This window comes from Aliiruegeria sabulilitoris, from assembly GCF_001558155.1.
GTDB classification, from domain to species: Bacteria; Pseudomonadota; Alphaproteobacteria; order Rhodobacterales; family Rhodobacteraceae; genus Tropicimonas; species Tropicimonas sabulilitoris.
Genome location: NZ_LOAS01000002.1, coordinates 1 through 57141, shown reverse-complemented (window position 1 = coordinate 57141; position 57141 = coordinate 1). Strand labels below are relative to the sequence as shown.

Annotated in this window: 53 protein-coding genes and 3 pseudogenes (1 of these 56 only partly in view); 27 read left to right on the top strand and 29 right to left on the bottom strand. The window is 61.8% G+C overall.

Translation table 11 applies throughout. From position 1 onward, the window contains the following. The 3 genes in view from AX756_RS02580 to AX756_RS02570 are tightly spaced (each overlapping or abutting the next) and all read left to right on the top strand, a layout consistent with a single transcriptional unit that may run on beyond the window. Nucleotides 1–280, top strand: partial view of a response regulator transcription factor gene (locus AX756_RS02580; protein ID WP_068308335.1) — the final stretch only. It extends 452 nt beyond the left edge of the window; the window shows 280 of its 732 coding nt (coding positions 453–732); the start codon falls outside the window, past its left edge; it ends in the stop codon at nt 278–280. Then, nucleotides 277–2751 (top strand): ATP-binding protein, encoded by a 2475-nt coding sequence (locus tag AX756_RS02575; protein WP_068308332.1) that lies wholly within the window; start codon nt 277–279, stop codon nt 2749–2751. The genes AX756_RS02580 and AX756_RS02575 overlap by 4 nt, the downstream gene beginning before the upstream one ends. After that, entirely contained in the window at nt 2738–3337 is a 600-nt protein-coding gene (locus tag AX756_RS02570; protein ID WP_068308329.1) for an HAD family hydrolase, read from the top strand. Before AX756_RS02575 ends, AX756_RS02570 begins: the two co-directional genes overlap by 14 nt. Before the next feature lie 269 nt (nt 3338–3606). Here AX756_RS02570 and AX756_RS02565 read toward each other — a convergent pair whose 3' ends face one another. From AX756_RS02565 to AX756_RS02530, 8 genes are all read right to left on the bottom strand, one after another. Then, nucleotides 3607–4545 (bottom strand): DMT family transporter, encoded by a 939-nt coding sequence (locus AX756_RS02565; RefSeq protein ID WP_231700966.1) that lies wholly within the window; start codon nt 4543–4545, stop codon nt 3607–3609. A gap of 243 nt (nt 4546–4788) precedes the next feature. Continuing rightward, nucleotides 4789–5787, bottom strand: a complete 999-nt coding sequence (locus tag AX756_RS02560; protein ID WP_068308326.1) for a Gfo/Idh/MocA family protein — start codon at nt 5785–5787, stop codon at nt 4789–4791. After that, entirely contained in the window at nt 5784–6671 is an 888-nt protein-coding gene (locus AX756_RS02555; RefSeq protein ID WP_068308323.1) for a sugar phosphate isomerase/epimerase family protein, read from the bottom strand. The genes AX756_RS02560 and AX756_RS02555 overlap by 4 nt, the downstream gene beginning before the upstream one ends. Nucleotides 6672–6690: 19 nt before the next feature. After that, a complete protein-coding gene (locus AX756_RS02550) occupies nt 6691–7524 on the bottom strand; it encodes a carbohydrate ABC transporter permease (RefSeq protein ID WP_068308320.1) in 834 nt (277 codons plus the stop codon). Continuing rightward, nucleotides 7524–8450, bottom strand: coding sequence for a carbohydrate ABC transporter permease (locus AX756_RS02545; RefSeq protein ID WP_068308317.1), 927 nt, complete (start codon nt 8448–8450; stop codon nt 7524–7526). Before AX756_RS02545 ends, AX756_RS02550 begins: the two co-directional genes overlap by 1 nt. Before the next feature lie 87 nt (nt 8451–8537). After that, nucleotides 8538–9755, bottom strand: coding sequence for an ABC transporter substrate-binding protein (locus tag AX756_RS02540; RefSeq protein ID WP_068308314.1), 1218 nt, complete (start codon nt 9753–9755; stop codon nt 8538–8540). Nucleotides 9756–9785: 30 nt separating this feature from the next. Next, the gene (locus tag AX756_RS02535; protein WP_068308311.1) at nt 9786–10694 is read right to left on the bottom strand and encodes an alpha/beta hydrolase; all 909 of its coding nucleotides are present in this window, start codon (nt 10692–10694) and stop codon (nt 9786–9788) included. Beyond that, the gene (locus tag AX756_RS02530; RefSeq protein ID WP_068308309.1) at nt 10691–11389 is read right to left on the bottom strand and encodes a GntR family transcriptional regulator; all 699 of its coding nucleotides are present in this window, start codon (nt 11387–11389) and stop codon (nt 10691–10693) included. The genes AX756_RS02535 and AX756_RS02530 overlap by 4 nt, the downstream gene beginning before the upstream one ends. Before the next feature lie 131 nt (nt 11390–11520). Between AX756_RS02530 and AX756_RS02525 the strand changes: the two genes are divergently transcribed. From AX756_RS02525 to AX756_RS02505, 4 genes are all read left to right on the top strand, one after another. After that, nucleotides 11521–12597 carry an ABC transporter ATP-binding protein gene (locus tag AX756_RS02525; protein ID WP_068308306.1) on the top strand — a complete coding sequence of 359 codons (1077 nt, stop codon included), beginning with the start codon at nt 11521–11523 and terminating at the stop codon, nt 12595–12597. Nucleotides 12598–13056: 459 nt separating this feature from the next. After that, on the top strand, nt 13057–13596 hold the full coding sequence (locus AX756_RS02515; RefSeq protein ID WP_068308300.1) for a lipocalin family protein: 540 nt from the start codon (nt 13057–13059) through the stop codon (nt 13594–13596). 98 nt (nt 13597–13694) lie between these two features. Beyond that, the gene (locus tag AX756_RS02510) at nt 13695–14330 is read left to right on the top strand and encodes a DUF3047 domain-containing protein (protein ID WP_068308297.1); all 636 of its coding nucleotides are present in this window, start codon (nt 13695–13697) and stop codon (nt 14328–14330) included. 149 nt (nt 14331–14479) lie between these two features. After that, entirely contained in the window at nt 14480–14965 is a 486-nt protein-coding gene (locus tag AX756_RS02505) for a fasciclin domain-containing protein (protein ID WP_068308294.1), read from the top strand. Nucleotides 14966–15334: 369 nt separating this feature from the next. Here AX756_RS02505 and AX756_RS02500 read toward each other — a convergent pair whose 3' ends face one another. Continuing rightward, a complete protein-coding gene (locus AX756_RS02500) occupies nt 15335–16264 on the bottom strand; it encodes a LysR family transcriptional regulator (RefSeq protein ID WP_068308291.1) in 930 nt (309 codons plus the stop codon). A 117-nt stretch (nt 16265–16381) separates the two neighbouring features. Between AX756_RS02500 and AX756_RS02495 the strand changes: the two genes are divergently transcribed. The 8 genes from AX756_RS02495 to AX756_RS02460 all read left to right on the top strand — a co-directional run bounded on the left by AX756_RS02495 (nt 16382) and on the right by AX756_RS02460 (nt 25021). Continuing rightward, complete coding sequence (locus tag AX756_RS02495) at nt 16382–16852, top strand: TRAP transporter small permease (RefSeq protein WP_068308288.1); 471 nt, start codon at nt 16382–16384, stop codon at nt 16850–16852. Further along, on the top strand, nt 16849–18147 hold the full coding sequence (locus AX756_RS02490) for a TRAP transporter large permease (RefSeq protein WP_068308286.1): 1299 nt from the start codon (nt 16849–16851) through the stop codon (nt 18145–18147). Before AX756_RS02495 ends, AX756_RS02490 begins: the two co-directional genes overlap by 4 nt. Nucleotides 18148–18190: 43 nt before the next feature. Further along, a complete protein-coding gene (dctP, locus tag AX756_RS02485; RefSeq protein WP_068308283.1) occupies nt 18191–19183 on the top strand; it encodes a TRAP transporter substrate-binding protein DctP in 993 nt (330 codons plus the stop codon). A 64-nt stretch (nt 19184–19247) separates the two neighbouring features. Then, entirely contained in the window at nt 19248–20348 is a 1101-nt protein-coding gene (locus AX756_RS02480; RefSeq protein ID WP_068308280.1) for an NAD(P)/FAD-dependent oxidoreductase, read from the top strand. Beyond that, nucleotides 20323–20631, top strand: a complete 309-nt coding sequence (locus tag AX756_RS02475; RefSeq protein WP_068308277.1) for a (2Fe-2S)-binding protein — start codon at nt 20323–20325, stop codon at nt 20629–20631. Before AX756_RS02480 ends, AX756_RS02475 begins: the two co-directional genes overlap by 26 nt. Then, nucleotides 20618–22015 carry an FAD/NAD(P)-dependent oxidoreductase gene (locus tag AX756_RS02470; RefSeq protein ID WP_068308274.1) on the top strand — a complete coding sequence of 466 codons (1398 nt, stop codon included), beginning with the start codon at nt 20618–20620 and terminating at the stop codon, nt 22013–22015. The genes AX756_RS02475 and AX756_RS02470 overlap by 14 nt, the downstream gene beginning before the upstream one ends. Nucleotides 22016–22474: 459 nt before the next feature. After that, nucleotides 22475–23347, top strand: coding sequence for a CHASE domain-containing protein (locus AX756_RS02465; protein WP_068308271.1), 873 nt, complete (start codon nt 22475–22477; stop codon nt 23345–23347). Between the two features lie 15 nt (nt 23348–23362). Continuing rightward, complete coding sequence (locus AX756_RS02460; protein WP_321186429.1) at nt 23363–25021, top strand: putative bifunctional diguanylate cyclase/phosphodiesterase; 1659 nt, start codon at nt 23363–23365, stop codon at nt 25019–25021. Nucleotides 25022–25563: 542 nt separating this feature from the next. Here the strand turns inward: AX756_RS02460 and AX756_RS26840 are convergent. Further along, a pseudogene (locus tag AX756_RS26840) lies at nt 25564–25710 on the bottom strand (integrase core domain-containing protein); the annotation flags it as partial. Between the two features lie 58 nt (nt 25711–25768). Between AX756_RS26840 and AX756_RS24945 the strand changes: the two are divergent. After that, nucleotides 25769–26474 (top strand): annotated as a pseudogene (locus AX756_RS24945) (transposase). Between the two features lie 2 nt (nt 26475–26476). Here the strand turns inward: AX756_RS24945 and AX756_RS02445 are convergent. The 8 genes and pseudogenes from AX756_RS02445 to AX756_RS02410 all read right to left on the bottom strand — a co-directional run. Then, nucleotides 26477–26912 (bottom strand): annotated as a pseudogene (locus tag AX756_RS02445) (transposase family protein); the annotation flags it as partial. A gap of 259 nt (nt 26913–27171) precedes the next feature. Beyond that, complete coding sequence (locus AX756_RS02440; protein ID WP_068308259.1) at nt 27172–28761, bottom strand: fucose isomerase; 1590 nt, start codon at nt 28759–28761, stop codon at nt 27172–27174. A 23-nt stretch (nt 28762–28784) separates the two neighbouring features. Further along, nucleotides 28785–29447: an RraA family protein gene (locus tag AX756_RS02435; RefSeq protein WP_068308256.1), complete on the bottom strand. Its 663-nt coding sequence runs from the start codon at nt 29445–29447 to the stop codon at nt 28785–28787. 1 nt (nt 29448) lies between these two features. Next, nucleotides 29449–30198: a FadR/GntR family transcriptional regulator gene (locus AX756_RS02430; protein ID WP_082738889.1), complete on the bottom strand. Its 750-nt coding sequence runs from the start codon at nt 30196–30198 to the stop codon at nt 29449–29451. After that, nucleotides 30192–31010, bottom strand: coding sequence for an SDR family oxidoreductase (locus AX756_RS02425; RefSeq protein ID WP_068308250.1), 819 nt, complete (start codon nt 31008–31010; stop codon nt 30192–30194). The genes AX756_RS02430 and AX756_RS02425 overlap by 7 nt, the downstream gene beginning before the upstream one ends. A gap of 42 nt (nt 31011–31052) precedes the next feature. Then, entirely contained in the window at nt 31053–32558 is a 1506-nt protein-coding gene (locus tag AX756_RS02420) for a tripartite tricarboxylate transporter permease (RefSeq protein ID WP_068308247.1), read from the bottom strand. A gap of 17 nt (nt 32559–32575) precedes the next feature. Next, a complete protein-coding gene (locus AX756_RS02415) occupies nt 32576–33046 on the bottom strand; it encodes a tripartite tricarboxylate transporter TctB family protein (RefSeq protein WP_068308243.1) in 471 nt (156 codons plus the stop codon). Nucleotides 33047–33058: 12 nt separating this feature from the next. Continuing rightward, complete coding sequence (locus tag AX756_RS02410) at nt 33059–34036, bottom strand: tripartite tricarboxylate transporter substrate binding protein (RefSeq protein ID WP_068308240.1); 978 nt, start codon at nt 34034–34036, stop codon at nt 33059–33061. Between the two features lie 446 nt (nt 34037–34482). Between AX756_RS02410 and AX756_RS02405 the strand changes: the two genes are divergently transcribed. Genes AX756_RS02405 through AX756_RS02390 form a run of 4 tightly spaced genes read left to right on the top strand, consistent with a single transcriptional unit; the run spans nt 34483 to nt 38156 of the window. Further along, nucleotides 34483–35145 (top strand): CerR family C-terminal domain-containing protein, encoded by a 663-nt coding sequence (locus AX756_RS02405; RefSeq protein WP_068308238.1) that lies wholly within the window; start codon nt 34483–34485, stop codon nt 35143–35145. After that, the gene (locus AX756_RS02400; RefSeq protein WP_068308236.1) at nt 35138–36100 is read left to right on the top strand and encodes an HlyD family secretion protein; all 963 of its coding nucleotides are present in this window, start codon (nt 35138–35140) and stop codon (nt 36098–36100) included. Before AX756_RS02405 ends, AX756_RS02400 begins: the two co-directional genes overlap by 8 nt. Then, on the top strand, nt 36097–37026 hold the full coding sequence (locus tag AX756_RS02395; RefSeq protein ID WP_068308233.1) for an ABC transporter ATP-binding protein: 930 nt from the start codon (nt 36097–36099) through the stop codon (nt 37024–37026). Before AX756_RS02400 ends, AX756_RS02395 begins: the two co-directional genes overlap by 4 nt. After that, complete coding sequence (locus tag AX756_RS02390; RefSeq protein ID WP_068308230.1) at nt 37023–38156, top strand: ABC transporter permease; 1134 nt, start codon at nt 37023–37025, stop codon at nt 38154–38156. The genes AX756_RS02395 and AX756_RS02390 overlap by 4 nt, the downstream gene beginning before the upstream one ends. Before the next feature lie 186 nt (nt 38157–38342). Here the strand turns inward: AX756_RS02390 and AX756_RS02385 are convergent, their stop codons facing one another. Continuing rightward, a complete protein-coding gene (locus AX756_RS02385; RefSeq protein ID WP_068308227.1) occupies nt 38343–38747 on the bottom strand; it encodes an OsmC family protein in 405 nt (134 codons plus the stop codon). Nucleotides 38748–39012: 265 nt separating this feature from the next. Here AX756_RS02385 and dctP (AX756_RS02380) point away from each other — a divergent pair, with 265 nt between their 5' ends. The 7 genes from dctP (AX756_RS02380) (at nt 39013) to AX756_RS02350 (ending at nt 46397) form a co-directional block, all read left to right on the top strand. Continuing rightward, nucleotides 39013–40014, top strand: coding sequence for a TRAP transporter substrate-binding protein DctP (gene dctP, locus AX756_RS02380; RefSeq protein WP_068308224.1), 1002 nt, complete (start codon nt 39013–39015; stop codon nt 40012–40014). A gap of 14 nt (nt 40015–40028) precedes the next feature. Next, a complete protein-coding gene (locus tag AX756_RS02375; RefSeq protein ID WP_068308221.1) occupies nt 40029–40568 on the top strand; it encodes a TRAP transporter small permease in 540 nt (179 codons plus the stop codon). Further along, nucleotides 40568–41857: a TRAP transporter large permease gene (locus tag AX756_RS02370; protein ID WP_068308218.1), complete on the top strand. Its 1290-nt coding sequence runs from the start codon at nt 40568–40570 to the stop codon at nt 41855–41857. Before AX756_RS02375 ends, AX756_RS02370 begins: the two co-directional genes overlap by 1 nt. 365 nt (nt 41858–42222) lie before the next feature. Next, nucleotides 42223–43794 carry an inorganic phosphate transporter gene (locus tag AX756_RS02365; RefSeq protein WP_068308215.1) on the top strand — a complete coding sequence of 524 codons (1572 nt, stop codon included), beginning with the start codon at nt 42223–42225 and terminating at the stop codon, nt 43792–43794. A gap of 15 nt (nt 43795–43809) precedes the next feature. Further along, nucleotides 43810–45612, top strand: coding sequence for a Na/Pi cotransporter family protein (locus AX756_RS02360; protein WP_068308211.1), 1803 nt, complete (start codon nt 43810–43812; stop codon nt 45610–45612). A gap of 60 nt (nt 45613–45672) precedes the next feature. Continuing rightward, nucleotides 45673–45930: a hypothetical protein gene (locus AX756_RS02355; protein WP_068308208.1), complete on the top strand. Its 258-nt coding sequence runs from the start codon at nt 45673–45675 to the stop codon at nt 45928–45930. Between the two features lie 209 nt (nt 45931–46139). Beyond that, nucleotides 46140–46397 carry a hypothetical protein gene (locus AX756_RS02350; protein WP_068308204.1) on the top strand — a complete coding sequence of 86 codons (258 nt, stop codon included), beginning with the start codon at nt 46140–46142 and terminating at the stop codon, nt 46395–46397. A gap of 90 nt (nt 46398–46487) precedes the next feature. Here the strand turns inward: AX756_RS02350 and AX756_RS02345 are convergent, their stop codons facing one another. The 10 genes from AX756_RS02345 to AX756_RS02295 form a co-directional block, all read right to left on the bottom strand. Beyond that, nucleotides 46488–47492 carry an ABC transporter ATP-binding protein gene (locus AX756_RS02345; RefSeq protein ID WP_068308201.1) on the bottom strand — a complete coding sequence of 335 codons (1005 nt, stop codon included), beginning with the start codon at nt 47490–47492 and terminating at the stop codon, nt 46488–46490. After that, nucleotides 47493–48329, bottom strand: a complete 837-nt coding sequence (gene ugpE, locus AX756_RS02340) for a sn-glycerol-3-phosphate ABC transporter permease UgpE (protein WP_068309028.1) — start codon at nt 48327–48329, stop codon at nt 47493–47495. Nucleotides 48330–48352: 23 nt separating this feature from the next. Further along, nucleotides 48353–49234, bottom strand: coding sequence for a sn-glycerol-3-phosphate ABC transporter permease UgpA (gene ugpA, locus AX756_RS02335; protein ID WP_068308198.1), 882 nt, complete (start codon nt 49232–49234; stop codon nt 48353–48355). Between the two features lie 42 nt (nt 49235–49276). Further along, a complete protein-coding gene (gene ugpB / locus AX756_RS02330) occupies nt 49277–50587 on the bottom strand; it encodes a sn-glycerol-3-phosphate ABC transporter substrate-binding protein UgpB (protein ID WP_068308195.1) in 1311 nt (436 codons plus the stop codon). Nucleotides 50588–51742: 1155 nt separating this feature from the next. Then, nucleotides 51743–53089 (bottom strand): methyltransferase, encoded by a 1347-nt coding sequence (locus tag AX756_RS02320; RefSeq protein ID WP_163887267.1) that lies wholly within the window; start codon nt 53087–53089, stop codon nt 51743–51745. A 70-nt stretch (nt 53090–53159) separates the two neighbouring features. Next, entirely contained in the window at nt 53160–53462 is a 303-nt protein-coding gene (locus AX756_RS02315) for a hypothetical protein (protein WP_068308187.1), read from the bottom strand. A 195-nt stretch (nt 53463–53657) separates the two neighbouring features. Beyond that, nucleotides 53658–54236, bottom strand: a complete 579-nt coding sequence (locus AX756_RS02310) for a hemerythrin domain-containing protein (protein WP_231700965.1) — start codon at nt 54234–54236, stop codon at nt 53658–53660. Nucleotides 54237–54274: 38 nt separating this feature from the next. After that, nucleotides 54275–54859, bottom strand: a complete 585-nt coding sequence (locus tag AX756_RS02305; RefSeq protein ID WP_068309025.1) for a VOC family protein — start codon at nt 54857–54859, stop codon at nt 54275–54277. 42 nt (nt 54860–54901) lie between these two features. Then, the gene (locus AX756_RS02300; protein ID WP_068308184.1) at nt 54902–56215 is read right to left on the bottom strand and encodes a phenylacetate--CoA ligase family protein; all 1314 of its coding nucleotides are present in this window, start codon (nt 56213–56215) and stop codon (nt 54902–54904) included. After that, on the bottom strand, nt 56212–57141 hold a 930-nt coding region (locus AX756_RS02295), incomplete at its 5' end, for a citryl-CoA lyase (protein WP_197431046.1). The genes AX756_RS02295 and AX756_RS02300, both read right to left, overlap by 4 nt.

Below are 57141 nucleotides of genomic sequence, written 5' to 3'. Positions count from 1 at the left end.
CGACCGGCGCGACCTTGTCGGCGCCGATGGCACCGAGATTGCGCTGACCAATGCCGAATACCGGCTTCTGGAATATCTGGTGCTGAACCCAGGCCGGGTGATCCCGCGGCCTGAACTCATGGCCGAACTTGGGGCCGATCTGAACCACTACGGTGACCGTACCATCGACGTGTTGATCCTGCGGCTGCGGCGCAAGATAGAGCCGGTGCCCTCGAAACCCGTCCATCTGCAAACCCGGCGTGGCCAGGGCTACATCTTCATCACCGGATCCATGCGATGAAACGGATCTCGGTCCGGGCACGTCTGCTGTTCGCGCTCGCCGCCCTTACACTTGCCACCTTTCTTGTCGGGGCAATCGCGTGGGCTGCGCTCGAGCGCACGACGGCACGGGTCAACCGGCTGCACGGCGATACGCTCGCCGCCGTTGATGCGGCCATGACCCTCTCGCGACAAGCTGCGGGTATCGCGACGCGCGCGCCCTACATGCTGCTCCTCGACAGCCCCTTTCGCATTGCCCAGGAGGGCGAGATAACGGTCGGTGTGATCGACGAGATCGCGGCCGGACTGACCGAGGGTGATGCGCTTTCCGCCACGCTCGGCGACATGCGCGCAGCAACGGTCGAGATGGTTGTGCATATGCAGGCGCGGGCCGGCTATCGCGATCAGACCCTGCGGAGCAATGCGGCCCTGGCCAAGGCCGAGCGGCGCTTTGCCCTTCTGGCCTCCAGTACCGACACCCCGCTCGCGGAGCGGCAGGACTGGTTCACGCTCCAGAGGCTCGCCGCCGCGCTGCTTGGCGCGGGCCGGGCGGAAAACCTGATAGGCGTTGGAGAATTTCAACGCGCCTACCACCTCTTGCGGCGGGTCGCCAACAAGGACGGCTTGCGCGAAGGGCAGGGCGATCTTGCCGAACTCGTGGCCCTCGCGGAAGGGCGCGAGGGTTTGTTCGAGCTGCGCCGGCTGGAACTCCAGCACCAGATCGGGGCGCAGGGCGCGCTGGTTCGGGTCCGGATCGGCGCCGCAGAGGTGATTGGCCATGCCGAAGCGGTGACAACGGATGCGCAGGCCGCAATCGCCGTGGAGCGGGCCGAAACCATCAGCGCAATCGCCCTGCGAAAGAGCACGATCCTTGTCGCCGTTCTCGCGTCCGCGGCGCTTGCGCTGACAGCCGCGCTCTACGTGTCGGGTTACGTAACCGGCAACCTGCGCGCCGTCTCGGATGCGATGATGCGTCTGGCCGCAGGCGACCGCTCCCTGCGGCTTCCCCGAGGTGAAGGCGCCGGCGACGAGATCGGCAAGCTGTTCCACGCCTTTCGAACATTTCGTGCCAACGCGATCCGTCTGGACCGGTCCAACCGTCGCCTCGCCGAACGCAATGCGCTCTTCGAGAAGATGATGAGCAGCATCACCGATGGCGTCGCGATCCTGTCGGATACCGGCACGATCATTGCCCGCAACGACCGCCTTGCAGAGGTGCTGCGGATCGATCCCGCGCATGCGGGCAAGCGCGTCGGTCTGGACGAGTTGGTCTCCCGGGGCGGTTGGAAGGACACCCCGGGCCCGACCGGAAGCCAAATGCTCGCCACAGCCGATGGCCATTATGCGCTGCGCCGTGAAAGCCCGTTGCCGGGGGGCGGCGCCGTGGTGCTGATTGCCGATATCACCGAGCAACGCCAGATCGACGACAGGATGCAACAGATCCGCCGGATCGAGGCTCTGGGCAAGGTGACGGGTGAGGTGGCGCATGATTTCGGCAATATCCTGTCGACCATCAATGGCAGCCTGCACCTGATGGAAACGGCCTCGCCCGATGTCCAGCGCGAGCTGGTAGGTTCGATAGCAAACGCCGCCGAGATCGGCACGTCGCTGGTCCAACGCCTTCTGGCTTTCGCCCGGCGACAGAAGCTCGTGCCCGAGGTGGTCGAACTCAACGCCCTGGTCGACGGCATGGCCGACCTCGTGGCGATGGCCCTTCGCGACGAAATCCGTCTTGAAACCCGGGAGGCACCCGAACCGATCGAGGTGCGCGTCGACCCGGGGCAGCTCGAAAGCGCCTTGCTCAACCTTTGTCTCAACGCAGCCCAAGCCATTGACGGTTCCGGGGAGATAACGATTTCGGTTGCTGCCGAAGGCAATCGCGCGGTGATCGAGGTTGCCGATACCGGATGCGGGATGAGCGCCGAAACCGTCGAACACGCGATGGAGCCATTCTACACCGCGCGCGCCGATGGCACCGGCACCGGCCTCGGATTTGCCATGGTCTATGGCTTCATCAGCCAGTCCGGTGGCGAGGTCCGGATTCTCTCCACGCCGGGCGCGGGCACAACGGTGCGCATGATCCTGCCCCGGGCCGAAGCTGCAGCGTCGCTGGCGACACGCTGGAGCCGCGTGCTTCTGGTCGAGGACGACCCCGAAGACCTCTCGGCGGCCCGGGCCATTCTGAACGATCACGCCACCGAGCTCGTCGAGGAGACCACGACCGAAGGCGCGCTCGCCCGGCTTGAGGAACAAGTTTTCGATCTGGTCGTCTCGGACCTGTCGCTTGGCGGCAGTCCCGGCGGGTGGCGTATCGCATCTGCGGCCTTGTCATCCGGTGCGGCCCGCTCGGTTGCGATCGTCTCCGGGCGGCTCCCGGCGAAAACGCCGTTCAATGGGCAATATGGTTCGGCGCTCGTGACCCTCGCCAAGCCGTTCGACATCGCAGCCCTTTGTGCTGCGTTCGGAAAGGACGACAGACATGACCGCGCTTGATGCGAAGGCCTTGATATTCGATTGCGATGGAACCCTTGCGCTTACGGCGAACCTGCATTTCGACGCTTTCAATGCCGCCCTGGCCCGACAGGGCGCATGGATGGATCGCGCCTGGTATGAGGACCGCAAGGGCCTCGACCGGAACGACCTGATCGCCGCATTCGTGGCGCAGCACGATGCCGAGTTGGACTGCCCGCGCATCGTTGCCGACAGCCGGGCGATCACGGTGGAACGCGCCGAACTTACCGCGGTGGAAAATCCACCGGTTGCGGCCCTGGCCCGACGGCTCAAGGGCAAGGTTCCAATCGCGGTTGGCTCGAATGCGGAAACCGATGTCGTCCGTGCAATCCTTCGTGGGGCGGGACTTGACACCCTGTTCGACGTGGTGGTCACCGTGGTCGAAGCTCTGCAGCCCAAGCCAGACCCCGCGATTTTTCTTCTCGCTGCGGAGCGGCTCGCAGTACCCCCGGGCGACTGCCTTGTACTGGAGGATTCCGAACAGGGTGTGCAGGCCGCGATTTCTGCCGGGATGAACGTGTTAGACGTCCGTCTTTCCGATGTGCTTGCTCGCATCGAAACCTGGTGAGAATTCCTTGGGCTGCCCGACATTCTGCCGCCGGAATTAAGTTGTCCTTTGCAAGACTTGGTCCAGCTTATTCTACGCTAGTCTGCTTTTTCTCAGTGCTGGACAGCCCCTTCAACGACAAGCCTCGGCAATGTTCGATCACATCGCGGCCTATTCCAGTACCTCCTCGGGTGGATGGAGCATGTCACCGGTGTCACCCCGAAACAGGGAATGGTTGGGCCCCATGTCATCGCGAAGTGGTAGCCAGTGGCGGAACTTCATGGACGCCTTCAGCGCTCTGATGCAAGCTCGCTGGATGGGAGTGGGCGCTTTCCAGAGCGTTCACTGCGCAGGATGTAGAGGCCGGTGGCCATGATCACCGCAGCTCCAGTTACGGTCCAGCCATCTGGCAGGTCGTCGAAGATCAACCAGCCCCAGAACGTGGCCCAGATCATCAAGCTGTAATGGATTGGCGCGACGACAACGGCCTGACCGATCTCCAATGCCCGGATGACCAACAATTCTCCCAATGCGGCGGTAAGCGCCATGCCGCCAAGCAGCGCCCACTGGCGGCTGGTTTCGGGTGCCTGCCAAAACAGGAAGAGGGGTAACGAGAGCGTGGCAACGCTGACGGTGGCGGTATAGGCAACGGTGGTGAGCGTGCGGTCCGAGGCCGCGAGGCGACGCGAAACGACTTGGCGGAGCGCGAAGCAGGTCGCCGCAACCACGATGAGCAACATCGCGGGATGCATCACCCCCATGCCCGGCCTGATGACGATCAAGGCGCCTAGGAAGCCCACTGCCACTGCCATCCACCGCTGCCAGCCAACATGCTCGCCAAGCACGCGGGCGCTCAGGACCGTCACGATGAAAGGCGCGATAAAGGTCACCGCCACCGCATCCGCCAGCGGCACAAAGCGAATGGCGGAGATGAAGCAGGCCGCGGAGCCGACTACGAGAAGACCGCGGACGACTTGCAGTGCCGGGTGAGTTGACCGAAACAAGCCCGGCCCATGGACGCCGAGCGCCACAATCACACCGACGAGAAGGGCAAGCTGGCGCGTCCAGACGATCTGTATTGGATGGAATTCCCCGGTGAGCAGCTTTGCCTGCATGTCGCAGACCGAGAATAACGCGAAGGCAAGAGCCATCAGCCCGACCCCGCGGATATTGTCGATCCGAGTTGACGCGACCTGCGAAGAAAGTGGTGCGGAAGGCGTGGTTGTCATCAGTTTCTTGGGCTCCGGCGCCGCACTGGCAGTACTCCGCAATGGCGGAGGCAGCGCGAACCTGTGTTCGGTGCAATGTGTCGGGAGATCCGATGCCGCGTGACTGAAGCACAGAGCCTCGTCAACTACCACCGTATTCTGGAATGCCGACCTTTGGACTGGATCTTTCCCGCCTGAGTGCAGACTTCGCTGCGTGTTTGAGGCGTGTCGTGATGCAGGCACCGAGCAGGGTCTCGTCGCCCGCTAGGCCCCAATCAAGCTGATCATCCGCTCCAACCGCTCCATCGCGAGGACCCCGTCCTCAATGTCGGGCGCGTCGCGGTTCTCCCCCCTCAGGACTGCAGCGGCGTCAGCGAGCAGCCCGCTGTAGCCCTTGTGGTCCTCATTGGCGGCTGCCGTGAAATTGGGTTGCCAGGTCAGGGTGTCCACGGTGTCGTCCAGGGTCGCAGCAGGGTCGTCGGCCTTGAAAGGTGGGTCTCTGTGAAGCTCGACATTGACGATATTGTCTACCTCGATCCGCTTGTGATCCCCCATGATGCGGATCTCCTCCATCGGAGTGCCTCGGGACTGGACCGTGCCCATGACAATGTTGCCAATCGCGCCCGCCTTGGTTGTGAAACCAAGGTGCAGCAGAAGCCGACCTGGCGCCGGGCTGACCTTGCGCACGCTCATTTCGGCGAATTCGCTGGATGCAAACCACGGGACGAGGTCCATGTAGTGGACGCAATGGTGCAGGAAGAAGCCCGTATAGTCCGGTTCGCCCTCGAAATAGGTGGGCGCGGTCAAATAGCTGCCGGTTATGCCAAGAACTGGTCCGAAATCGGCTTTCTTGAGCAGATTCATGGCGATGCGGTTGCCGCTGGAATAGCGTTTCATGAACCCCACGATCACCGGCTTGCGGGCCTTTCGTGCGGCCTCGGCCACGTCCCGCGCCCCCGCGGCGGTGGCGGCGGGCGGTTTCTCCATGAAAACGGGCAAGCCGCGTTCCAGCGCCGCGATCGCGGCCGCATGATGGATTTCGGCTCCGACGGCCATGCCGATAGCGTCCAGTCCCGGATGCCGCAGGAGATCCCGGAAGTCGCTGTAGCAATCGACGACACCGTAGGCGTGCGCGGTGGTGGCCATCGCGACCCGATCGCTGTCGCACAGGGCGGCCAGCCGGATTCCATGATCCGGCAGGCGTGGCAGGAGCATCTGGCGCGCATGTCGGCCACACCCGATCCAACCAATCTTCAGGGTCATTGATCCACCTCCGCCAGTGCCAACGCCGACCGGATCACGCCGAGGCCGGCTTTCAACTTGTCGCTCTCGTCCTCGCGGGGGGCACGCCAGTGGGCGATGGGCAGCGCCACGCGGTCATCGGCGCGCCGGAAGGGTTCGAGCGAGACCGGCCCCGCGTAGTTCACCTCCGCCAGCGCCCGGCAGATCGCGGGCCAGTCGAGATGGCCTGTTCCCGGGTGGCCGCGGTGGTTTTCGTTCGCCTGGAAATGGACGATCCGCGGTCCCGCAGCGCGGATCGCGTCCGGAATCGAACGTTCCTCCATGTTCATGTGGAAGGTGTCGAGCAGGATGCCGAGGCCGGCATCATCCACCGCGTCGACGACCTCGATGGCCTGCCGGGTGGTGGACAGAATATCCGTCTCAAACCGGTTGAGCGGTTCCACGGCGAAAACCTTTCCGGCCGCCCGGGCCAGTGGGGCGACGCCGGCCAGCCCTTCGATGGTGCGAGCGGCGCGGGCCGCGATGTCCTCGTCGGTTCGGGGCATCGGCGGCCGGCCGGCAAAAACCATGGGCTCCCCGTAGAGCGGGCCACCGATGATACTGGCCCCAATGGCCTCGGCCACGTCGACGCAGGATTTCAGGTACTCCATCCCACCCGTCCGTGCCGCGGGGTCGTCCGAGGCAATCGAACGCTGGGGGTTTACCCGCGCCGCGAGAACGATCCCGATCCCGGCATCTGCGGCGGCAGTGCGGACATCTGCCGGGGAGAGGTCGTCTTCCGGTTCCGGCACCAGCAGTTCGACGAAGTCGAAGCCAAGCGCCTTGGCATGGGCGAAATAGTGCAGGTCGCGCCCCGTGAAGGGCCGAATGAACTGCATCGAGATGATGCCGACGGGGTTGTCCAAGTGGTCTTCCTTTCGCGTATCAGCCTTTGACCGCACCCTGGGTAAGGCCGGAGATCAGGCGTTTTTGCACCAGCAGGAACAGCACGGTGGCCGGCATCGCGCCGACGATGCCGCCCGCGGTCAGCAGCCCCCATTGCACCTCGTATTCGCCGATCAGTGTCTGCACGGCGACGGTGATGGTGCGCACGTTGCGCCCCCCGAGTGTCAGGGCGTAGAGGTACTCGTTCCAGGCGGTGATGAAGATGTAGATGCCGGTGGCGATGATGCCGGGCAGGCAGAGCGGCAGCACGATACGGAGCATTGCCCCGAGCCGGGTGCAGCCGTCGGTCATCGCCGCCTCGTCGAGCGAACGGGGAATGCCGTTCATGTAGCTTGTCATCATCCAGACCGAGAACGGGATCGCGATGGTGGAGTTGGCGATGATGAGCGCAAGGTGACTGTCGAGCAGCCCCAGGATCCGCATCAGCACGAAGAGCGGCAGGATCAGCAGCACCAGCGGGAACATGTTGATGAGCAGGAACTGCATCATCAGGACGCGACGGCCCCGGTACGAGAAGCGCGAGAACGAATAGGCTGCCGTAACCGAGAGTGACAGTCCCACGACCACGGTGCCGCTTGCGACGATGAAGCTGTCGAGCAGGTTGTCGGCGAAGCCCACGGTGCGGAAAAGTCGGATGTAGTTCTCGAGCGTGGCACCTGCCATCGAGGGGCCTTCGGTGAAGAGCTGGCTTTCTGGAGTGATCGATGTGAGGAACATCCAGAGATAGGGCCCGAGGGTGAAGACGAGGATTGCCAGCATGGGCAGATCGACTGTCAGGATGCGGCGACGCAGGGATTTCCGCTTGAGGGCCATCAGCGCAGTGCCTTTCCGGTGCGCCGCAGGTAAATCACGACGATGATCATCAGCAGGATCGTGAAGGTGACGGCCAGCGCGGAGCCGTAGCCGAAGTCGAGATTGGTGCGGGCCTTGATGAAAGCATAGAGCGGCAGGGTATAGGTGGCGTAGCCCGGGCCGCCGCCGGTCATCACGAAGATGACGTCAAAGGAATTGGCGACCCAGATCACGCGGAGCAGGACCGCTGTGACGAGCACGCCGGAGATGCCTGGCAAGGTGATGTGGCGGAACTGCCGCCAGGTGGAAGCGCCGTCGATGGAGGCGGCCTCGTAGTAGCTTTTCGGAATGGCCTGGAGGCCCGCGAGGATCATCACCGCGAAAAAGGGAAATCCCTGCCAGGTGAGCGTCAGCATGATGGCGCCGAGCGCGGTATCGGGATCGGCGAGCCAGGGTATGGAGCTCTGGATGATCCCAAGGCGCAGCAGGAAGTCGTTCATCACGCCATAGTTGCTGTCATAGATCCAGGCCCACATCAGCGCGATCACCACGGAGGGCAGCGCCCAGGGAATAATGATGAGCGCCCTGGCGAGCGGCCGCCACGGGAATCGCTGGTTTAAAAGGAGTGCCGTGACCAGGCCCAGCAGAAGCTGGGCGGGTACGGTAACGCCGATCCAGATCAGTGTGTGGCGGAGCGATATCCAGAAAACCTCGTCCCCGAGCACGGCGCGGAAATTGTCCAGCCCGATGAAGTCGAAATCCTTCGGGCGGAACAGAACATATTCGTGCAGGCTCATCCAGGCGGTCTGCAACATCGGCAGGAAGACGATGGCGAGCGTCACCAGTACTGCGGGCGAGAGCATTGCATAGGGCAGGACCTGCCGGGCAAGCGAGCGGCGAACCGGTCGTTCGGGCGCGTCGTGGCGGGAAAGTTTGGTGGCGCTCATCGGCCTCGGGCTCTGTCGGGCCGGGCTGTACCGGCATTGGCGTTGTGCGGGGCGGCAGGTGCCGCCGCCCCGTCGACTTGGTTTCGGTTACTCTCCAAAGAGCTTGGCGATTTCCGCGTTCATCTCGGCCGCGGTGATTTCCCCGGTGAGCGCGCGCTGCATCGACACCGGCCAGACCGTGTTGACGAAATCCGATGTCTCGGAGCGGTTCGGAAGCAGCTGGGCGAAGGGCAGCGAGTCCATCGTGGCCTTGACGAAACGCTCCGGATGGAGTGACCAGCCGGAACTGTCGGTTTTCGTCACCGGAAGCTGGCCCGTGGCCTCGTTGAACATCGTGTTGTTGCCGGCCGTCGACAGGAACGAGATCCATTTCCACGCCGCGTCCTTGTCCTCGGCCGTGGAGAACACAGCCGTGCTCTCGTCGCCGAAGGCGGTCCAGTGGCCGCCGCCGCATTCCGGAACCGGTGCTGCCGAGACCTTGTCGCCAAGGGCTTCGACCATGCCGTTGGCCGAGCCGATATGGTGGATCGTCATGGCCGTCGTTCCGGCCTTGAAGGCGCCGATGATCTCCTGGAACCCATCATTGGGGGTCGAGGGCGGGAAGACGCCGTCCTCGCGGAAGAGGTCGACGACAAACTGGGTGCCCGCGAGTGCCGCGTCGTTTTCCATGCCTCCCACGAGGTTTACCCCCTCACGGCTGAGCGTGAGGCTGGCCCAATGGTCGTGCCCGCCTTTGGCACCCCGGAAACCGAAGCCATAGACATCCATCTGGCCATCGCCGTCGGTGTCCCGCGTGAGGGCCTTGGCTACTTCGCGGAACTCGTCGCAGGTCGTGGGCACGGCAAGGCCCAGTTCGTCGAACATGTCGGCGCGGTAGTAGAGATAGAGAGCAACATACTGCACTGGCAGGTAATAGTTCTCACCGTCCTCGGCCTTGGTCAGGTCCAGCAGGTTTTCCAGCAGGTCGGCCTTGCCCTCCCAGGCGTCGATCCGCGCTGCGAGCGGCTCCAGTGCACCCATTTCGAGAAGTCGCGGCTGGGCGAACATCTTGACCATCGCCGCATCCGGCGCGTTGCCTCCGACGATGGAGGTGTAGAGCGTGTCGTAATAGCTGTTCCAGGGGACGTTCTCTGCCTCGATCGTGATGCCGGGATTGGCCTGCTGGAACGTGGCAACCAACTCGTCCATCGGGTTGTCGGCATTGTCGAAATGGTACCAGAAGCGCACCGTGCTGTCGGCATGGGCGGCGCCGGCCGCGAGCGCGAGAAGGCTGGCGGTCAGGCCCAGTCTCATGGTCGTCTTCATCTTCGTTTCCTCCCTTTCACTAGTGTCGGTTCAGGGGGTCATCTCCCTGAACGTCTCTCCCACCCGCTCGAAGGCGATTTGCGCTTCGGGCAGGGCATTTCCCATCTGCATGAAACCGTGGATCACGCCACGGCAGAGGTCGTGGCGGTCGCTGCGCCCGATGGCCCTGAGACGTGCCACCAGCAGTTCGGTGTCGGATCGTAGCGGGTCCAGCTCCGCCGAGTTGAGGTAGAGCGGGGGCAACCGGGCGAGGTCCGGGTCGGACGCGCAAAGCGGGGCCACCAAGGGGTCCGCACGCTGTTCGGGCAGGGCGTACAGGTTCCAGTAGGCCCGCATTCCCGCACGGGTCAGACCGGGTCCCTCGGCCTGCTCGACATAGGATTCCGTCTCGAAATCCGCGCCATAGACCCCGTAGAAGAGCAGCGCCGCCGCAGGCATGTCGCGGCCGTCCGCGAGCAGCCGCAGCATGAGCGCAAGGCAAAGGTTCGCCCCCGCGCTGTCACCGGCAATGCTCCACCGCCGGTCCGGTTCACACGCCTCCCAGGCGGCGAGGCAGTCCTCAAGGCCACAGGGATAGGGATGCTCCGGAGCGAGGCGGTAATCGATGGTCAGAACCGGCGCCCGGCAGGCGACCGCGAGCCGCCTGGCCGCGCCTTCGTGGGTTGCCGGCGAACAGAATGCCCAGCCGCCGCCGTGCACATGCAGGATTGCGTCGCTCCCTGCGTCGTTTTCGGGAACCACGAGGCGCGAGGGCATGCCCGCGTGCAGGACCGTGCGCGCCTCGGCCATCTTTGGAAGGTTCTCATTCCAGCGAAGGTTATTCAGCAGCGCCAGCATCCGTCCATGCGGTGCGGCCACATCCGTTGGATGCGGCAGGCCGGCGTCTTCCCGCGCAAGCCGTTCCAGGATCGATTGCATGGAGGCGCTTGGTTTCCTCATGGGCTGGCCCGTTCCGTCAGATCGGGACCGAAATCCACGATGGTGGAAATATGGTGGCGCAGGACCTCCGAGAGGCGCAGGGGATCGCGCGCACGCAAGGCGTCGAGTATGGGCACATGTCGCTCCGCCGTTTCTTCCAGATCCCGCACCTGACCAGATTTCATGATCTTGAAACGGTGAACGTGAATCAGGCATCGTCGAAGGATCGGCGTCACCAATGGCAGGTCTGCCGCTTCGAAGAGGGCGAGGTGAAATGCCCTGTCATGCGCCGCAAGCCCATATTCATCGGCATCACGCGCGGCGTTGCGCATGTCATTGAGCTTGCCGTGCAGGACCCTGTCGAGATCGTCGTCGGCCCGGCGCATCAGTCGATCGATGCTGTCGCATTCGATGTTCAGCCGAAGCTCGATCAAGACCCGCGCATCGGCAGGCCGACATTGCGCAACCGACGTTCGCCTGCGTGGCAGCCGCGTGACCAGGCCCTCCTCGTTGAGCCGCATCAGGGCTTCGCGGACCGTGCCCTGACTGCAGTCGAAGCGCTTGGCGAGATCAAGCTCGATCAGGGCGCTTTCCGGCCGGGCGATGCCAAGAACGATTTCTCGCTGCAATTCGCCAAACACGGTCTCGCTCCGTCGTCCTGAGGATTTCGAAACGGCGGGTGCTGCTGCGTGGCGAGGGGCGGTCTCGGCAACCATCTTTGAAATGCGTCCTCCGAAAATGCGTGAATCTTGCAGGTTGATTATCGATAACAAGCAAATTATCGATAATGCAATGGTGAATGTCGCGAAAGCCGGCCCGCTGGGCCGCGAGGACGAGAGGAGCGGCGATGGCTGAGGTGCGGCTGGAAGGTATCGTCAAGGACTACGGAGGCTTCCGCGCGATCCACGACGTGGACCTTGATGTCGCCGATGGCGAATTCGTCGTTTTCGTCGGACCGTCCGGTTGTGGCAAATCCACCTTGCTTCGCATGATTGCAGGGTTGGAGGAGATTTCGGGCGGGCGGCTTTTTATCGGTGGGCGGCTTGTCAACGAGGTCGAGCCGCGTGACCGTGACGTGGCGATGGTCTTTCAGGATTACGCGCTCTATCCCCATATGACGATTGCCGAGAACATCGGTTTCGGACTGCGAATGCGCGATTGGAAGCGGGCCGACATCGAGCGGAAGGTTAAGGAGAGCGCCCGCATCCTGCAGATCCACTCGCTGTTGGAACGACGGCCTGCTCAACTCTCCGGCGGTCAGAGGCAGCGGGCCGCAATGGGCCGGGCGATCGTTCGCGAGCCGTCGCTGTTCCTGTTCGACGAACCCCTGTCGAATCTCGATGCCAAGCTTCGCGTCGAGATGCGGACCCAGATAAAGCGCCTTCACGCGATGCTCGGCACCACCACGGTCTACGTCACGCACGACCAGACGGAGGCGCTGACGCTGGCGGATCGTGTGGTGGTGCTTGACGAGGGGCGCGTCGTGCAACAAGGACACCCGCTTGAACTCTACGAGCGGCCCAATTGCCGCTTCGTGGGGGAATTCATCGGCTCGCCGCAGATGAATATCCTGGATGCTGTTGTGGACCGGACCGGAGATCAGACCGTTCTCCGCGTTGGCACGACATCGGTTCCCACCGCAGACCTTCCGCTCCGGAACGGGGCGCATGTGGACATGGGGCTCCGTCCCGAACACCTCTATTGGGCGCCGCGCGAAGACGGCTTGCTGACACCGACAGTCGATGTCTACGAACCTCTGGGGTCGGACACGATGGCGATCTGCGATCTCGAAGGCCAGGAAATCACGGCCCGACTTGATCCGAAGGTTCGGATCAGATCCAAGGAATGCATCGGTCTGGGCTTCGATGCTTCGAACCTTCACTTCTTCGATCCACAGGATGGTGCTCGGATCGAGCCTTGCTGATCGAAGAGCTTCGGCAGCCTGTGACGCCACGGGAAGCTCGATCTAATGGTCCTGCCATGTGCTTGAACGTCATCGCGTAGACGACACGGACCTCTGCCTATCTGCAACCCAGGTGGTTCGGTACCTGCAGAGAATGCGTCTGCCACGGCTTGCGCCTCTGACCTTGACCCGGACAGCCGCGAGGGACCGCGCCCCGCCCAAGGGTGCCTGGCGTCCGGCCTTCCACGCGGTAGAGTGCGTCGGGTTGATGCCGGTCATAAATTTTCTTCGAATCCGGCCGCTCTTCGACGTTGATGACGCACTTGTTTATTACGTCAGGGCGCAGAAGCCGATTTAAGACGGGTGCGCAAGCTCTCAGCTTCCGGCATGTTTCGTAGAAATGCGATCCTCGGTCGCCTTTGGAGAAGCAATTCCCGCGGGAATGCGGAGGGCACGTCGAGCAGTATTCGGAGGACCACCATGAAGGCATTCTTTTACATGATCCTGGCGGGGGTCATGGCATTTTACGGCGAGCCTGCAATCGCTGAATCCTATCGGGATCGTGACGTGGAGATGGCGCCGGTCAAAGACCTCGACCTCGATCGCTACCTTGGCCGCTGGTACGAGATCGCGCGTTTCCCCAATCGCTTCGAAAAGGGATGCGAAGGCGTCACGGCGGATTACGGTCTGCGGCCCGACGGGGCGATTTCCGTCCTGAACACCTGTCGGATGGGGGCGCCAGATGGCGAGGTCAAGACGGCCGACGGGCGGGCGAAGGTTGTCGGCCCCGGTAGATTGTCCGTGACATTTGTTCCCTGGCTGCCCTTCGCCCGGGGCGACTACTGGGTGCTTTACGTTGACGAAGGTTACAACCTTGCCGTCGTGGGGGCGCCTCGCGGCACAACCGGCTGGATCCTTGCGCGAACCCCGTCCATTTCGGCTACCGCCCGGTCAGAGGCGGAAGATGTCCTCAGGAAGAACGGATACGACGTCTCGCGCCTCAAGGACGTGCGCCATTGACGCGGGCTCGGTTCTCCCGAGCCGAGGCAGACCCCGGCACACCATGACCTAACGCACTATCGTTTTTTGCAATCACCAATGCGGTTCGGAGAGAATACATGAAGGCAACCACGGTCCTTTCCCTGTTTTTGACACTCGCGGCCTCTGCAGGATATGCGGTGCCATTCGGACAATGGCCGGAGCAAAAGTTTCCTCGTCTTCCCGGCAACCAGTGGACCCAGTCGCCGCAATCGGTGGTGGTTGTCTCGGACAGCTCCGTCTCCCTGATCTGGACCCGGCTTTCTGATTCGGAGGGCACCAAGACGAAGGCATCCTGGGACTGGTCTGTCCTCGCCAGCGTCCCGCCAACGCAGCTCGATCGGAAGGGCGGAGACGACCGTAACCTTGCTCTCTATTTTGTGTTCATGCCGCCGGAGCTCGCCGAAGCCAGCCGAAACGCCGGCGTACGGAAGATGCTCAGGTCGCGGGAGGCCCGCGTGATTATGTATGTCTGGGGCGGCGAGCATGCCCGAGGCGAGGTCCTGTCGTCACCCTATCTTGGCAATCGCGGAAAGACCATCATCCGACGATCCGCGGGTACGGGAAATTACCGAGAAAGCGTTGATCTGGAAGAAGATTTTGTACGGGCCTTCGGAAGCAAAAAGACCGTTCTGGTTGGCCTCGCAGTCTCTTCCGACAGCGATGACACCGGTTCTACGGTCCGGGCGCGTCTGGGGCGGATCAACCTCGAATAGGTCTCGTGCGAGGGACCGTGCGCGCCGCGTCTTCGGCCTGCGCAGCACCTCCCCGACAGGTTTTGTTCACCGAAGTGGTGATCCAGATGGGCGTCCGTCCCGTATCCCCATTATTCCGCACCCCGCGGGGACAAACCTAAGGAGAAACCATGTTTCGTCGATCTTTCGTTGCCGCCTCCGTCGCCGCCAGCATGTTTGCCGCAACCACCGCTCTTGCCGATAACCATGGCAAGGACATCGTCGACACTGCCGTTGGAGCCGGTTCGTTCGGAACGCTCGTCGCAGCCGTGCAAGCCGCCGGTCTTGTCGACACCCTGAAGGGCGAAGGCCCCTTCACCGTCTTCGCTCCGACCGACGAGGCCTTCGCGGCACTTCCGGAAGGCACCGTCGAAGATCTCTTGAAGCCCGAGAACAAGGATCAACTGACCGCCGTACTCACCTATCATGTCGTCCCCGGCAAGGTGATGAGCACAGACCTCAGCAACAACATGATGGCCACGACCGTTCAGGGCAGTGATGTAACGATCATGACCGACGGCGGCGTGACCGTCGACGGCGCCAATGTGGTTACTGCGGACATCGAGGCATCCAACGGCGTGATCCACGTCATCGATGCGGTGATCCTGCCGAAGTAATCGAGGCGAAAGCTGACACGCCTTCCTGGTTCTGCCCGGGAGGCGTCGGGGAGCCTGACATGACCGGTCCGGTCTGATCAGGCTCCCCGAACATCCAACGCAAGTCGCGGATGGCACATTTGTGTGAACACGTTCCAGTCGTGGTGGGGTTACGCACAAGCGATACCGGTGACCGTCTATTCGAAGGAGCTGCGGGGCATGAACGAGCGCTCGAGACGCAAGCATCGGGACGGCAGAATTTCAAGTCACGTTGCTTAATCCAACTCGAGGGCGTCCGGTGCCCGAGTGCGGAACATGAACTCCGCTTTGGCAGGCGCAACGATCTCAGTCAGGGTCTGCGGCCGCGTATCCGATATCTGCAATCGGTCGCTAGCAAAGATGAAGCTCCATTTTCTCCTGCATTTCCTGAATGGCATCAGTAAGATGTGAGGAGAACGCCTGTTCCAGCCGGGCGCGACTTGCGTAGGCCGGACGGAGGATCGAAACGCTGTTGCTGACACGTGGTCGGAAGCGTCTCATGACAAGGTCTCGATGACCGGATCCCAAAAGAACATGACTGTAAGCGGTGATCATGTCGCACACCATGTAACAGAAACCTTCAGACACGAACTCCAGGCCCGGAAGGGATGTTCTCAACTCCAGCCGTTTGTTGAAAAGAGCTCCCGCGGAAATGAAGGCCGCTTCGGTTTGCGTGGCCGTCGTATGCTGCTCGAACAGAAGGGCCATCGGTTTGCCGTCGAGGTCTTCGGGCGTGATTTCCACAAGCTGGGCAAGCGGGTCGTCGGCCGGCAAGATGCAGACGCATTCAAGGTCGAAATCCACCTGGTTGATCGAAGCCCGCCGCACGGGCGTTTCGGCGAAGCCGATATCGAACTGTTGGGAGGCCACCAGATCCTCGATGACGTCGGAGGATCGCATGATCAGCGACAGATCCACATCGCTCTTGCCGGCAAGGAATCCGGCCAGGAGACGCGGCATGAACAGGCCGGACGCGGCCGGATGACAGGCGACACGCAGACGGCCGGTATCGAGTGATCCGATCCTGCTGAGTGTCAGCTTCGTACGTTCGAGCCGCGCTAGGATCGCTTCGGCTTCCTCAAGAAAATAGTGCGCTTCGGGCGTCGGTGTCAGCTTGCCGTGCTCCCGGATGAACAGGGCAAAGCCAAGTTCGGCCTCCAGCGTCGCAATCATCGTGCTGACCGCAGGCTGGGTTCGCCCGACCGTCTTTGCTGCCCGCGAAATCGATCCGCTTCGCATGACTTCCCGGAAGGTGGAGAGTTGGCGGATCGAGAGATTCATGACGCACCCATAAAGAAAATTTATGATTTTAGAAGAATTATCAAATTGATTTAATGCTTGGTGTCCAGTGAAATCCGACGAAAGCCGCGCCGCCAGAGCGCCGCACCGGGGGACGCCATGGACACCTTCTCGAAATACCTGCTCACGTTCCTGATCGGCGTTGTCGCGCTCGGTCAGTTCGTGCAGGTGATCACACGCTACGTTCTCCAGATTCCCGTGATGGGGCTGGAAGAGACGATGCTCTACCCGACTGTCTGGCTCTACATGCTGGGCGCGGTGAACGCCTCGCGCGAGAACACCCATATCCGCGCCAATGTCCTGGAAATCTGGCTGACCACCAAGCGCCAGCACACGATACTTGCCATCATCGGCGAGATCATAAGCCTGATTGTCGGCCTGTGGCTGCTGAGCTGGGCGTGGGACTTCACGCGCTACTCCTGGCGCGTCTGGAAGGAGAGCCCGACCCTCTACATCCCGACTTTCTATTCCGACATCGCGCTCTTCATCGGGCTGGCGCTGATGATGCTCTACACCGCCCTGCACCTGCTGAGACACATCCGCACCCTTTCCAGGGAGACAGCCCGATGATCGAGATTGCGCTCCTTGCCATCGCCGTCCTTGTTCTGACACTCACGCTGGGGGTTCCGCTGCCCTACTGCTTCGGCGCCGCCCTCATGGTGATGTATTTCGTCGGCGACGTGACGATGAAGGGCATGATGATCTGGGGGTTCCAGCAGCTCGGCAACCCGGTCCTGCTGGCCATCCCGCTCTTCGTCCTCGCCGGCACGATCATGTCGGAAAGCGGTATCGCGGCCTCGCTCCTGCGCTTCGTCAACGCCTTCATCGGCCATATTCGCGGCGGTCTGGGCGTCGTCGCCGCCGTGTCCTGCGCGGTGATCGGCGCCATCTCCGGCTCCGGCCTCACCGGCATTGCCGCGATCGGCCCGCTGCTCATTCCCGAAATGGAAAAGCGCGGATACCCGCGTGAATACGCCACCGCGCTCATCGCCAATTCCTCGATCCTGGGCCTGCTGATACCTCCTTCCGTCACGATGATCGTCTATGGATGGGTGACGGACACCTCGATCCTGGCCTGTTTTCTTGCCACGCTGGGGCCGGGCCTGCTCATCATGTTCAACTTCTCGGTTGTGAACCTCTGGATGAGCCGGAAGTTCGATCTGAAGCTCGACGACAAACCGACTTTCAGCGAGCTGTCCAGCGAGGTCGTCAAGCGCGGCTTCAACGCGACACCCGCACTGCTCATGCCGGTAATGATCCTCGGCGGCATCTATGGCGGCATCATGACGCCCACCGAGGCGGCCGCCTTGGCTGTGATCTACGCCGTTCCCGTGGGCTTCTTCGTCTACAAGGGGCTGCGCTGGGAGAACTTCCTCAGCGCCGGCAGCGAAGCCGCGACCGCCGTCGGCGCGATCATGATCATGATCCTGTTCTCGATGATCCTCGGCCAGATGTATGTCTACGAGAGCATCCCGCAGCAGCTTGTCAGCGCGATCTTCGGCATCACCGAAAACAAGGTGATCCTGCTGATCCTGATCAATATCCTGCTGTTCCTGGTGGGCATGGTGGTGAACGACGTGACCGCCATCATCCTGATCGCCCCGCTGCTGCTGCCCCTGATGAACGCCATCGGCGTCAGCCCAGTGCAGTTTGCCGCGATCATGGGGGTCAATACCGCGATGGGCGGCGTGACGCCGCCTTATGCCTCGATCCTCTATCTCGGGGCGCGGATCGGCAACGTGAAGGTCACCAAGGTAATTCCGCCCGCCATGGTCCTGATCGTCACGGGCTATGTGCCGGTCGTCTTCCTGACCTCGCTCTGGCCCGACTTGTCGCTCTTCCTGCCGAGGGTCTTCGGCTACTGACTACCTCAACGATAACCTATTGATATCCAACGGAGGACTACCCATGAAACGCTTTCTGATCGGCACGGCTGCCACCGCCCTGATGGCGCTCTCGAGCGTCGCCACTGCGGCGGATCTCAAGATGAGCCACGTTCGCCCGCAAGACGCTACCATTGACGTAGAACTGCGCGCATTCTCGGCTGCCGTCGCGGAGGCCACCGGTGGCGACGTGACCATCAATCTCTTCCCGGCCTCCGCGCTTGGCGACTACACCACGGTTCAGGAGCGCATCAGCGTGGGCGCCATCGACATGGCCACCCAGCCCGCCGCCACCGCCGCCGACCGGCGGATGCAGATCAGCTCCTTCCCCTTCCTCGCGAATAGCTGGGAGGAAGCCCGCGCGATCTACGGCCCCGACGGCCCGGTCCGCAATGTCATGGCCGATCTCTATGCCGAGCAGGACATCACGATGCTCGCTGCCTACCCGGTCTATTTCGGTGGCATCTCGCTCAACACAGATCCGGTAAACCCGGGCGACCCGAGCCAATCGAACGGCATCAAGGTGCGCGTGCCCGGCATCAAGTCCTTCCAGCTGACCGGCGAGGCGCTCGGCTACATTCCCTCGCCGATCCCGTTCTCCGAAGCCTTCACCGCCATCCAGACCGGCGTTGTCGACGGCGTGATCGGTTCTGGCGCCGAGGGCTACTACGCCTCGTTCCGCGACGTGACGAAAGCCTATGTGCCGGCCAATACGCATTTCGAAGTCTGGTACATGATCATCTCGAATGGTTCGCTGGCCGAACTGGATGCCGAAGATCAGGAGACCCTGAAGGCCGCCGCCGCCGAGTTCGAAGCACAGCGCTGGACCGTGGCCGAAGAGGACCAGGGCAAGTGGGAACAGCGTCTTGTCGATGAGCTTGGCGCCACGCTGGTCGAGTTGACAGAGGATCAACTCGCGGCAATGGCCGCGAAGGTCCGCGAAGACGTCTGGCCGATCGTGCTGGAGGATGTCGGTGCCGAGTGGGGACAAGGCATCCTTGACCAGATCGGCAAGTAAAGACAAACGGGGCGGCGTGGCTCGCCGCCCCATTCCCTGAAACAACTCGCCCAAGGACAATTCGATGGAAGCAGATTATGCGATCATCGGCGGTGGAGTCGTCGGCCTGTCCGTGGCCTGGGGACTTCTGAAACGCGGCCACCGTGTTATCGTGCTTGATGGCGATGACGGGTCGTTCCGCGCCAGCCGGGGGAACTTCGGCCTGGTCTGGGTGCAATCCAAGGGCATGAACCAGCCCCGCTACGCGCGTTGGTCGCAGCAATCCGCCGCGATCTGGGCCGAGTTTGCCGAAGAATTGGGCCACAATACCGGCCGCGATGTGCCGCTGGAGCAGAAGGGTGGCTACGATCTGCATTTCTCCGAGGAGACCCTGCAGGCCACTGTCGAGAAATACGAGGTCCTTAAGGGGCAACTGGGCGGCGACTACCCGTACGAGGTTCTCGGCCACAACGCGCTGCGCCAGGAGGAGCCGTATATCGGTCCGAAAGTCGCCGGCGCGATCCTGCACTACCAGGACGGGCACGCGAATCCGCTCAAGCTGTTGATGGCGCTTGCCGATGATGTGCGCCGCATGGGCGGGCACGTTCTGACCGGCAAGACCGTCACCGAGGTCGGCAAGGCGGACGGCTTCCGCGTGCAGTGCAGCGACGGCACGATTGTTGAGGCGGGCAAGGTCATCCTCTCCGCCGGTCTTGGCGCGGCCGATCTCGGCCCGAAGCTCGGGTTCAAGGCGCCGGTGCGTCCGCAACGTGGACAGGTGCTCATCACCGAGAAACTGCCGAAGATGATCAACCGTCCGTCCCTGATTGCGCGCCAGGTAGACGAAGGCGGCATCCAGATTGGCGCGACCAACGAGGAGGTTGGCTTCGACGACACTGTGACCCAACCGGGCCTCTCCGGTCTCGCAGCACAGGCGATCGCTGCCTACCCGGCGCTCGGCAAGGCCCAGCTTGTGCGAAGCTGGGCGGCGCTCCGGGTGCTCTCGCCCGACGGATTGCCGATCTACCAGGAGAGCCCGGATATGCCCGGTTGCTACCTTGTTACCTGTCATAGCGGCATCACGCTCGCCGCCGCCCATGCCCGCTACCTGCCGGACTGGTTCGAGCGGACCGAGGCCGCCCCGGATCTGGAGGTGTTCAGTGAAGACCGATTTGCCGTTTCTTGAGCTGGAGGACAGCCCGCTTGTCGCGGTCTGGTTCGACGGTGCGCAGCTGGAATTGCCCGAAGGGGCAAACCTCGCCGCTGCACTCCTCGCCGCGGGGATCGGCGTGTTTCGCCACACGCCCGTCTCCGCTGCGCCTCGCGGCCCGTTCTGCATGATGGGCGCCTGCTTTGACTGCCTCGTCGAAATCGACGGCGTCGTGCGCCAGGCGTGCATGATGGAGGTTGTCGAAGGCCTGCGGGTTTCCAAGCCGCATGAGACAGGGGGCATGCATGCACCGGAGTGACCTCGTTGTGATCGGCGCAGGCCCCGCTGGCATGGCGGCGGCCGCGACCGCTGTGGAAAACGGCCTGAGCGTGATGCTTCTGGATGAACAGTCCCGCCCGGGCGGGCAGATCTACCGGGATGTCGACCGCGCAGCCGGGAAGCGGAGCGACATCCTCGGCCCCGACTTCAAGCACGGCTTGGCTCTGACCCAGGCGCTCCGCGAAAGCGCCGTCGAACATGTTACCGGGGCGGTGGTCTGGGCCATTGAGGACGGATTTCGGATTTCCTACACCAAAGCAGGGCGCGCCACGCAGGTTGCGGCCGACAGGATCCTCCTCGCTACCGGCGCGCTGGAACGGCCGATGCCTGTTCCGGGCTGGACGCTGCCCGGCGTCATGACAGCCGGGGCGGCGCAGACCCTGCTCAAGAGTTCCGGCGTGATTGCACGTCGCGCCGTCCTCGTCGGATCCGGCCCGCTGCTTTACCTCATTGCGGCGCAAATGGTGCGGGCTGGCACCCCGCCGCTGGCGCTCGTCGAGACGCAGTCGCGTGCGGACCTTCGCCGCGCCGCCCGTCATGTCGGCGGCGCGCTGCGTGGCTGGCCGTATCTTGCCAAGGGGCTGAAGCTGATGGCGGAGATCGCCCGGGCAGGGGTGCCCCGCTTCACAGGCGCAACGAACATCGCCATTGAGGGCGAGGAGCGTGCAGAGGCCGTAAGCTTCCGGAGCAGGGGGCGAAACCAGCGTCTCGAATGTGACACGGTCCTGCTGCATCACGGTGTTGTCCCCAACACGCAAGCCGCCCGTTCGATCAGGGTGCCCCATCTCTGGAACGCAGCACAGGCTGCATTCTCACCGGTGATCGACCAATGGGGCGCGACCGAGCTGGAGGGCGTGCATATCGCCGGCGATGGCGCCGGGATCGGTGGCGCCGAGGTTGCCGAGGTCGCGGGACGGCTGGCCGCCTTGCAGATCGCCGCGCAGGCCGAACGGCTTTCCGAGGCCGAGCGGGACAGGCTGGCCGCACCGCTCTTCAAGCGAAAGGCGCGGGACATGGCAATCCGTCCGTTCCTCGACATGGCCTTTCCGCCGGTCGCCGAGGCGCTCTTGCCCGAGAATGCAACGATCATCTGCCGCTGCGAAGAAGTCACGGCGGGCGACATCAGGCGCTATGCGCAAATGGGCTGCCTTGGGCCCAACCAGACCAAGGCGTTCGGCCGGTCGGGAATGGGCCCTTGCCAGGGCCGGTATTGCGGGCTGACCGTCACGGCTATCCTGTCGGAGGCGAACGGACAGACACCGGACGCGACGGGATATTTCCGGATCCGCCCGCCGCTGAAGCCGGTGACACTTGGAGAGTTGGCGGCAATGGAAACAACGCCTGAACAGAGTGCTGCGGAATAGGCAGGAAAAAGGTGATGATTGAGCGGACCGGAATCGGCCCGCGAATGAGCAAGATCGAGAAGCACAACAGTGTTGTCTGACACTACGGCCAGCTATGGCAAGGGCTCTGGGCAATCCCATCGCGGTGGCAGAACCCGGCACTCGACCCTCGTCCCCGGACCAATTCGAGCCCGTCCAGGGCGATCATGATATTGTTCGTCCGGTTACTCGGACCGGTGGCGTTCACGAGCTCGCGCCGCAGTCTACTGCTTGTCCAGCCGGTCGACGGGTTTGCGCAACCGCAACCGAAAACCGAAACTATCTGAGCGACAAGGCGCCACCGGACAACGAATTTGGAGATAATCTGGTTGGATTAGGCGGACGCTAACACTTGCGGTACATGCTGGTGCGGAGTAACAGCCTGTCCGGCCCAAAAGTCCGCCAGGAAGTGCAACTAATGGGCCGTAATCGGAGGAATGCATGTCGGGGACGCAAAGAGTCCGCAAAGTCGCTGTCGCGTCGGCATTCCTTGCGATCTTGTTGACCATTCTCGTCTCCAGCATGATCCGGATGGCGCAGGCCGACCGCGTTGCCTCCGTTGTGCGGACCTTTTCGGGTGTCTTCACGGCCAAGATGGAGGAGCAACTCCGGGCCCGTCTTTCCCTGTCCGAAATCATGCAGCAGGCCATTGCCAACGGTCTGGTGGAAAATCCAGACGATTTCCGTTCGCTCAGCGAGACGTTTCACCATCGGTTCAAGGATCTGCAGGCGGTGAACTGGGTGGGCACAACGGGCAGAATCGAGCAGGTAACTCCACTGGAGGGAAACGAAGAAGCCCTGGGGCTCGACCTGTTGGGGTTGGTGGAACCACGTCTGGCGCTCGAAGATTCTGCCCGGATAGATCGCCTGCGGATCACGCCGCCGATCACCCTTGCACAGGGCGGCCGCGGGCTAACCGCCTACGCACCGGTCCGGGCGAACGGCGAGATCACCGGCTATATCAACCTCGTCTTTCGGATCGAACCGATGATCAAGACCGTCCTTGGAGAGGAAGCGGCGGATTCCTTCAATGTTTCGGTCTTTGATGGCACCGAACCGCTATACGTCCAGGAGGGGGAAACCGGTTCCAACCCGCACGCAATCGAAACGCCGATCGAGGTCGGGGGACGGACCTGGACGACGACGATCACGCCAACCGCAGCCGAGGTTGCAAAGGCTCAGACCTTTCTGGACGAGGCCATCCTTGTTGCCGGATTTCTTCTGTCGATCTTCCTCGCGACCATTCTGAATGGGGCGGCTCGCAACCGGGAAACACTGGCCAAAAGTGAAGAACGGTTTTCGCTTGCCATGTAAGGTGCATCGGACGGTCTGTTCGATCTCGATTACACACTGGAAAAGGCGTTCTTTTCCCCGCGTTGGTTCCGGATGCTCGGGTACAAGCCAAACGCACTGCCGCAGAACCTCGGGACATTTGCCAAGTTGCTTCATCCCGAAGATGCGGTGCGGGTCCTGAAGACACCAAAGGAGCTCTTCCTACTTCCCGGCGAGGTTGTGGAGGAAGAGTTTCGGATGCAGCACAAGGACGGGCATTGGGTGACGATCCTGTCGCGCGCCGCCATCCTTCGCCGTGCCGGAAAGGTCGAAAGGGTTGTTGGCACCCATGTCGACATAAGCGAGTTGAAACGGCAGCAATCCGAACTCGAGCGCGCTGCACACACCGACGACCTCACGGGACTTCGAAACCGGCGAGGGTTGTCCAAGGCACTGCTCAATCAAGCAAAATCCATGGGTCGTGGAGAACGGGTCGCTCTGTTCCACCTGGATCTCGACCGGTTCAAGTCAATCAATGACACGAACGGTCATGAGGCCGGGGACCACGTGCTGAGGACAAGTGCAGACAGGTTGAATGCAAGCTTGACCTTCTTTGACATCATTGCACGCGTTGGTGGCGACGAGTTTCTGCTGGCAAAGACGACCAGTGCGAGCGACGCGGATGTGCTCGACACGGCGTCACAGATCGTGGAGCAGATTTCCCGGCCAATACCGTATGCGGGAAAGCAGCTTCGGGTCGGGGCAAGTATCGGTATAGCCTTTGTCAGAAGCGTAGATACTGACGAAATCGAACAGGCAACAGCGAACGCGGATATCGCGTTGTACACGTCGAAGTCCGTGGGGCGGGGGCGTTGTATCCTTTTCGAACCGGGCATGCGGGCTGCGGCTGTGCGAACGGTAGAGCTGTCGTCCGAGATCCGGGAAGGTCTGGAGTTGAAGGAATTCAAGCCATTCTTCCAGCCGCAGATCGACATTCATACAAACGAGATCATCGGTTTCGAGGCACTCGCGCGATGGTATCATCCGACGCGAGGTGTCTTGAGCGCTGCGGATTTCGTCTCTTTCGCAGAGGATGCATTTCTGCTGGAAGCAATCGACGACCAGATATTCGAACAAGCCTGCGAGGCTGTTCCAGAGATTTCGGCGATGGGTGCAGCGACCGCAACGATCAGCGTCAACGTATCGACTGCGCGACTAAGCAGCACGAAGCTGGTGGAAAAGTTGGTCGAGACCGCGCGACGCACACAGGTGGGCCCTGGGCGCATCTGCATAGAGATCCTCGAATCCACATTGCTCAGCGAACGAACAACCAATATCACGCGAAACATCGCGGATCTTGCGGCGGCCGGGTTCAGGTTGGAACTCGATGACTTCGGTACAGGGCACACCGCCATCGCAAGTCTGAGGAATTTCCCAGTTTCACGAATCAAGATCGACCGGAGCCTCATTTCGGGCGTCCAGCGGGATCCCAAACTTCAGGCCATCGCCAGCGCGATTGTCGATCTCGGCTCCAAACTCGACATTGAAGTCCTGGCTGAAGGCGTGGAGACTTGGGCCGAAATCGGCTTTCTCGAAGCGCTCGGCTGTTCGCAGTTTCAGGGCTTTCTGATAGCGCCCCCCTTGTCTTTGGAGGAATTGCCCACTTGGATCGAAAGCTGGAACGGTAATCCTGGCTTCCTGGCGCGCGCGGTATAGGACTTCGCGACGAGCCTGGACACTGCGGTTGGCTCCGAACTGGACGTTTCCCGCAGAGATCCCGACATCCGCAAATTCGGCAAAGACGACTTCTGTGCACCACGCCGCATCCATTGGATTGGGTTCGCTCCCGCCGTCCCCTGCAAGGATCACAAACGGCGAATTCCGGCTGTTCATGACCACTAAACACTCTGCGCTCGTGCCCGGTGACAAAGTCGACGAACGCTTCGCACTTGTGGATAATCGCTCCAACTACAAGCCTCGGCAATATCCGATCAAAACGTGGCTTCTCCGCTTACTTTTCTGCCCCTACAGCCGCCAAGAGCCAGTCCGTCCTTCTGTATCTTCACCGTGTGAAGCAGACTGATGAGCATGGCTTGACCAAGAGCCTCACCGCCTTCTCGACCGCCGCCCTCTACACTTCGGGCCTGACGCGGCGCGAAGTGTCGCCTTACCTGCCATCGAGCTTTCCTTCAGCTGCGACCGGAGCCCGGTTGGTATTTACGCCTGTTGGCGCGGGGCGGGCGATTGCGGTGGCCAGGGGGCGTCTGGCAGTCCAAGGCCGAATGTGTGCGTTCGGTGTTGTCGTCGGCGGTCCAGGTAGCAATTACGGCGCGCGCATGGGCCAGGTTCCAGAACATGGTATCAGTGAGCATTTCATCCCGCATCCGACCGTTGATGGGGCAGACGGCCCCGCTCCTGAGGAGGGACCGCATGCTGGTCCCACATTGCAGAAGGAGCATACCCATGACCCCAGCCGCTGTGGGCCTCGATCTGGCCAAGAACGTGTTTCGCGCCCATGTCGCCGATGCATCTGGCAAGACGATCGCCCGCAAGTGGCTCACGCGTCGTGTCCTGCTCGACCATTTCAAGGCTTTGCCGCGTTGCGTGATAGGTATTGATGCTTGTGCGGCCGCCCATCACTGGGCCCGTCAATTGCAGGAGCTTGGCCATCGCGTGCGCCCGATTCCTTCGGGTTTTGTCAAACCCTTCGTGCTGCGAAGAATGACGCCACTGATGCCGCCGCCATTTGTGAAGCCTTGAGACGCCCCAACATGCGCTTTGTCCCGATCAAATCGCGCGAGGATCCGTGTTCCGCTCCGGGAATGAGTTCGCTGCCTTGCTTGGTCTGACTCCGCACCAGAATTCATCCAGCGGCACACCGAGGCTGGGCGGCATCACCAAGCGGGGGGACCGCTCTCTTCGCCATCTGCTGGTCTTGGGGGCGCGGACCGTAGTGAGACACCCCAAAGCCCGTTCTCGCGTCGATGATCCATGGATTGAGGCATTGCTGGAACGGCGACAGCCCATGGTTGTTGCCGTCGCGGTTGCAAACAAGCTGGCCAGGACGATCTGGGCAATGCTGACCACCGGCGAGGTGTTTCGGAACGCGCATGTGCAAGGATCAAGAGCGAAGAGAAGAAGAAACAAAGAGATGGCACAAGATCAATGATGCCCCGAGATCGCGCTTTCCGGAACCGCCGCGTTGCATTCCCGGGTGACATCGTCGACCACGTTGAGAACCTGGAAGCGCTGGCCGTTGGCGAACTCGTCTTGGACGAAACCCAAAGACCAGCGCGCATTGGGAGGCGCCTCGACCAGAAGCGGAGCCCGCGTCCCGACAGCCTTCCGCCGCGCCTTCCGTTTTCGCATTGTCAGCCCCTCTTCCCGGTAGAACCGGAAAATGCGACTGATCCCTGAGGGCTCACCCTTGCGGCGCAGCAAGACGAACAGGCGCCGGGAACCGAAACCGCCTTCGCTGGTTGGCCAGGTCCCGCAACCGACCGCTCAGCATTGTGTCCGACGTGCGTTGAGTCCGATAGCGGATCATCGTTCGATCCGCGCTGACGATGTGGCAGGCCTGCCATTCCGATAGGCCATGTCCGGCACGAGGATCCTCCCGCCCGCCCTTTGTGCATTCGGACAAAAGAACACCAAAAGCGGACAGTTTTTTCGCCGCCCGCGGCGGTTTCCTTACGCCGTTACCGTGGTTGAATTTCTCCACGCCGTTCTCATCACTCCAGGACGATCCTGAACCAATTCGCCCGCTCGGCTGGACCGGCGGCGTTCACGGGCTCATTTGGCAGAATCCTGCTAGCGTGTGGCCCGACGGATGTCTCCGACGAGCCTTTTGCCTGGGCTGGGACCGTTCACACTCCGCAGAGCGACACGTCCAGCCCGAGTTCTTGGGCGAGCGCCGCCTTCGCCTTCATTGCGCGGTCGGCTTCTTCAGCCGAATTGGCGTAGACCACTTGAATGTGGTTCGCCTTGTGGCGCGCCATCATCTTGTCGCGGTCGACGCCGGTCAGGACGGCATGCATGATCGGCCATTCGTAGCTGGTCGACCGGCTGCGGCGCTCGGTTTCTTCCGCCGGCAGGCTGACCGCCTGACCGCGGCCGATATCCATGTGCAGCGCGCCGCCCTCGACGAAGATACGCGACCAGACGATTTCGCCCGCCTTTGCGATCCCCTTGAGCGTGCCGCCACCCGCAGGGAAGAACATCGGCGGTTGCCGCAGGCTTTCGGAGCCGGCCCAACCACCCTCATTATGCTCCGGAGGCACGGCGCCGGAGATCTCGAAGACCCAGATGAAATCCTCGCGGCTGCCGGACCGATCGGCATCGCCCCAGCGGATGTCGTGCAGCGTGGTCTCGACAGGCTGGCCGAGCGCGCGGTGAACGCGGTTGGTCAACAGCGCGTCGAGGCCGGCGCATTCGTCCACCTCGTTGAAATGAACGATCGCCTGACCCGCGCGGATGACCGCGCCATCGGCGCCGGTCACGTCGGGGCGATCGTCGTTATTGAGCATGCCCTCCACCAGATCCGAGGCCGGCAGCAGGTCTTTCAGGCCCTGCTGGTACTGGATTCCGATTGCCTCGCAGCCGAACTGCTCGGCCAGCCGCACCGCCGCGATATACATCCGGCACTGGTCGAGCACCTGCTCCTCGGTCAGTTCGGTTGCCGGGTCGGTGCCGAGATGGAAGGTCATGCCGCGTTCCAGCATCCACTCATAGGCTGCCCGCGCCTCGGCCTCGGACACCTGTTTGGTGGCGAAGTAGAGCGCCGATTGGGACAGCCGTTCCTTGTAGATTCCCAAGGGCATCAGCAACTCGTCGGGAATGATGGCATTGTACATGCCCATGCAGCCCTCGTCGAAAACCCCCAGGATTGCCTTGTTGCGCCGCAGATCCTCGGCGATTCCGGCGACGAGCGCCTGGTCGGCCCGGGATACGCCGCTGCCATCGAAGGGCGTGACATGGCTGGTGTCATGCGTGACCGCGCCGGTCTCCAGCCATTCGCGCAACCCGTTCTGGAAGAAGTCGTCCTCGAAGTCCACGCTCCAGAGCGAGGCATAGGCCACGCCTGCCTTGGTCAACGAGCCATTGAGATTGAGCAGCCCCACCAGCCCCGGCCATTGCCCGGACCAGTTGGCAACCGTCAGGATCGGCCCCTTGTGCGAGACCAGCCCGGCCAGAACGTGGTGCGAATACTGCCAGACCGCCTCGGCGACGATCAGCGGCGCCTTCGGGTCGATATTCACGAAGACATCCATGCCCTCGCGCTGGCTGGCGATGAAACCATGCCCCTCGGGCTTGACCGGGTGGGCACGCTTCAGCTTGTGCCCCATCCCGGCCAGAACCTCTGCCAGTTTCGCTTCCATCGCCGCCTGTGCCGGCCAGCACTGCACATTTGCGCTCTCGCGCAAATCGCCGCTTGCAACAAGGATAATCTCGCTCATTGGTTTTTCCTCCCGTCTCACTCTCAGGCTGCCGGCCAGACCGATTGCAGCTTCTCGCCCGCGAGCAACCGGTCCCGGCAGGCGGCCTCGTTCTTGCCGAGCGCTTCGGCGGCCTCGACCACGGCGCGCAGTTTTTCCTTCGGGATAACGACCACACCGTCGATATCGGCGAAGATCACGTCGCCCGGACGGATTGTCACGCCGCCGATCTGGATCGGGACCTGGCTCTCTCTGGGTTCCTTCTTGCCGGTTACGCCGACCGGGCTGAGGCCGGTCGCGAAGAGCGGGTAGCCCATCTCCCGGACCTCGGCGATATCCCGGACCGTGCTGTTGACGATGGTCGCGGCCAGACCGCGTGTCTTGGCGCCGGTGGACATCAGCCCGCCGGTGCAGGAGCCTGCCGCGCAGGAAGCTTCGACTACCATGATCCCGCCCTCGGGCGCGTTGTCGATAGCGTTGTGATAGACGTCCTGAGGCTCGCCGCGCCGCTGCGACGGACCGAACTGAACCGTCACGGCCGGTCCGCAGACCACGGCACCGGGTTCGAGCGCGCCGAAGAGCGAGAGGTCGGGCAAATAGCCCCAGAGTCCAAGGCTTTCCATGCTGTCATGCAGGTCGCCGGAATACCATTTCTTCAGGCGCTCGATCGCGTCCCAATCGGTGTTCGAATAGTCGAACTTGTCCATCTCAGTCGTCCTTTTCCTGTGCCTGCCTGAGTGCGATTTCCAGATAGGAGGCGCTGTTGTCGATATGCTCGCGCACCGCCTGCGCGGCGGCGGCGGGATCGCGCGAGGCGATCCGGTCGTGGATGCGGGCGTGTTCTTCGTAGGCCCGCTCCAGGGATTTGGTCGGCACCCGGCTCGATACCCGGATGACGCTGATGATAAGCTCGAAGAGATGGCGGTAGAGCTCCGTCAGCACAGCGTTTCCTGCCGAGGCCACGAGAGCGGCGTGAAAGCCCGCGTCGCGCTCGGCAAAAAGCTCGTGATCGCCGGAATCGGCCGCTGCGCGTAGCTCCACCAATGCCTGGGCAAATTCCGGCCCGATCGGCACTTCGCGGCGGGCGAGACTCTCGGCAACCTCGACCTCGATCATCCGCCGCACATCCATGAGCTGGCGCAGATAGGCCGGATCGGAGGCGAAAAGCTGGTGCAGGTTGATCGCGAGCGTGCCGAGGAAATGCGAGACGTCGTTGCGCACGACCACCGTGCGCTCGCCATGACGTCGCCGCACAAGGCCCTTTGTCTCCAGAACCTGGATCGCCTCGCGCACGGACCGGGTGGAAACACCGAAGGATTGCGCAATCGCACTTTCGGAGGGAAGCCTGTCGCCGACGGCAAGCTCGCCGGTGAGTATCTGTTCTTCCAGCTCCTCGGCCACGGTCGCGTGCAGACGCTCCCGTGCCGGCGGCTTGCGCAAGTCCCTCGGTGTCACCACGCCGTGAATCCTCCATCCAGTACGAGATTGGCTCCCGTCATATAGCTCGAAGCCTCGGAACCGAGAAACTGCACGATTGGCCCGAATTCCTCAATCTCGGCCTGACGGCCCATCGGGACACGTTCGAGGAAGGCGTCGATGAACTCCTTGTCGAAGGAGCCGGTCTTGACGCCACCGAAGGTCACGAGGTTCACCCGAACGCCCTTTTTAGCCCAGTAGGTGGCGAGATAACGCGTCATGTTCAGCAGGCCGGATTTTGACGCGGCATAGGAGATAGCCTTGACGAAGGGCTCGCCGTCGCGCTCCTCGCGATAGGCATAGAGCGCCTGGTTGGGCGAGACCATGCCGTACATCGAGCCCACCATGATGATCGAACCGCGCCCGGCCTCGGCCATCTTGGAGCCCACGACTTGCGTGGTCAGCATGACGCCGGTCAGGTTGGTATCGATGATCTCGTCCCAGAATTTCTGCGGATAGACCTCGAAGGGCGCGTTCTGCTCGGCGCCGCCATCGGGCTTGGAATCGATGCCGGCATTGTTGACGAGGATATGCGGTACGCCCCAGTCGGCGATGAGCTGCTCGGTTGCGGCTTCCAGCGCGGCCTTGTCGCGCACGCTGGCCTCGTAGACGCGGATGCTGTCGGCCATGTCTCCGAACTTCTCAGCGATCTGCTCGCGGGAGAAGGGGCGACGGGAGAAGATCGCCACCTTGGCGCCGGCCTCGACAAGCGAGGTGGTGAATTGCGTGCCGAGCTGGCCGAGGCCACCGGTCACGACGGCAACCTTGTCTTTTACGCTGAACGGATTTTCCATGATGGTTTCGCTTTCCTTGTATCTTGAGAAGCCGCCGGGGCTTCAGGAGGCATTCGCCGTGCGGCTGCGCCTGCGCAGCAGCCCCCGCAGAAGCGGCAGAAGCAGCAATGCGCAGACCACGACGCCAAGCACGGCGGCGATTGGGCGTTCGAAGAAGCCGAGGAGATTGCCGTCGGCGATCTGCATCGACATGATGAAATTGCGTTCCAGCACCGGCCCGAGCACGAGCCCGAGGATGATCGGTGCGATGGGGAAGCCGTTTTCCTCCAACAGGTAGCCGGCGAGGCCCGCGACCAGCATGACGCCGACGCCGAACATCGTGTTGTTGATGGCGAAACTGCCGACGATGGAGAAAATCAGGATGATCGGCACGATCACGGCCCGGGGTACGGACAGGATGTGGCGCGCGGAACGGATGGCGAGGTAGCCCAGTGGGAAGAGCAGCAGATTCGCCAGGAAGAAGGTCATGATGATCGCGGTCGGCATCGAGGGGTTCTCGGCGAAGAGCCGTGGACCGGGGTTCAGCCCCTTCATGAACAGCACGCCCACCGCGATGGCGGTCACGGCGTCGCCGGGGATGCCGAAGACGAGCGCGGGGATCCAGGCGGAGGAGAGGCCGGCATTGTTGCACGACGTCGCTTCCATGAGCCCTTCCTCGTGGCCGGTTCCGTATTTCTCCGGCGTCTTGGAGAAGCGCCGCGACATGCCATAGGCGATCCAGGCGCCGACATCGCCGCCAACGCCGGGCAGCGCACCCACGCAGGTGCCAAGCGTCACGCCGCGCAGGAAGCTGAACGGATAGCGCTTGAACAACCCGCCGATGCCTTTGAAGGGCCGCGCCGCGCCGACGTCGGGAGGAGGCGGAAGGGTTGCGTTGGAAGAATAGCCGCGCAGGATCTCGGCAAAGGCAAACATGCCGATCATCACGGGGATGAAACTCACCCCGCCCATGAGTTCGACCGAGCCGAAGGTGAAGCGCGGCTGGCCGGAGGTCACGTCGAGTCCCACGGTGGCGATCAAAAGGCCGATCAGGAGCGAGATGAAACCGCGTGCGGGGTCTCGCGATGAGACCAGCGCCGAGGTCATCAAGCCGAGCATGGCCAGCCAGAAGAACTCGAAGCTGGAGAAGTTGAGCGCGATCCGCGCCAGCGCCGGGCCGATGACGAGCAGCGCCAGCGCGCCGACGAGGCCCCCGCAGGCGGAGAAGAAGATCGAGATCGACATGGCGCGCTCGGCCTTGCCCTTGAGCGTGAGCGCGTAGGCTTCGTCGACATAGGCCGCAGAGGCGGGCGTGCCGGGTATTCGCAGCAGCGCGCCGGGAATGTCGCCCGCTGTGATTGCCATGGCAGTGGTGGCCACGATGGTTGCGATGGCGGGAACGGGCGCCATGTAGAACGTGACCGGCACCAGAAGGGCGGTCGCCATGGTGGCCGTCAGCCCGGGCACCGCGCCGATGAAGAGGCCGTAGACCGCACCGCCAAGCACGGCCAGCAGAACGTCGGTCTGCATGACGATGCCGAGGGCGGTCAGAAGCGTGTCAGGAGTCATCCGAGGTCACCTCTTTCTCACCAGGGAAGCGGGATCAGGCCGGCGGGCAGCGGCACATGCAGCATCTCGCCGAAGACGTACTGTGCGACGAGGACGGTCCCCAGCACGGCGGGGACGGCCACGATCAGCCTTGCGCGGGCGAGGATCATCAGAGGCAGGCAGAAGAGCAGGCCGTAGAGCGGCAGGCCGAGTATGCCAAGCAGCGGGATCGAGGCGGCGACCCCGAGTATTGTCCAGATCGCCGAGAGGATGCCGCGCGTGCGGCCATCCCAGGCACTCAGGTCGATCCAGGGGGCGTTGCCGGCCGTGACAAAGCCCGCCCAGAGGATCCTGAGGCCGAAACCTATCATGCCGAGCCCGATCAGGATCGGCATGAGGTCGGGCCCGTAAACCGTGCCCGGTACGGACGAAAGGCGCCGCGCGGCGAGGATCGTCGCCAGGCCAAGAAGCGAAATGAATAGCCCGACAAGTCTGTCATCTATACGCACGGCGCCCTCCCGTTACTTCTCTTCGACGGCCAGGCCGACAGCCTTCATCGCCTCGACCAGCCCGGTGCGGGAGGTCATGACGGTGTCGGTGAAGGTGGCAGCGTCCTGATAGGCGACCGAGAAGCCGCGCGAGGCCATGAATTCCTTGAATTCCGGATCGGCGGTGATCTCTGCCAGCGCGTCAGACAGGGTGGCGGTTACTTCCTCGGGCAGATCGGCCGGGCCGGCCAGGCCGCGGAAGGGCAGGGGAGACCACTTGATGCCGAAGATCTCGTCGGTCGTCGGAAGGTCCGGGAAGACCTCGGTGCGTTCCCCGGAAATGACCGCAAGCGTCTTGGCTTCGCCCGCCTCGACCAGAGCGCGCGCTTCGGCAGGGGAGGTGGAAACGACGTCGATCGCGCCGGCTGCAAGCTGCTGCATCGCGGGGGCGGAGCCGGCGGAGGCAACCCAGGGGCTGGCCTCGGTGTCGACTCCCAGTTCCTTCAGCATGCCGACCCAGGCGAGGTGCGAGAGGCCGCCACGGTTGGCGCCGGAGGCCTTGATGGCGCCGGGATTGGCTTTGACCTCAGCGACAAGCTCCTCGACCGACTCGTAGGGCGCATCCGCGCGCACGTTGATGCCGATCGGGTCGGCATTGAAGCGGCCGATCAGGGTGTAGTTCTCGGGCTCGGCGCCGGGGATGCCCTGCGCCTTGTACATCGTCGTCTCGATGGTGATCACGCCGAGCGTGTAGCCATCGGCCGGGGCGTTGGCGATGGTGATATGGCCGACGAGACCGCCGCCGCCGGTGCGGTTGACGACGTTGAAGGGCTGGCCGAAGCGCGCTTCGAGCTGCTGGGCGAGCGTGCGCGCGGTGGCGTCCGTGCCGCCGCCGGCGGACCAGGGCACGACGATGGTTACGGCCCGTTCGGGCCATTCAGCCTGGGCTGCGCCGGCGAGGCCGGTAACGGCAAACAGGCCCGCCGATATGGCGGTCAAAGTTTTTTTCATGATGAGTTCCTCCTCAAGCCGGCCCTCCCGGCCGATTTCATGTGGCTCTTGCGAACGGTGAGAAACAACTTATGACATAAGTCATATGTCAAGAGATCGAGCGTTGAATAGTGATCTTGTCGCGGCTTGTTTTTAGAAGCCGGCGTGAGGGCGGCTGGGGACATGCGCGCCCTTGATGGAGTGGGCCGGGTGCGGGGCGACGGTGATTTCCTGTGGCCAGAACGTGATCAACGCTCATCTTTCGGTCGAAGTAGCCCATCCGGCGGCAACGTTGCGCCAGCCGCTCTGCGTGTTGTCATTGTTCTGAAGGAAACCAACCCGCTGCAGGGCGAGGGGCAATTGCCGTGTCGTGTCTTCGGCCCACCCTCGGCGGGCCTGAGCAACCGTGACACCAGGCGAAAAACGAGCTAAACTTAATCAATCGTTTGATTGAAATCTGAGTCGCCATGACTGCCAGCCCCGATCACTCAAGCCCTTCCGAACAAACCCGCCGCGCTCTGATCGATGCTGCGATCACGCTTTTTGGCGAAGCGAGCTATCATGGCACCTCGACGCGCTCCATCGCATTGCGCGCGGGTACCAATGTCGCCTCCATCTCCTATCATTTCGGCGGCAAGGAAGCGCTTCGGATCGCCTGCGCGGAAGCCATCGCGGAGAGGGTCGGAAAGGTCCTGGGAAGCGGTGAGGTTGCGCCGCCATCCAGCCCGGAGCAGGCTGCCGCGCTTCTCGAAAAGACGATCCGCAATTTCGTCCATTTCATTCTGCTCGAACAGGAGGGGGCGAACTTCGTTCCCTTCATGATGCGTGAGCTGATCGAGGAAGGGCCCGCGCTTGATCTCATCTATCAAACAACCTTCGAACCGCGTCACCGCGCGTTCTGCGGGCTTTGGGAGATTGCGACCGGCTCGCCAGCGGAAAGCGACGCGACCCGTATCGCCGTTTTCAGCCTGATCGGGCAGGTACTCTATTTCCGCATCGGGCAAAGCCTCGTGAAAAAGCGGATGGAGTGGGAGCGGTTCGACGACAGTCGCGTGGCGCTCATCGCGCGCGGGACGATCGCGAATCTCAGGGCCATGATCGCGGCCGCTCGGGAGGCACACCATGATTGATTCAATTTGCACCATTCCCGTTCTTGCATCCTTCTTCGCCGCCTGCACCGGCCTGCCTCCGCTGGCCACGGGCTATGTCGAGGGCGAGTTCCGCCTGATCGCGCCGATCTCCACGGCGCAGGTCGAGACCCTATCGGTGCGCCGAGGTGACCATGTGGATGCAGGACAGTTGCTGGCCGAAATGGAGACCCGCGACGCCGTTGTTGCGCTGGCCCAGGCACGTGCAGCCAAGGAGCAGGCCGAAAGCACCTTGGCCAACCTGCGTCAGGGTCTGCGCGAGGAGGAAATCCGGGTCATCGAGGCGACCCTGCGCTCGGCCCAGGCGGAAGTGCGCGAAGCGAAGCGGGAAGAGGAGCGTGTCGCCGACCTGGAAAACCGCGGCATCAGCCCGAAGACGCAGCTCGACGGCGCCACACTTCGGCTCGACGTCGCCCGGGCGAAGGTGGCCGAGGTCGAGGCAAGACTCGCCGTGGCCCGCTTGCCGGCGCGGCAGCACGAGATCGCGGCGGCGGAGGCAAGCCTGGCGCAGGCCCGGGCCGGGGTCGAGGCCGCCGCGTGGCAACTCGCGAAACGCAGGCTGGAGGCGCCGGCCGCCGGCGTCATCCACGAGGTGCTGCGCACGGCCGGCGAGATTGCCGGGCCACAGGCCCCGGTGCTCACGTTGCTGCCCGATGGCGCCGTGATCTTGCGGCTCTATATGCCCGAACCCGCGCTGGCCACGATCGGGCTCGGGAGCCGGGTCGAGGTCGGTTGCGATGGTTGCCCCGCTGGGCAGGGCGCGACGATCACCTATGTTTCTGACACGCCGGAATTCACCCCGCCGGTGATCTACTCCCTCGATAACCGCCAGAAGCTCGTCTACCTCGTCGAGGCCCGTCCCGATGCCGGTTCGGACTGGCTCAAGCCCGGCCAGATCGTGGATGTCGGCTTGCCGGAGGAGGAGGACGGATCGTGAGCGAACCGGCCATCCGCGTCGAACACCTGACCAAGCGCTTCGGCGGACGCGCGGTGGTGAACGACGTGTCCATGGAAGTGGCCGCTGGGCAGATCACCGGATTCCTCGGCCCGAACGGTTCCGGGAAGACGACGATGATCCGCGTGATGTGTGGGCTGCTGACCGCCGATGAAGGCAGCGGTACCGTGCTCGGCTACAGGCTCGGGCGCGACACGCGGCGGATCAAAAGCGAGATCGGCTACATGACGCAGCACTTCTCGCTCTACGAGGACCTGACGATCCGCGAGAACCTGGATTTCGTGGCGGGGCTATATCGCCTGCGTCCGCGTCGCCGGATCGTGGATGAGACGCTGGAGACTCTCGGGCTGTCAGCCCGCCAGCATCAACTCGCCGGCGCGCTTTCGGGCGGCTGGAAACAGCGATTGGCGCTGGCGGCCTGCGTGATGCACCGTCCGAAGCTGCTGCTACTCGACGAGCCCACTGCGGGCGTCGACCCCAAGGCCCGGCGGGATTTCTGGGAAGAGATCCACCACCTCGCGGCGGACGGCATGACGGTGCTCGTGTCGACCCATTACATGGACGAGGCCGAGCGTTGCCATTTCGTCAATTACATCGCCTATGGCGCTCTGGTGGCGTCGGGTACGGTGGAGGAGGTCGTCGCCCATGCCAGGCTCACGACCTATCTGCTCGAAGGCGATCTCGCGGCGGTGAACGAAGCGGACCGGCGGTTGCGCGACCGCGAAGGGGTGATCGAGATCGCCCCCTTCGGCACGACGCTGCACGTGGTCGGCCGTGACGCGGCAGCTCTCCGGCGCAGTGTCGAAGCCGTGGCCGCGGAGACCGGCACCCGCGCCTCTTTGACCGAGACCAGCCTGGAGGATGCCTTCATCCATTTCATGGGCGAGAGCGAGGATAACATGGGATGATCGGTTTTTCCCTGCGCCGCCTCGGTGCGCTCCTGCGCAAAGAAAGCGTGCAGATGCGCCGTGATCGCGTGACCTTCGCGATGATGATCGGCATTCCGCTGATCCAGCTCGTGCTGTTCGGCTTCGCCATCAACAATGACCCCAAGGATCTGCCCGCAGCCCTCGTCGCACCGACGCAGGACCGCTATTCCCGCGCCATCGTCACCGCGCTTGAGCTGACCGGTTATTACCGCTTCGACCACGCGACCTCATCGGCGGCAGAGGCAGAGGCGCTGTTGGAACGCGGGGCGGTCTCCTTCGTTGTTACCATCCCGTCGGATTTCGACCGCCGCGTGGACCGGGGCGACGCGCCGCAGATCCTGATCGAGGCCGACGCCACGGACCCCGCGGTGGCCTCCGGCGCCATCTCCACCCTGAGCCAGGTCGCCTCGCAGGCGCTCCTGCACGAACGCGGCCAGGAAGACGCCGCAGAGGAAAACGCGCGCGACAAGCTCGAAGTGGTGGTCCACCGCCGCTACAACCCCGAGGGCATCACCCAGTACAACATCGTGCCCGGGCTGCTCGGGGTAATCCTGCAGATGACGATGATGATCATGACCTCGATGGCGCTGACCCGCGAGATCGAGCGCGGAACGATGGAGAACCTGCTGGCCATGCCCGCCAACGGTTTCGAGATCATGCTGGGCAAGATCCTTCCCTATTTCTTTGTCGGCGCGGTGCAGGTGGCGATCATCCTGCTCGCCTCGAAGCTGCTCTTCGGTGTTCCCTTCGTCGGCTCGCTCTGGCTGCTGATGGGCGGTGTGTTTCTCTTCGTGCTGGCACTCGTCCTGCTCGGCTACACGATCTCGACCTTCGCACGTACGCAGATGCAGGCGATGCAGCTCACCTTCTTCATCTTCCTGCCCTCGATCCTGCTTTCGGGCTTCATGTTTCCCTATCGCGGCATGCCTGGCTGGGCGCAGGTTCTGGGAGAGGGGTTTCCGCTCACGCATTTCCTGCGGATGATCCGGGCGGTCATGCTGAAAGGGGCAGGCGTGGAGAATGTTTCGGCGCCGATATCTGCGCTCTGCGTTTTTGTTCTGGTGTTTTCCGGAATGGCGCTCCTGCGCTTCCGGCGCACGCTGGACTAGGGCCGAGTCCCGTGGTTACCCGCTCCCGTCAATAACCAGCCCGACCGGCTCGGCACGCAGGAGCGAGGGCGGAGAGAGGCCGAAATTGACGGCTGGCAAGCATGTCATCCAGGTAAGGATAGCGACCCCTACAAAGTCGAGGCCGCCGTCAGATTTGTCGAACGAAGACGGCCCGGAGCAGGCGCGTCATCTCTCCCTGTCCAGATCCAGCGAGATCGGGCAATTGAGAGTATTGCTGATCGTGCAGATCGATTTTGCCTGGCGAAGCAGTTCGACCGACAGCTCGGCATCGTCTGTCAGCTTTCCAACCACCCGGATATCGGCCGAGCCCAGTCGGTTGGGAAGGTCGGTCGCCTTCTTTCCGGTCACTTCGACCGAGAAGGGGAAAAGCGTCTGCCCGCGTTGCTCGGCGACAATCTCCAATGACTTCGCGATGCAGGCGCCGACAGACGCCAGGAGAAGGTCGACGGGAGTTGCGTGCGGAGGGACGGCATTGAAATCTTCAGGTCGGTCGGCGTAGAGCAGCGCCCCATCCCCATTGGACCGGACATAGATCGGGCCGAACGACTTCGGTTTGATCCTGATCCCCATTCATGAACTCCCTGACCTGGACATAGTATGGCGTGGATGCTGCGCTTCATTCCCCGGCGCGTCAATTGAGCTTTGCCGCCGCCATGCGCATGGCGCTCGGAAACGCACAAGGCGACAATTCAGGTATTCGGCCTGCGGGATGGTGCAAATCACGATTGTGCGCTTTCGCATTCCTGGCACAGTGAATACAACGACAGGTACACTGAAGACCGGACAACAATCCGGGAATTTTCGAAAACAGGACTGACGTCCAGGAGGTAAGAAGATGAAATACCTGATCGGTAGCCTTGCCATGGGGTTTGCCCTCTCCGTGTCACCAGCGGTGGCCGAAGAGTGGCGCGTGAACAACTTCCTGCCGGAGACGCGTCCGGAATCCGCGGAACTGGAGCGGTTCGTTTCCGAGGCAAACGAAGCACTTGGCGGAGAGCATGAACTGAAGCTCTATAGCGGCGGATCTCTGGGCCTGCCCAACACCGACACGCTGCGCTTCCTCCCCAAGGGCGCCGTCGAGATGAGCCTCATGTGGGCCAACTACCTCGGCCGTGACGCGCCGGCGCTCAGCTCGGTTGTTGTCCAGGGGACGATCGGCTCGATCGATGAGTTCGAAAAGGCCATCCCCGTGGTCAAGGAGATCTACGAGGAAGAATTCGCCGATTGGGGCGTGTCCTCCGTCGGCTATGTGGCCATACCGATGCTCATGGTCTCGGTCTTCTGCGGCGAAGAGCCGGTCAACACGTTGGAAGATCTGAAGACGAAGAAGCTGCGCGTCTGGGCGCGCGATCAGGTCGAAACCTTTACGCGTCTTGGCGTTTCAGCGCAGATCATCCCGCAGGAAGAACTCTATGTGGCGATGAAGACCGGTGTTGTGGACTGCGCCCTTTATCCTGCGCTTTACGCCCACACGGTCTCGCTGCAGGAAGTGTCGAAATACGCCTCCTTCCTCTACCCGATGGCATCTGGTCCCTACGTGATCGGCGTCGCATCGGACCGTTGGGAGGCAGCCGACGATACGTTCAAGACCGCGGTCACGAAAGCGGCCGACGACCTTTGGAACCGCACCAACCAGTATGACGACGATCTGGATCGCGAGATGAAGTCGCGCGAGGAGCTGGTCGCTCAAGGGCTCACCTGGGGAGAGGACTTCCCCGAAGCCGACCGCGCCCTGTTCGTCGACGCCGTGACTGAAGTCTGGGCTGAGCTGGCCGAAGAGGCCGGCGGCAACGCGCAAGGCTATCGCGAGCGGGTACTGGAAGCGCTCGGTCGCTGAACGGGGTAGATCAGATGGCCCGATCTTTCGGTTTCCACGTGGCGCAGGTTCTGCGCGGTTTGGCGTTCGCTTCCGCCATCGCGGGATCTCTGGGGATCGCGGCCATCGTCTGCATCATTTCGACTAGCGTCGTGATGCGAAAGCTCGGCACACCGCTGCACGTGACCGAAGAGGTCGTCGGCCTGTTGCTGAGCGTCTCGCTCCTGCTGGCACTTCCCATGATCACCTTGCGGGCGCAGCACGTTCGGGTGGCGCTTCTGGTCAACGCGACTGGCGGCGTCTGGCATCGGGCTTTGAAGGTTATCGGGATGCTGTTGAGCCTCGTCTTTTTCGGCTGGCTCATGCTCGAGATCGTTCCATGGTTCGAGTTCGCCTATGACCGCAACCTGAAGACACAGACCTCGCGCCTGCTGCTCTACCCATGGATGGCGGTGATGCCAGTGACCATCATGCTGACCATGGCAATCCTGTTGGCCCGGCTGATCGGCATTCTTCCCGAAGAGAAAGAAGGCGAGCGGCCGGGCTTCACCGATCAAAGCGAGACGACGACCTGATGTTCTGGACAACCCTGATTGGCGGGCTCGTTGCCACCGCGGGCACCGGCATGGCGCTTGGCGCCGCGCTCGGGCTGACCGGGCTGGTGATTCTGCAAGTCTTTTCCAACGGCGCCACCTCGCTGGCCGTCGACGCTATCTGGAACGTCTTCAACTCCTTCACCCTCAGCGCCGTTCCGGTCTTCATCCTGCTTGGGGAGATCCTGCTGCGCAGCGGTGTCAGCGAGCGCGCCTACTCGGCCTTCTCGCCGATGTTTCGCCGCGTGCCGGGCGGGTTGCTGCACACCAATATCGCCGTTTGCACCCTGTTCGGGGCGGTCAGCGGCTCAAGCCTTTCCACGGCGGCGGCCGTGGGCTCCGTTGCCTATCCGGAAATGACGAGGCGGGGCTACAACAAGGATATGGTCGTGGGCAGCCTTGCCGGCGGGGGGACGCTCGGGTTGCTGATCCCGCCGAGCTTGTCTTTCCTCATCTATGGTGCGCTGACGGAGACCTCCATTGGCCGTCTCTTCGCCGCCGGCATCGTGCCGGGGCTGATGGTTGGCAGCCTCTTCATGGCCTACCTGTTGATCCGCTGCGCCCGTGACCCTTCCCTTGCCCCTCGCGACGAAAGCCATGCGTCGCTGTTCGAGATCATTGCCGGATTTCGCCAGATCTGGCCGATCCTCGCGCTCATCGCGGCGGTCATCGGAAGCATCATCGGTGGGCTGGCAACGCCCACGGAATCGGCCGGGCTCGGGGTGATCTTCGCTATCGTTCTGACATCGATCTGGGGCGACCTGACCCTCCGCAAACTGCTCGACGCCATCTACCATTCGGCGCTGCTCTTTGCTTCCGTCGGTTTCCTGGTGCTTGGCGCCACGATCCTCGCAAAATCCGTCAGTATTCTCGGCGTGCCGCAGCAGATCCTGGAAACCGTCGCCGAGAGCGGCCTCGGCGCTTACACGGTGCTCCTGATTGTCGTGCTGATCTATCTGCTGCTCGGATGTTTCTTCGATGGCCTGTCGCTGATGATCATGACCCTGCCGGTGGTGTTTCCGCTGCTGACTGGGCTGGGCTTCGACCCGATCTGGATCGGTGTCGTCATTACCATCGTGATCGAGATCGGCCAGGTAACTCCCCCGGTCGGACTGAACCTCTCGGTTCTGACGGCTCTGACGAACAACGAGGTGAGCCTCGGTCGCGTGGCGATCGCCACGGTCCCCTATTGGCTGATCCACCTCTTCGCAATCGTCTTGCTGAGCCTTTTCCCGATTCTGGCGTTGTTCTTGCCCAACCTGCTATTCTGAAGGCATCCGAGTTGTCCTGAAATAGACCACGCTCAGTGGCAGTTGCAGTCTTGGCGACCTTTCTTCTTCTGCCCAACGTAAACTGGCCTGAGGTGTTGGGGCGGCCCGAGCCCATGCCGCCTGACAGGGCCTCACACTTGGGCCGAAACAGATCGAATTCCCCTCTCGCGCAAGGGGCAGGGACAGAATCAACGCCCTAGGGGGCGCTCCAGCTACAAACCATTTCAATCTGTACGGGATTTGATGCGGATCATTACTTCGCTCAGGATGAGAAAGTAGGTCTGGTTATGGGGCGTGATCGAATTTGCGGACACCGAGCGCCGCGGAACGTCCATTGGTGGAGATCAATATCAGCGGGGGGGGACATGAAAATCACGGAGTACCTGAAGATTGAAAGCGCTGCGGACCTGAGCCGATCGGAAGTGGGACGCCTTGGGACAGCGGTTATCTTCATCGTGGCTGTAATGGTCTACACGGGAACGAAATTCGCTCATATCGAACAATCCTACCTGTTGATCGCGGCGGCGGTGATCGGGGCGTACATGGCGCTCAACATCGGCGCGAACGACGTGGCCAACAATGTTGGGCCTGCGGTCGGTTCGTTTGCCCTGACCTTGACCGGCGCGATCATGATTGCAGCCATTTTCGAAGCCGCTGGCGCGATCATCGCCGGCGGCGACGTGGTCCAAACGGTCAAGAAGGGCATCATCGATCCCGCCGACATCAACGACCCGGACACCTTTGTCTGGGTGATGATGGGAGCGCTGCTTGGAGCCGCGATCTGGCTCAACCTTGCCACCTGGCTCGGCGCGCCGGTATCGACGACCCATTCCATCGTTGGCGGCGTGATGGGCGCGGGCATTGCCGCTGCCGGTTGGGATATCGTCAACTGGGACTCGATGGGTAAGATCGCGCTGAGCTGGGTCGTTTCTCCGCTGACGGGCGGGCTTATCGCGGCCCTCACGCTCTACATGCTCAAGCGTTTGGTCTTCTTCAAACGGGACCCGCTGCAGGCAGCTCAAACTGTTGTGCCCGTCATGATTGCGTTCATGTCATGGGCCTTCACCACTTACATCTTCCTGAAAGGCATCAAGAAACTGGTCGCGGTCTCGTTCCCGAGCGCAGTGCTTTACGGGCTGATCGCTGCCGTCCTGACATGGCTTGTCGTGGCACCGATGGTGCGCAGGGCGGTACCAAACCTCACCGGCGACCGGAACGGCGTGAACAAGCTTTTCACGGTTCCACTGATCTTTGCGGCAGCGCTCCTGAGCTTTGCCCACGGAGCGAATGACGTTGCAAATGCGGTCGGGCCACTGGCAGGCATCGTCGATGTTCTGACCGAAGGCGACGGTGGCGCCAAGGTATCCATCCCACTCTGGGTGATGGGGATCGGAGCCCTCGGAATATCCGTCGGCCTCGCGCTTTTCGGGCCAAAGCTGATCCGAACTGTCGGATCGGAGATCACTGAACTCGACCGATCCCGCGCTTTCTGCATCGCTTTGTCGGCGGCCATCACGGTCATTATCGCGAGCCAGCTTGGCATGCCTATCTCATCGACCCATGTTGCCCTCGGCGCAGTGTTCGGGGTGGGTTTCCTCAGAGAGTTTCTCGAGCAGAGAATGCACCGCGTGGTCGAGAACGTATTGGCCGAGCATCAGGGGGACCCTCATTTTGACGAGGTTGAAAAGGTCTTGCGGGATTTCGAGAACGCCCAGCCCGAGGCGAAGAGCGAGATGCTCGACCGGATCAAGAGTATGGGCGCCGAGGCCGTCATCACCAAGGCGCAGCGCAACGAGCTTCGCTCGGCATTGAAACGGCAGTTGGTGAAACGTTCGTCGCTGTTCAAGATCGTTTCAGCCTGGATCATCACCGTTCCGGTGGCAGCATTCATGGCAGCTTTGTTCTTCTTCGCCCTACGTGGCATGATGCTGCCATAGGGAACCGACACGTTGATGAAGAAACTCCTCTTGCCGGTCATTCTCGCGGCGCTCGTCCTTGGTTTCTGGAGTAGCCAGGACTTTCAGGAGATCGCCGCGGGCATTGCCATTTTCCTCTTCGGGATGCTCATGCTCGAGGATGGCTTCAAACTGTTCTCGGGTGGCATCCTTGAAAGAGTTCTGGCTCGAACGACAGACGGGCTCGGCAAGTCGATTGGATTCGGAATCGTCTCGACCACGATCATGCAATCTTCCTCGCTGGTCTCCGTCATCACGATTTCCTTCCTCAGCGCCGGGCTGATTACTCTTGCTGCGGGTGTCGGCATCATCTTTGGGGCCAATATCGGCACGACCACGGGTGCCTGGCTGGTGGCCGGATTCGGGCTGAAGGTAAAGATCTCGGCCTACGCCCTGCCGATGCTGGCGATCTCCATCGTGCTGGTCTTCCAGCAGTCGAAATATATTCGCGGCGCGGGCTATATCCTTGCCGGGCTGGGCTTCCTGTTCCTCGGCATTCACTACATGAAGGAAGGGTTCGAGGCCTTCAAGGACCAGTTCGACCTGACCCGTTTCGCGATGACGGGCCTCCTTGGATTGGTCGTCTACACGCTAATCGGCGCCGCCGCGACGGTGGTCATGCAGTCCAGCCACGCGACGATGGTGCTGATCATCACCGCGCTTGCCGCTGGTCAGGTTTCCTACGAGAACGCCATCGCGCTGGCCATCGGAGCCAATATCGGCACCACGATCACTGCTATCATTGGAGCACTAACAGCGAATTTCCAGGGACGACGGTTGGCGCTGGCCCATCTGATCTTTAACGTCGTGACGGCCGCGGTCGCGCTGATCATGATCAACCAGATCGTCTGGTCCGTAGACCGGGTCAGCGAGTTCGTGGGCATCGCTTCGGATGACTACGCGCTGAAACTGGCGGTGTTTCACACGATTTTCAACGTGCTTGGCGTCGCAATCATGGTGCCGCTGTTGGGGCAGTTGCTGGTATTGCTGGAGCGTGCGATCCCCGAACCGGAACTGGACGTAAGCAAACCGCGCTACCTGAGTCAGGCGGTTGACGGGTTCCCGGCAACGATGGAGGTCGCGATGCGAAAGGAGGTCAAGCACCTTCAGGACAACGCAATCGAGTTGATCGCCCATGGGCTGAACCTGCACCGGCACGAGCTCTACGAGAGCGATGACATTGCCGCAACCGTGGCCGCCAGCACCAAACCGCTGGAACTGGATATCGACGAGACATACGAAACCCGGGTCAAGACGCTTTATTCGGCCATCGTCGAGTTTGCGACGCGCGCAGGAACCAAGAACCTGCCGGCCGATTTCATGGAGCGGATCTACCTTCTTTGGGACTCCGCGCAGCGCAATGTCCGCGCCGTTAAGGCGGTCAAGCACATGAGGCGCAACGCGACGGCCTATACCAGCTACCGTCACGGCAAGGCGAGGGATCTCTATAACGGGCTGCGGACCGAGATTGCCCGCATCCTGGTCGAGATCCACGAACTCGACGAAAGCGACCCCGAGATCCGGTCGAGCCTTTGGTTGGATGAGGAGCGGGTGCAGGTCGAACGGGACCGGAAGAACACGACGCGCCTGATCGAAGGGCTGATCCGCGAACGGCAGATCGACGCGGCAACGGCAACCTCGTTCCTCAACGATTCCGACTACGCCTATGAGGCGATGTCCGATCTGATCGAGGCCGCGCGCGTGTACTACATCGAGACCGAGGGAGCGCTGGCCGAAGTCGAACGGATCCTGGCCCTCGAAGAGGATGAGATCGAGGAGATGTCGGCCAATGGCCGCTGAAGCGAGGCAGGATCGCAACGCCGATCCGCAAGCGACGCGACATATCGAAAGGTGTGAAAGATGGCACTGAAAAAGACGATCGCCCGGCTGAACGACTACCAGGATCGCCTGAAGAGCAAGGAGGTCGACCGGATCAAGGTCGGCCATGTAGAGAAGATCATCGCGAAGCTCGAGGCCAAGGACGCGGAGTTGCTCCAGCGACTCGATGAGGCTAAGAAGCCGGAGAAGAAAGAGCGGCTAAAGGCGAAGCAGAAGATCGTTCGCAACCAGATCGCGCGCGCCCGGTGGCTGCGCAAGCAGATCAAGAAGAGCAGCTGACGCGTCGAGAACTTCCCGCTTGCGTCCGCCCCGGAGAACGCGCGGGACAGCCGGAAAAAACTGAATTTCACAAAACTGTTACAGGCAACTGGTATGATTGTGGCGTGGGCTTGGCTCTCGAAATACCGCTTGCTGCTGCGCCTGTTTCGTCTTCAGGACGTGACACGGAGGCTGCGGTGATCGAGCCATGAAGCTTTGGGGATACTGGCATGGATTCGAAAAAGTTTACCGCCAGACTGAACGATTATTACGAGCGCCTCGAAAAGCATAAGGCGCGCCCGATCGAGACCTGTCATGTGATGGAAATACTACGCAAGCTCGAAGCCAAGGAGGCCCAGCTTCAAGCCAAGCTTGGCGCGGCGCACAAACAGGACAAGCGTGAACGCATCACAGCCAGGCTGAAGACCGTCGGTGCCCAGATCTCACGGGCCAGACATCTCCTTCAAGAAGTCGAAACCGCAGCCTAAAGCGCGCCACGTCAGTCCAGCCATCCATTTAGATCGCGGGGAGTGGTTTCCCTTGCTCCCGCACTTTGCCCGGGCCGTTTCGGCCCGGTGTCAAAGGCGCCGACCCCCCTGATCGAACCGCATCTCGTCGTCATCGCTCCAGGACAGGCCCACCTCCTCGCCCTCGGAGGGGATTGCAACCGCGCCATCCTGCCGGACGGTCACGAACTGACCTCCGGCAATCGTGAGATGAACCAGCGTTTCCGCCCCGAGTGGCTCTGCGTAAAGGACCAGACCCTTCGTTCTACCCTCTCCCATTGGCTTGATTGCCACATGTTCGGGGCGAATGCCGACCTTCATTCCCTCCGGGGACCCCACGGCGTCCGATGCGATGAAATTGGTCGGGGGCGAACCGATGAAGCCCGCGACGAACTCTGTTTGCGGGTTGGCATAGACATCCAGCGGGGCGCCAATCTGGTCCGCCACGCCGTCATTCATCACGATCATGCGGTCTGCCAGCGTCATTGCCTCGACCTGGTCATGGGTCACGTAGAGCGCGGTGACGCCGAGTTCCCGCTGGAGCTTCTTGATCTCCAGCCGCATCTGCACCCGCAACTTCGCGTCCAGGTTGGAGAGCGGTTCGTCGAACAGGAAGACGGAGGGGCGCCGCACGATGGCGCGCCCCATCGCAACACGCTGACGCTGGCCGCCCGAAAGCTCGCGCGGGCGACGTTTCAGGTAGGGTTCCAGTTGCAGCAGCTCGGCCGCTTCCGCGACCCGCGCATCGATCTCCGATTTGGGCATCTTCGCGATCTTGAGCCCATAGGCCATGTTCTGTTCGACCGACATATGCGGGTAGAGCGCGTAGTTCTGGAACACCATGGCGATGTCGCGATCCATTGGTTCCTTTTCGTTCACGCGCTGTCCGGCAATCCGTATCTCGCCTTCCGAGACGCCCTCCAGACCCGCAACCATCCGCAGCAATGTGGACTTTCCGCAACCCGACGGGCCGACGATGACGATGAACTCACCATCCTCGATGTCGATATCGACGCCGTGGATGACCTCGGTCTTGCCGTAGGATTTTTTCAGGGATTCGAGGGAGACGGTTGCCATTTACTTCTCACTGTCCACGAGGCCACGGATGAAGAGCTTCTGCATGCCGATGACGACCAAGACCGGTGGGACCATGGCCAGGATCGAGGTCGCCATGATGACAGGCCAGTCGGCGGTGTCGTCGCCACTGGGGAACATCTGCTTGATACCCATGACGATGGTGTTCATCGACGGGTCGGTGGTGATCAGAAGCGGCCAGAGATACTGGTTCCAGCCATAGATGAAGAGGATGACGAAGAGCGCAGCGACGTTCGTCCGGCTCATCGGCAGGAGGATGTCGACGAAGAAGCGCATGGGACGCGCGCCATCGACACGCGCGGCCTCGGCCAGCTCGTCCGGCACGGTCATGAAGAACTGCCGGAACAGGAATGTGGCCGTGGCGCTGGCGATCAGCGGGAAGATCAGCCCGGAATAGCTGTTGAGCATGCCGAAATTCGCCGCGACCTCGTAGGTCGGTACGATACGAACTTCGACCGGTAGCATCAGCGTCAGGAAGATCAGCCAGAAGAAGATCTTCCGCCCCGGGAAGCGGAAATAGACGATTGCGAAGGCCGAGAGCAGCGAGATCACGATTTTGCCCAGCGAGATCCCGAGCGCCATGATGGCGGAGTTGAACAACATCCGCGCGACCGGCGCGTTGATGCCCGAGGTCAGGGCCTTGGAGTAGTTCTCGAAGAACTGGTCGCCGGGCCAGAGCGGCATTGGCGGACGGACGATCTCTGGCTGGGTCACGGTCGATGCGACGAAGGCCAGCCAGATCGGGAAGAAGATGAAGGCCACACCGATTATGAGACCCAGGTGAGTGAGCCAGAGGCCGGCACCGCGGCGCTCGACCATGCCCGAATTTGCATCCCGTGCCATCAGTAATGCACCCTTCGCTCGATGAACTTGAACTGGACGATTGTCAGCACGCTGACGATCAGCAGCAGGATCACCGATTGCGCCGCCGAGGAGCCCAGATCCTGACCGACGAAGCCGTCGGCATAGACCTTGTAGACAAGGATCGTCGTCGCCTGTTGCGGCCCGCCACTGGTAATCGTGTGGATCACGCCGAAGGTCTCGAAGAAGGCGTAGACGATGTTCACGACCAGCAGGAAGAAGGTGGTGGGTGACAGAAGCGGGAAGACGATGGTGCGGAAACGCATCCAGAAGCGTGCCCCGTCGATGGCTGCGGCCTCGATCACCGATTTCGGGATCGCTTGCAGTCCGGCAAGGAAAAACAGGAAGTTGTAGCTGACGCGGCCCCAAGAAGAGGCCACAACGACGAGCCCCATGGCTTCGCCTTCGTTCAGCACGTGGTTCCAGTCATAGCCAAGCTGGCCGAGATACCACGTCACCACGCCCACGCGGGTATTGAACATGAAGAGCCACAGCACGCCGGCCACGGCCGGTGCCACCGCATAGGGCCAGATCAGCAGCGTGCGATAGGTGCCGGAGCCCTTGATCAGCCGGTCGGCCAGCACGGCGAGATAGAGCGCCACGCCCATCGAGACGACGGTCACGAGGATCGAGAACACCGCGGTCGTGGCGAATGAGGCACGGTAATACGGGTCTGATAGCAGGTATTCGAAATTGCCCAGGCCCACCCATTGCATCGACAGGCCGAAGGGATCGGGGATGAAGAGCGACTGCCAGACCGCCTGCCCGGCCGGGTAGAAGAAGAAGACGGCGGTGATCAGCATCTGCGGCAGAACCAGCAGCAGCGGCAACCAGATGCCTTTGAAGGTGACCCGTTTTTCCATGATATGCGCTGGCGCCCCGGCAAAGCGGGGCGCCAGACCCTCTTACTGAGCAGATTGTTCGAAACGACGCAGCAAGACGTTGCCGCGTTCGACTGCGCTGTCCAACGCTTCTTGCGCTGTCTTGTCGCCAGCCCAGACGCCCTCGAGTTCTTCGTCGATGAGCGTTCGGATCTGGTCGAAGGAGCCAAGCCGCAGACCCTTGGAATTGGCGGTCGGTTCCTTGGCAGTCATCTGGATTACCGCGACATCCGTGCCCGGGTTCTCGTCATAGAAGCCCATTTCCTTGGTCTTCTCGCCGGCAGCCGTGGTGATGGGAAGATAGCCAGTGTCCTGGTGCCACTTGGCCTGGATATCCACGGAGGACAGGAACTTGAGGAACTCGGCAACGCCTTTGTATTCCTCGTCGCTCTGGCCTTCCATCACCCAGAGCGATGCCCCGCCGATAATCGTGTTCTGCGGTGCACCCTCGACACCTTCCCAATAGGGCAGCGGGCGAACTTCGAAGTCGAACTCGGCCTCTGCCTTGATCCCGGCGTAGCCTGCCGAGCTTTCGGTGAAGAGCGCGCATTCGCCAGCGCGGAAATTCGCCCCGCCTTCGTTGCGGCGCCCGGCATAGATGAACTTGCCGTCCTTGGCCCATTCGCCCATCTGAGCGATGTGCTGAACCTGGACCGGGCCATTGAGCGCAAGCTCGGTATCGGTGCCGGAGAAGCCGTTATCCTTCGTGGCGAAGGGCACGTTGTGATAGGCGCTGAGGTTCTCAAGGTGAATCCAGCTCTGCCAGGCGGTGGTCAACGGGCATTCGCTCCCAGCGGCCTTGAGCGCATCCAGCGTCTCGCCTACCTTTTGCCAGGTCGAAAGGTCTGTGTCGGGATCGATCCCGGCGGCTTCGAGCGCGGTCCGGTTGACCCAGAGCACCGGCGTCGAGGAGTTGAAGGGCAGCGACAGCATCTGGCCGTCACTGCTGGTGTAGTAGCCCTTGACCGAGCCGATGAAGGCGTCCTGGTCAAAATCGGCACCAGCATCGGCCATCACCTCAAAGACCGGCTTGATCGCGCCCTTGGCGGCCATCATCGTGGCAGTGCCCACCTCGAAGACCATCAGGATATCGGGTTGCTCGCCAGCGCGGAAGGCGGCGATGCCGGCATTCAAAGTCTCCGAGTAATTGCCCTTGTGGCTCGCCACGACGACATAGTCGCTCTGGCTGGCGTTAAAGGTCTCGACCTGTTCGGCGACCAACTCGCCCAGACGGCCGGTAAAGGCGTGCCAGAACTCGATTTCGGTCTGCGCCGCCGCCGATCCCGCCGTGGCTGCGACGGCAGCAAATGCCAGCAGTGATGTTTGAAGTCTCATGTTCTTCCTCCCTTGAACATTGATGATTCATTTGTCGAATACGTACGTATCGGCCGTCGAGGAAAATCCTTCCGTTAAGCCGCGACGAAATCGTCTGGTCTGGCCGTGGCTCCCGGCGAACCTGCCGAGTGTCACGCCGACACGGCGCCAAGCCGCGCGGTTCAAATCCCAGACATTGCAGAACATGCTCATGGCCGCTCCAGAATATGGTCGGGGTATATCTCAGTGCGGGCAATTGCACTGGAGACATCGTAACCCGCGAAAAAACCGTAACCCGAAATCAAGGCCGAAGCGATGCCCGCGGTTTGCGCTCCAAGGATATCGGTGCTTGGGCTGTCGCCGAGCCCGCATAAACCCGTCGATCTCGAGATCCGTTTCTTCCGCCTGATCATCCCTTTACGTCCCTCAAAACGCCACACCTCGGGTGCTCGGCTTTTGAAACAAGCATCGGGCGCCGAGCACTTTGTCCAGGGCCAGGCTCTTGTGTCCGAACCTCTCACAATCGACCAGAAGCCGCGAAATGGACCTTTGCCGGAGCATCACTGGTTTGGCCGCTGCGCCCCCTCGCACTACATCGTTTGCCCTAGCCGTAGAAAACCCCGACGCTTCGATCACGCAGCGATTCACCCGGTGTCGTTCCATCACCCGCGCATGCGGCCTTTGCCGCAGATCCAGCAGGATCTGTCGTCGTCTTTCGTCCTTGCGAGGGCGGGGCGGGATTTCAAGAGTGTTCTCGGTCAACCTTGGAGCTCTCCTCGGTTCCATAGGGCGGTTTGAGGTCCACTTCCGGATGTTTGGGGAGTTCCCCCTATCAATCAAGAAAAAACTCATTTCGGAGTTGGCTTCGGGATGAAAATGCCCCTTGGCCTTTGAGGCTCACTCCGCACAAGTGAGGACTTGGAGCGGCCCGAAACGTGACATGTCCACATCCCAGAGCCGATCCCGCTGTCCATCCTGCGATCCAGCAATCAACCTCATCAACGAAACCTGGTCCAGAAAGGATGTTCGCGACATGCGCCCGTACATGCCCCGTTTCTCGGCGTTTAGCCTGCTTCTCGGACGTCTCTTCCTTGCCGCTTCCTTGACCCCGTCGCTTATTCCACGCGGTCCAATCTCCCAGGGAGTACTAGGTGGCGTGGTCATGGCATTGGGGCCTCAGTCGAGGGTGACCAGTCCGCGCCGGTATGCTTCATCAAGTGTGTCATATCCCGAGCCGTCCGGCCCGACGATCTCGGCGACGTTGGAGCAGCCATCCACCGCCATTATCGTCGCAATCGCATCGGGCGGGACCGTCAGGCAGATGCCGGCGCTTTCGGCGGAAAAGATCTCGGCGGGCATCGCATCATAGCCCGAACCGTCATGCACCAGCTGTTGGAAGACGACGTGCGGCACTGGTCCCGGAACGCTATTCCGGGTCAATGGGGCGTCCAGCGCGCGGAGCATGCGATCAACCTGTCGACCTCCACCAGCCTCTGGCAGCCGATCAGCGACGAAATAGGAAAAGCGACCGGAGCGCGCTGTTGCCGGCCGCCGCAGCGTCAGCACACCAAAGCCGATATGGTCGATCTCCTGCGCCTTGAACCAGTCGGTCCAACGCTGTTCAAGCTCCAGTTGGACTTCCGGGTCGGTCGCCCGAGCCGGTCGGTTCCAGTTGCGTGTATGATCCAACGGCGTGCGGCGGCGATATTCGATTGCCAGCATGTCGATGCCGGTCCGCGCCGCAAGATCCCGGACCCATTCCTCCGCATCCGGGTCGCGGATCGGCCAATTGCAGGTGAACTGCGCGACGCCACCGGGCTTAAGGTGCTCGGCAGCGCCAAGCACAGCCTCCGTGACAAGCTCTTCGGTGGGTTTGTTGCCGTCGCGATAAAGAAGGCGCTGTTCGGGGGACAATACGAAAGGGAGATTTCCAAGGATCAGATCGACCGCCTCTCCCTGCAACGGATCGTACAGGGAGCCCCGATCGACGGCGACAGTTTCGATCCGGTTCAATGCAGCATTGGAACGGGAAAAGGCGACAGCACGCGCGTTGATGTCGGTAGCGGTGACCTTGTCGGCCAGGGAAGCCATCCGCAGCGCTAGCGCGCCCGATCCGCAGCCCAGATCCAAGGCGTGTTTTACAGGGCGGTCCAGACGCAGATTTTCAAGGATACTGGTCGTTCCGCTGACAGCAAAGACAGCATCGTCGTGGAGACTGTCTGCGCCTTTCAGATCTCCGGCGACGAACAGATCGCACCATCTGACGATACGCACCCGCGGCACCAACCGAGCGCCATCCAGCACGACAAGGCCGCTTCGAGCCAAAAGCTCCGGCAGGTCCGGCTCACAATGCGCTGTGACTTCACCGAGCGCGACAGGGGTGCTTTGATCGAACAGCGCCCAAAGCAGGTCGCGCGCCGGATTTTCTACGCGGGTATTGTCGCCCTGCGTGCCATACCCCGCGCGCCGAAGGGTGTCGCCGACCTGGCCCAAAGTCACTGGCTCCAGATCGGCTGGTGTCACTCGGCTTTCGTCCCCGGTCAAAGACAAGGACCTATTAGACAGGGAGCACCGGCGATCGGCATATCGGCCTTCAGCAGGATTTTACGTCGCCTGCGCACCCTTCAGGGCGATCTTTGGGCTTGTCCCCGGAGCCGCCTTCATCCTTGGTCTCTTCGTCATCCTTGCTCTCGGCATCGACGACCTTGCCGGTGTTCCCGGGGAAGCCAAGGCTCTCAAGCTTGTCCTTGGCCGTTTGCGACATGTGTTCAGAGGCTTGAGACTTGCCTTGCTTGGCCTCAGCTGCGGTGACGCCCATTGCCAAAGCCAACCCCAGGATCGAACCGGAGAGCGCAACGTTTTTCGATAGATTTGCCAAAAAGAATGCCTTTCGCATCAAAGAATCGCGGCTCGGAAGGCGAAAGCAAAAGACCAGCGCTCCCACCGCGTAAGAGGGTCAGCTTGAAGTTGCCGTAGGGGTAAGTCAACGAGAAACACGTGCAAGGGCCGGACCTGCGATGGTCTCTGGCTATCATAGGTTCTGACGAACCGAACAGATCGGTTGAAGCGCGCTACAACAGCGGCGCGGACGTCAACTCAAGCCGCCGGCGCCATGCTTCAGGATGATTGGCACAACAAGCTCCTCCTCGTCGATCAGGTGCCGGGACAACAACAGTTCGAGCCCGCGCGTCTCTTGGAGGAACATACCGATCTCTCGCGTTGATCCTTCGTTCGCATTGATCACAGCGTTCGCGGCCTCAACATATCGATTCAGTATATCGTCAAGGGCGTGGTGATCGCGGTCGAGAATGTCGAAGCCGCGTGTGATCCGGGGGTCTTTCTTGGCAAGTACGGGGAAGTAATGTGCGTCTTCAATATTGTGATGACCGTGAAGTTCTCCCACCAGCAACGAGCCGAACCTTGATACACGTGCTTTGAACTCCTTTGGGTCCGTGTTCTGGTCCAGCCGCTTTTCGGTTTCCGTGGTCAGCATCCCCAGAAGCCTGCGGAACATCATGTGGCGGTCGAGCCAAAAGCGGACGAGGCCGTTGAATCCAGGGCTCGTTTCCCAGATCTCGCGGGGATATTCCTTTAGCAGCACTGATAGTGCGTCCGGCAGGCCATCTCGTTCGCCGAGTTCCGTTGAACCGATATCCATCTGATCTTCCATTTCGAAGCTTCGCGGAGGTCTAGGCTGCCCTGGAGCGCTCAAGCGTACGGGTTTCGGGCGGAGCGATCCGAGGACAGGGTTTGCTGATCCCTTTGAACCAGATGCTCGATGGCGTCAGCAAGATGTTCCTTGTCGATGTGGTGATCACCACGGGCCACCCGGATGCGGTGTGCTTCGATCATCACGTCGGCGTGGCGGCAGCCCTCGGGCGGTTCAAAACGGTAGGAGGCCAGTTCGATCCGAAGCCCGAGCGGATCGCGGAAATAGATCGAATCCATGAACCCGCGATCGACTGGGCCTGAGTGCTTGACGCCGCGTGCGTCAAGTCGTGCGGGGACCTGCCAGAACGTGGCCTGGCTTACGTTGAGCGCAAGATGGTGCAAGGAACCGGTATCTTCGGGAACCGCGGCCGGGTCTGGCTTGCGGTCCTCATTCGTGAAGATCGTGATCAAACGACCATCACCGGGATCGAAATAAAGGTGTCCTTCGTTTGGGTTGTCGAGGTTCGGCTGATCGAAGATGAACGGCATCCCCAAGACGCCTTCCCAAAAGTCGATGGAAGTTTGCCGATCCGCACCGATAATCGTGATGTGGTGGACACCTTGGGTCTGGATCTTCTTGATATCGCTATTCTTGTTCATTTCCTTACCTCCCCTGTTTTGACTTCATTCCGCTTCAGACCAGTCGACCAGCTTCGACTTGTATTCGGTTCTCGGTAAACTGCCGAAAGGAACCAGTGTTATGTCTGTAGTGACCAACAGTTCGTCGCGAAGGTGCTTACGCAAGAGACCCGCAAGGGCAGCATCTGGTTGTACGTCTTTAGCCAACTCGACAACCACCGGCAGTGGCGGCGCTTGATTCACGGATTTGGTCTTGGGCCTGATCGAGATTACGCCACTGACACCATGCCCGATTTTCCCGACGACGTCCCGCACTGCGGAGGGAAACACGTTTACTCCCCTCACAATCAAAAGATCGTCGGTCCGTCCAATGCAACGAACACGCGGGCTATCGCGGCCACATGCACAAGCTCCGGTGCTTAGACGCACCCGATCACGTGAGCGGAACCGAAGAAGCGGCGCCGCCTCATGTCTCAAATGCGTGTAGACCAACTCGCCCTCCGCACCGTCTTCTATGGCGAGGCTTGCGCCAGTTTCAGGATCAATGAGTTCGAAGTGAACGAAACCCGTGCCGGAGAAGTGCATTCCATTCTGATGGGTGCACTCTCCCCAAAGCGACACCGATATGTCACCGATGCCCATCGCTTCGGTTACTCGCGCGCCCCAAGCCTCTTCGATACGTTGCCGCATCGCAGGTTCACCACCGCCTGGCTCGCCGGCAACGAGGATCTTGTTCACCGAGGACGCAGCTATGTCTACGCCGCGCTCGTGTGCCCATTCCGCAAGGTGAATCGCATAGGATGGCGTACAGCCGAGCACGGTAGGCTTCAGGAGTTGAACGGCCGTCATCAAACGCTCGGTGTTTCCGGAGCCAACTGGTATGTGGCAAACACCGAGCTTGGCAAAAGCGTCCAGCGTCACGCCGGCCACGAAAGGCCCGGCGTTGTAGGTAGTGACCATGCGTTCGCCCTTGGCCAACCCGCTGGCACCATAGGATCGAGTTGAGATTTCAACCCAGTTGGCGAGATCGCTGGAGGTCAGCGGAATGTAGCTGGGTGTTCCAGTTGTCCCACTCGTCGAATACACACGAACAACGTCCGTCATAGGGGCCGCAAGATGGCGCCCAATTGGGTGGTTTTCGTCGCGCGAGGCACGCAATTCGTCTTTTTCGGTGAAAGGCAAGCGCGCAATATCATCCAGCCCCCCGGCTTCTTCAGCCGAAGCTATTCCTGCGGACGCGAGCTTGTTCCTGTAGAACTCCGAGTGGTCAAGGAGATACGCGAGTTGAATCCGGTAGGCCGCATCATTCGCGGCGCCAAGGCCATTCCAGGGATCGTCGGGCAAGCTCAACTGGCTCATTTCGAAGACCCGGTTGGCTCGAAGCTGATGCCCATTTCTGCGTGATGCGCCAACGTGAATCCAATCGGCGTTTCGCTCTCTTCGGCAAGGTGAGCCAACAGACTTGCCGTACGCGCCAGAATGGGCACTGCCTTCAGGACAGAAGGCGGAAAATCCAGATCCAGAAGAACGGCAGGAATTGCGAACGAGACGTTCATCGGTAAGGGTTTCGACCAAAGGCGTTCCACGGAAGCTTCCACCTCACGCGCGAGCTTTGAGTAGGTGCCCATGACACCCCGTTCTTGGGCGAGGTTCAGAATGCGTTGAGCGCGGGGATCTACTGGCTTGTGAAGAGGGTGTCCGAAGCCCGGAATGCGCCGACCAGCATCGCGCATCTCGATGATGATATCGTCCAGCGCTTCGCCATTACTTGCGATCCGGGTTTGGGTTTCCTGAAGGAAGCGACCCGCAATTTCGGTTGTTCCAAGAATGACTTTGCCGCAACCCAACAATCCGGCGGCCACGGCTCCTTGCAGAAAATCCGGGTCGGCAGCGTAAGTCATCCGCGCGGCCTGGTTGGTCGGTACCAGTCCGTGCTCCGCGATTGAAACCAGCAAGACGTCCAAGAAAAACGCCTGATCGGATGTTGCTTTTCGCCCAGTTGTCAGCAGATAGAAGTACTCGGTGAACGTGAGTCCCCCCATAAGTTCGTTCACGAGATCGTGACCTCGCACGGTTATGGAATCATGCGTCGCGGTCGAAATGGATGTCGTTGCCTTTCCGGCTCTCCCAATTTGCATCAATATCCTCCCTTTCCAAGCAACATAACTCAAATCGCGCGAGGACAAACGAATGCTGCCAGCCTTTGTGCGCCCACTATTCTGGAATGCCCGCTTTTGGCTTATTTTGTTGAAAAACTCGTGCTTGATTGAAGCGTGGTGTGCTGA

Bases quoted from the DNA above. Each gene is read 5' to 3' on its own strand.
- AX756_RS02575 (WP_068308332.1), top strand. From the start codon at position 277: ATGAAACGGATCTCGGTCCGGGCACGTCTGCTGTTCGCGCTCGCCGCC.
- AX756_RS02570 (WP_068308329.1), top strand. From the start codon at position 2,738: ATGACCGCGCTTGATGCGAAGGCCTTGATATTCGATTGCGATGGAACC.
- AX756_RS02565 (WP_231700966.1), bottom strand. From the start codon at position 4,545: ATGACAACCACGCCTTCCGCACCACTTTCTTCGCAGGTCGCGTCAACT.
- AX756_RS02560 (WP_068308326.1), bottom strand. From the start codon at position 5,787: ATGACCCTGAAGATTGGTTGGATCGGGTGTGGCCGACATGCGCGCCAG.
- AX756_RS02550 (WP_068308320.1), bottom strand. From the start codon at position 7,524: ATGGCCCTCAAGCGGAAATCCCTGCGTCGCCGCATCCTGACAGTCGAT.
- AX756_RS02545 (WP_068308317.1), bottom strand. From the start codon at position 8,450: ATGAGCGCCACCAAACTTTCCCGCCACGACGCGCCCGAACGACCGGTT.
- AX756_RS02540 (WP_068308314.1), bottom strand. From the start codon at position 9,755: ATGAAGACGACCATGAGACTGGGCCTGACCGCCAGCCTTCTCGCGCTC.
- AX756_RS02535 (WP_068308311.1), bottom strand. From the start codon at position 10,694: ATGAGGAAACCAAGCGCCTCCATGCAATCGATCCTGGAACGGCTTGCG.
- AX756_RS02530 (WP_068308309.1), bottom strand. From the start codon at position 11,389: ATGGTTGCCGAGACCGCCCCTCGCCACGCAGCAGCACCCGCCGTTTCG.
- AX756_RS02525 (WP_068308306.1), top strand. From the start codon at position 11,521: ATGGCTGAGGTGCGGCTGGAAGGTATCGTCAAGGACTACGGAGGCTTC.
- AX756_RS02515 (WP_068308300.1), top strand. From the start codon at position 13,057: ATGAAGGCATTCTTTTACATGATCCTGGCGGGGGTCATGGCATTTTAC.
- AX756_RS02510 (WP_068308297.1), top strand. From the start codon at position 13,695: ATGAAGGCAACCACGGTCCTTTCCCTGTTTTTGACACTCGCGGCCTCT.
- AX756_RS02505 (WP_068308294.1), top strand. From the start codon at position 14,480: ATGTTTCGTCGATCTTTCGTTGCCGCCTCCGTCGCCGCCAGCATGTTT.
- AX756_RS02500 (WP_068308291.1), bottom strand. From the start codon at position 16,264: ATGAATCTCTCGATCCGCCAACTCTCCACCTTCCGGGAAGTCATGCGA.
- AX756_RS02495 (WP_068308288.1), top strand. From the start codon at position 16,382: ATGGACACCTTCTCGAAATACCTGCTCACGTTCCTGATCGGCGTTGTC.
- AX756_RS02490 (WP_068308286.1), top strand. From the start codon at position 16,849: ATGATCGAGATTGCGCTCCTTGCCATCGCCGTCCTTGTTCTGACACTC.
- dctP (WP_068308283.1), top strand. From the start codon at position 18,191: ATGAAACGCTTTCTGATCGGCACGGCTGCCACCGCCCTGATGGCGCTC.
- AX756_RS02480 (WP_068308280.1), top strand. From the start codon at position 19,248: ATGGAAGCAGATTATGCGATCATCGGCGGTGGAGTCGTCGGCCTGTCC.
- AX756_RS02470 (WP_068308274.1), top strand. From the start codon at position 20,618: ATGCACCGGAGTGACCTCGTTGTGATCGGCGCAGGCCCCGCTGGCATG.
- AX756_RS02465 (WP_068308271.1), top strand. From the start codon at position 22,475: ATGTCGGGGACGCAAAGAGTCCGCAAAGTCGCTGTCGCGTCGGCATTC.
- AX756_RS02440 (WP_068308259.1), bottom strand. From the start codon at position 28,761: ATGAGCGAGATTATCCTTGTTGCAAGCGGCGATTTGCGCGAGAGCGCA.
- AX756_RS02435 (WP_068308256.1), bottom strand. From the start codon at position 29,447: ATGGACAAGTTCGACTATTCGAACACCGATTGGGACGCGATCGAGCGC.
- AX756_RS02425 (WP_068308250.1), bottom strand. From the start codon at position 31,010: ATGGAAAATCCGTTCAGCGTAAAAGACAAGGTTGCCGTCGTGACCGGT.
- AX756_RS02420 (WP_068308247.1), bottom strand. From the start codon at position 32,558: ATGACTCCTGACACGCTTCTGACCGCCCTCGGCATCGTCATGCAGACC.
- AX756_RS02410 (WP_068308240.1), bottom strand. From the start codon at position 34,036: ATGAAAAAAACTTTGACCGCCATATCGGCGGGCCTGTTTGCCGTTACC.
- AX756_RS02405 (WP_068308238.1), top strand. From the start codon at position 34,483: ATGACTGCCAGCCCCGATCACTCAAGCCCTTCCGAACAAACCCGCCGC.
- AX756_RS02400 (WP_068308236.1), top strand. From the start codon at position 35,138: ATGATTGATTCAATTTGCACCATTCCCGTTCTTGCATCCTTCTTCGCC.
- AX756_RS02390 (WP_068308230.1), top strand. From the start codon at position 37,023: ATGATCGGTTTTTCCCTGCGCCGCCTCGGTGCGCTCCTGCGCAAAGAA.
- AX756_RS02385 (WP_068308227.1), bottom strand. From the start codon at position 38,747: ATGGGGATCAGGATCAAACCGAAGTCGTTCGGCCCGATCTATGTCCGG.
- dctP (WP_068308224.1), top strand. From the start codon at position 39,013: ATGAAATACCTGATCGGTAGCCTTGCCATGGGGTTTGCCCTCTCCGTG.
- AX756_RS02375 (WP_068308221.1), top strand. From the start codon at position 40,029: ATGGCCCGATCTTTCGGTTTCCACGTGGCGCAGGTTCTGCGCGGTTTG.
- AX756_RS02370 (WP_068308218.1), top strand. From the start codon at position 40,568: ATGTTCTGGACAACCCTGATTGGCGGGCTCGTTGCCACCGCGGGCACC.
- AX756_RS02365 (WP_068308215.1), top strand. From the start codon at position 42,223: ATGAAAATCACGGAGTACCTGAAGATTGAAAGCGCTGCGGACCTGAGC.
- AX756_RS02360 (WP_068308211.1), top strand. From the start codon at position 43,810: ATGAAGAAACTCCTCTTGCCGGTCATTCTCGCGGCGCTCGTCCTTGGT.
- AX756_RS02355 (WP_068308208.1), top strand. From the start codon at position 45,673: ATGGCACTGAAAAAGACGATCGCCCGGCTGAACGACTACCAGGATCGC.
- AX756_RS02350 (WP_068308204.1), top strand. From the start codon at position 46,140: ATGGATTCGAAAAAGTTTACCGCCAGACTGAACGATTATTACGAGCGC.
- AX756_RS02345 (WP_068308201.1), bottom strand. From the start codon at position 47,492: ATGGCAACCGTCTCCCTCGAATCCCTGAAAAAATCCTACGGCAAGACC.
- ugpE (WP_068309028.1), bottom strand. From the start codon at position 48,329: ATGGTCGAGCGCCGCGGTGCCGGCCTCTGGCTCACTCACCTGGGTCTC.
- ugpA (WP_068308198.1), bottom strand. From the start codon at position 49,234: ATGGAAAAACGGGTCACCTTCAAAGGCATCTGGTTGCCGCTGCTGCTG.
- ugpB (WP_068308195.1), bottom strand. From the start codon at position 50,587: ATGAGACTTCAAACATCACTGCTGGCATTTGCTGCCGTCGCAGCCACG.
- AX756_RS02315 (WP_068308187.1), bottom strand. From the start codon at position 53,462: ATGCGAAAGGCATTCTTTTTGGCAAATCTATCGAAAAACGTTGCGCTC.
- AX756_RS02310 (WP_231700965.1), bottom strand. From the start codon at position 54,236: ATGGAAGATCAGATGGATATCGGTTCAACGGAACTCGGCGAACGAGAT.
- AX756_RS02300 (WP_068308184.1), bottom strand. From the start codon at position 56,215: ATGAGCCAGTTGAGCTTGCCCGACGATCCCTGGAATGGCCTTGGCGCC.